Source organism: Halobacillus rhizosphaerae (assembly GCF_046719735.1).
Classification (GTDB): Bacteria; Bacillota; Bacilli; order Bacillales; family Halobacillaceae; genus Halobacillus_B; species Halobacillus_B rhizosphaerae.
In genome coordinates this window covers 344,895-400,153 of the sequence record NZ_JAUTWQ010000006.1, presented here as the reverse complement: position 1 = coordinate 400,153, position 55,259 = coordinate 344,895, and the positions used below count along the sequence as shown (strand labels likewise).

Below are 55,259 nucleotides of genomic sequence, written 5' to 3'. Positions count from 1 at the left end.
CCATCACCCTACTCATAGGTAGATGAACGGACCTTCTCCAATGTCTTCCGAGTTATTGTTAACGAGCTATGCTTTGTTACAGACCGTCTTTCCAATCATTGAAAGAGCATCACTATTTGTTTCCGTTTCATTCAATCAAGGTAGAGGGAAGGGAATAACGCACAGATTCCCGACAATCCATTCAATGGAGATACAAGTCTCTTCCGGAAGAATAGCCTCATCACTTCCTACATATTAGAGGGAATATGCTTCAGAGACCTGCATGCAGACATGAGAATTTTCACTTTTTCTTGAAGGGATTTCGAGATTCTATTGTGGCAAGGGGGCGGAGGGAAACGGTGAGACTCCTGTGGGAATTGCGGGACAGCTGAGACCCCACAGAGCTTTGCTCGAGGAGGCTTAGCGCCCGCCCCACGGAAAGCGATCCTTTTCCCGCAGCCCCCTATACGCTTACTATTGTCTCGAAACTAAATCTTCAAGAATGGGAAGCTTTATTGGAATTCAACTCTTGTGAAATAAAGGTTAATAGAATTTTTAAAGAGAAAATCATCCTTCTGGCATTAGATTTTTTTTCAAAATTATAGTAATTTAAAATGAGAGGTGGGAGAATGAAATATCACTTTAAATTATCTATAGATAACATATTAAAACGACCACATTTCCAAAACGCACGAGTAATTGCAGGCAGCAATGGAGTAAATCGGATAGTGAAATGGGTACATGTATTTGAAGTTATTGAAGTGAGAGGCAATCTCAAAGGCGGAGAATTAGTTCTTTCCACAGGGTTTGGCTGGAAAGAGAATGATGACTTATTTATAACCTTGTTAAAACAGTTAATTCAACGAGACGTAGCAGGATTATGTATTGAACTGGGGAGCTTTATCCATGACATACCAGATCAAGCTATAGAATTAGCCGATAAACACGATTTCCCCATCGTAGTCTTTGATAAAGAAGTGTCATTCGTTGAAATTACGCAAGACCTTCATTCTGATTTAATCAATCAGCAATATGAAATTATTTCTAACATAGAAGATTACTCTCAGCGATTGAATAAGAAATTGTTAACCATTGACAACTATTTTGAAATACTGAAATATTTGCAGCAATACATTAATTGTCATCTTATTTACATATCTAATGACCATAAAATTGTCACCGTCCCTACAGTGCGAGAAAAAGAAAAAAATGAAATGTTAGCTAGTTTAGATAACTTTTCCGCACATCCTTCCAAAAATATATTAAAGCAGCCGGTACAAGTCTTTGAAAGAGAGTTTGCTAATGTTTACTTGTATTCTGACTGCAGGGAATTTGGTGAATTTGAGTCTTTACTATTAGATCGAACTGCCACGGCATTAGCCCAGTATTTCTTACGTGAGCTTTACACAGAAGAGAAGAAAAAAGCGGAAGAAACAGAATGGATGCTGGAGTGGCTTCGGGGAGAACATAGTATTGAGGAAATAAAAGAACGTTTAGCAGGTTATAAGATGAATGGCTCAGTGACGGGTGCTGTCGTACTCATCGTTAAACTGAAGTTGAATGGAAATAAGTAAGTAAAGATATTACTTATTTGAATATGCTCATCCAAAATATTTTTGACCAAAATGGTTATTTTGTTTTTCCGGTCGAAAAACGAAATCTGCTGACTTTTGTTTTATTAAATAAGCAAAGAGAAGAGGACTGGAAAAGCAGGGTGACCAAAGGGATTGAAAGGATTAAAAATATAAATAGGTTAAATGACCCGTCTGTCTCTTCTTTTCAAATCGCAGGGGGGAAATATGTTCGGGATTTAACTCTTTTATATAGAAGTTTTAACACGGCTCAAGAAACCCTGTCGATCCAGGGGAAGCTTCCTGCAGATCAATCGAAGTACTTCTTTGAAGATATGCATATGTACCGGCTTATTTCTCTAGTCCATAAACATAGTAACTTAAATAGTCTTGTGAATGATTATTTAGAGCCTATTATTGCCTATGATAAGCACAATCACACGAATCTGCTGGAAACTCTTAAAGTTTACTTAGCTTGTCATGGATCGAAAAAGGAAACGGCCGAAAAGATCTTTGTAGTTAGGCAAACGTTATATCACCGGTTGGACAAGCTTGAAAAACTTCTTGGAGAGGATTTTATGGATTCAGAGAAAAGACAGGCAATCGAATTTTCAATTCTTGCTTATGAATATCAGCAGTCAATAGCAAATCAATCTTCATAGAATGCTCACTATGAAAGCTCTGCACAACAAGGTCTGACCGAAATGGTCGGGCTTTTTTTATGTCTCAATATTTCAAGTGTTGTCATTGTGTGAATCTCATGGAGTATCTGTTTGACAAAATGTCTAATGAATCTAGTTTACAGGTGTTAGATAATCAATATAAATTAAGATAATTCAAAATTATTAGACATCATAGATCGCACGGGTGAGTCTGAATTAAAAAGGGGTACTCTGCAGCGTTAGCATATTCAGCTTTGTAGTTTTGTAAGCGTTTTCTTTTTTGTGGTAATTGCTTGAAAACTAAGGAGGTTTTCTTTAATGACAAAAACAGATATAAGTGGCGAAATGCTTACCAAAGATGAAAAATTTGTGTGGCATTCTATGAAACCTTATAATCCGAACGCCACTATGGTTGCGAAAAGTGCGGAAGGGTCCTGGATAACAGATATGGAAGGAAATAAATATTTAGACGCTATGTCTGGTCTATGGTGTGTCAATGTGGGATATGGAAGAAAAGAATTGGCAGAGGCAGCATATCAGCAGTTAATGGAATTATCCTATATGCCTTTAACTCAAAGCCATGAAGCCGCGATTAAATTAGGGGAAAAAATCAATCAGCTGTTAGGTGAGGATTATGTCATCTTCTTTTCAAACAGCGGGTCAGAAGCGAACGAAGCCGCTTTTAAAATTGCAAGACAGTACCATCAGCAAAAAGGGGAGTTTCACCGCAGCAAAATAATCTCCCGTTATCGAGCGTATCATGGAAGTTCTTCAGCCTCTCTTGCAGCTACCGGGCAAGCACAGCGCAAGTATAAATATGAACCGCTTGCTCAAGGATTTCTTCACGTAGCGCCGCCGGATACCTATAGAAATGATCATAGTGAAGCAGATCGGTGGGGCGCAAAAAATATCGATGAAGTTATGACGTGGGAGCTAAGCGAGACCATTGCCGGGGTTATCATGGAGCCTATTATTACTGGGGGCGGGGTGATTGTGCCACCGGACCAATATATGTCAGAAGTGAAGAGTATTTGTGAGAAACATGGAGCACTGTTAATCGTCGATGAAGTCATCTGTGGATTCGGACGCACTGGAGAACCATTCGGATTTATGAATTATGGAGTGAAGCCAGATATTATTACGATGGCCAAGGGGCTTACCAGCGCTTACCTGCCTTTATCACTGACAGCAGTGAAGAGGGAAGTTTATGAGGCTTTTAAAGGAACAGAAGAGTACGATTTCTTCCGTCACATTAATACCTTCGGCGGTCATCCTGCCTCTTGTGCGCTTGCTCTTAAAAACATTGAAATTATGGAACGTGAGAATCTATTTGCACGGTCAAAAGAATTGGGAAAAAGAGTCATGACTGAACTAAAAGATCGTTTGCAGTCCCATAAATTTGTAGGGAATATCAGAGGGAAAGGGCTGTTAATTGGTATTGAATTAGTAAGCAGCAAAGATACCAAAGAGCCGCTGGACACGTCTCTTGTGAATCGCGTCATTAGTTATTGCAAACAAAAAAATGTCATCATCGGGAAGAACGGGATGACAGTTGCAGGCTATAACAATGTAATTACCCTTGCTCCACCACTAAGTATTGAGGAAGAGGATATTACTTTGCTGCTCGACACTTTAGTAGACGGCCTAAACGAACTATAAAGCGTGGAAGAACATTTCTAAAATGGTGAAGTCTGGAGGGGACATCCGTGCGTATTGGCATTCCAAAAGAAATAAAAAACAATGAAAATCGAGTCGCTATCACACCGGCAGGAGTTTACACTCTCACAAAGCAGGGTCATCAGGTGTATGTGGAAAGTGATGCCGGGTTAAATTCAGGCATTTCAAATCAAGCTTATATGGAAATGGGAGCAGAAATTGTCCAAACAGCGGAAGAAGCTTGGACTCAGCAAATGGTGATGAAAGTAAAAGAACCCATTCATGAAGAATATCGGTACTTTTATGAGGGATTGATCTTATTTACCTATCTTCATCTCGCAGCTGATCGGAATTTAACGAAAGCTTTACTTGATAAAAATGTCACAGCAATCGCATATGAAACGGTCCAGTCTGCAAATGGAACGCTCCCTCTCTTAACTCCAATGAGTGAAGTAGCTGGACGAATGTCCACCCAAATAGGCGCGCAGTTCTTAGAGCGAAATAACGGAGGCAAAGGGATTCTTCTCGGTGGTGTGCCAGGTGTAAGAAGAGGAAAGGTTACTGTCATCGGCGGGGGAGTTGTAGGAACGAATGCAGTGAAAATTGCGATCGGGTTAGGGGCAGATGTAAACCTTCTTGATCTGAACCCTGAAAGACTCCGGCAATTGGATGACCTGTTTGGCAGTTCTATCAATACTTTAATGTCCAACCCTTTGAATATCCGGGAGGCAGTGGAAGAGTCCGATCTTGTCATTGGTGCTGTTCTTATTCCGGGGGCAAGAGCTCCTAAGCTAGTAAATGAAGAGATGATTACCACGATGAAAAAAGGTTCAGTCGTTGTCGATGTGGCAGTCGATCAGGGGGGGATTTTTGAAACCGTTGATCATGTCACTACACATGACAATCCCACTTATGTGAAGCATGGGGTTGTTCATTATGCCGTTGGAAATATGCCGGGGGCCGTGCCGCAAACGTCGACACTGGCCCTTACCAATGTAACGGTTCCTTATGCTCTTCAAATCGCTGCTAAAGGAGTTGCTCGTGCCTGTTCAGAAAACCGATCATTATTAAAAGGGGTGAATGTGCTCAATAGGATGGTTACCTATAAACAGGTGGCCGAAGCCCATCAATTAGAGTATATGGAAGTGGAGCAAGTGTTGAACTTAAAACCTGTGATGTGAATAAAAGGGAGGGGACTTGTTTTGCCAACTAAAATGGATACGAAAGTGAAACAATATAAGAATTTCATAAATGGAAAATGGGTGGAATCCTCAACAGGAGAAACTTTCAAAAGTGTCAATCCAGCGAATAGAACGATGATCCTTGCTGAATTTGCTAAATCAAAGGAAGAGGACTATCACACAGCTGCAGAAGCTGCTCAGGAAGCCTTTCAAGAATGGCGGAAAGTTCCTGCACCCGTGCGTGCAGAAATGATTTTAAAAGCAGCGCAAAAAATGGAGGAACGGGAAGATGAATTTGTAAAAGCCATCGTTCTAGAGGTTGGAAAAACCATAAAAGAAGCGCAAGGAGAAGTGAAAAGAGCTTTAGCTGGTATGCGGATGCAAGCAGCGGAAGGGACGCGCTTAACTGGAGAGACAATCCCTTCTCAGCAAGAAGGTGTCTTTGCTTATACAATTAGAGAGCCTTTAGGTGTCGTTGGGATCATTACCCCGTGGAATTTCCCCTTAGGAATTGCAGCCTGGAAAATCTCCCCCGCGTTAGTGGCAGGCAATACCGTCGTATTCAAGCCTGCTAGTAATACACCACTCATCAGTGCCATGCTCGTTGAATTATTGATAGAAGCAGGCGTCCCAAAAGGAGTTATTAATTTTGTAACGGGTCCAGGCGGTGCTGCTGGAAGGGCTATTTCAAGCGATGAAAAGGTCAAAGCTGTATCCTTTACTGGCTCTACTGAAGTAGGTACGAAGCTTGGCAATGAAGTACAGGAAAGAGGAGCAAGGATGCAAGCGGAGATGGGAGGAAAGAATCCATTTGTAGTCCTGAAAGACGCTGATCTCGACTTGGCTGTTGAACATATTATTTTTGGCGGGTTTGGGGAATGCGGACAACGGTGTACGGCCACCAGCCGGGTGATTGTAGAAAGAGAGGCAGCCTCTTCATTAATCGAAAAGCTTGTAGCAAAGACAAAAGAGATAAAGATTGGTGATCCCTTAGATCCTGAAACGACCATGGGGGCATTTATTGATAAGGGACAAGTGGACAATTACAAACACTATATTGAAATTGGGCAGTCGGAAGGAGCGCAGTTACTGTACGGCGGACACGCTTTAACGGATAAAGAATATGAGAATGGCTGCTTTGTAGAACCAGCCATTTTCACAGAAGTAACTCCGAGAATGCGAATCGCTCAAGAGGAAATTTTCGGTCCCGTTCTTTCGATTATGATCGTAGATTCCTATGAGCAGGCGCTGGAATGGGCCAATGATGTTCGTTATGGTCTCTCTTCTTCCATTTATACCAAAGATCTTTCTAAAGCGAATGACTTTACTAGAAATATAGAATCGGGGGTCACTCACGTAAATTTGCCAAGTACTTATAGCGAAGCCCAGTACCCATTTGGAGGAATTAAATCGACCACCATTGGACCGCGGGAACAAGGTTCAGCCGGCATTGACTTCTACACTTACACAAGAACGGTTTATACGAAGCCATAAGTCATTTCGGCAGTGGACTATGGAAGGACTGGCTGGTAATTCCAGAGGTGCACTTTGCGAAACGGGAAGAAAGGATCTTGTTAAAGGGGAGAGGATTAAATGGCAGCGCTGGAAGGTATTAAGATTATCGACTTAACCAGGATTCTTAGTGGTCCTTACTGTACAATGACGCTGGCTGATTTAGGAGCAGAAGTCATTAAAGTGGAAAGTCCCAAAGGAGATGATACACGCCAATGGGGACCGCCGTTTGTTGAGGAAGAGAGCACCTATTTTCTAAGTATTAATCGCAATAAAAAAAGTGTGGTCATCAATCTAAAAGAGGAAGATGGCAAACAAATATTTTTCAATATGATTAAAGATGCGGATGTGGTGGTGGAAAATTTCCGACCGGGAACGCTCGAAAGACTAGGGATCGGTTATGAGACATTAAAGAAACATAATCCTGGTATTATACTTTCTTCTATTTCAGGTTTTGGTCAAACGGGTCCCTATGCCCAGAAGCCTGGCTACGACCTATTAGCTCAGGGGTTAGGCGGCTTAATGTCTGTCACCGGTGAAAAAGGCGGAAACCCAGTTAAAGCGGGTTTTTCTATGGCGGATATTGGCACGGGGATGTGGGCAGCATTCGGAATTTTAGTTGCTTTAATCGAAAGAGATAAATCAGGCAAAGGTCAATGGATCGATGCTTCATTACTCGATACCATTGTGTCCTGGCAAACCTACTTAGCGGGCAGCTACTTTGCCACGGGGAAGGATCCAGAACCTATGGGAGGAGCGCATCCTAATATCGTTCCCTATCAAGTCTTTAAAGCGTCTGACGGCCATTTTATCCTGGCAATAGGCAATGATAAGCTTTGGGAAGACGCCGTAGAAGCGATGGGAGTAGAATCCCTGAAGTCTCCTCAATTTAAAACCAATCCTCAACGGGTGGAGCATCGGGATGAGCTGCTTGCTCTGATGGAAGAGCAGTTCCAACTGAAATCTGTTAAGGAGTGGGTGAAGTTATTTGAAAGCTATCAAATTCCTTGTGGTCCTGTAAATCATTTATCGGATATTCTTAATGATCCCCATATCATTGACCGGGAGATGGTGGTTCATAAAGAGCACCTTGGGTCGCAAAAGATGATTAACCTTCCATTGAAATTCTCAAGAACTCCAGGAGAAATCCGATCTTATCCCCCGGGCTTAGGGGAACATTCAGAAGAAATCTTAGAATCTATGGGATATAGCAAAGAAGCGATAGAATCATTATTGGCAAACGGTGTGATCGCGTCTAAAGAAAAGGTAAAAGGGTAAGGAACTGTAAAGGATCTATTATTTTATAGAAACCCGGTCTGGATTCACCATTTAATTTAGGAGGAATAACTATGACTCAAACAAAAGTAAAGCTTTTAAAGAATTATATTGGCGGCCGATGGGTTGAAGCGAATACTGAGAAAACGGAAGAAGTGTACAATCCGGCGACAGGTGAAGTGATCGCTCATGTTCCTATCTCTACTCAGTCCGATGTGGACGAGGCGGTACAAAGGGCGAATCTAGCATTTGAGGACTGGAAGGAAGTCCCTGTCCCCAAGCGTGCTCGTATCCTATTTAAATACCAACAGCTGTTAGTCGAGCATTGGGATGAGCTTGCGGAAATTGTTACGACTGAAAATGGCAAAAGCTTTAAAGAAGCTCAAGGAGAAGTCCAGCGTGGAATAGAAAATGTCGAATTTGCAGCCGGGGCTCCTTCCTTAATGATGGGGGAGCAGCTGCCATCCATTGCGGCAGATCTGGAGTCAGGGGTCTACCGATATCCGATAGGGGTGGTAGGGGGGATCACTCCGTTTAACTTTCCTATGATGGTGCCTGCCTGGATGTTCCCTATGGCAATAGTGACAGGGAATACATTCGTGTTGAAACCTTCCGAGCGTACGCCATTGCTGGCAAATCGACTAGCTGAATTATTTGAGGAAGCTGGATTGCCTGCTGGTGTATTCAATATCGTACACGGTGCTCATGACGTCGTAAATGGATTACTGGATCATAAAGACGTTGCCGCGATTTCCTTTGTTGGATCCCAGCCGGTAGCAGAATATGTATATAAACGCGGCACTGAGAAACTTAAACGTGTCCAAGCCCTTGCTGGGGCAAAGAACCACTCCATTGTTTTAAAAGATGCCAATATGGACAATGCGACGACACAAATTCTTAATGCCGCTTTTGGTTCTGCGGGAGAACGCTGTATGGCTGCCTCCGTAGTTGCTGTAGAGGATTCAGTGGCCGATGAATTTATTGAAATGCTCACCCAAAAAGCGAATGAAATTTCGATTGGAAACGGCATGGATGAGGGAATCTTCCTTGGACCAGTTATAAGAGATAAGCATAAAGAACGTACACTGGAATACATTGATACGGGTGAAAAGGAAGGAGCCACCCTTGTTCGTGACGGAAGAAAAGATGAAGATGCACAAAGAGAAGGCTATTTCGTTGGGCCGACCATCTTTGATCATGTCACTACGGAAATGAAAATCTGGCAGGATGAAATATTCGCTCCCGTTTTATCTATTACCAGGGTGAAGGACCTTGAGTCTGCCATTGATTTAACAAACCAATCCCGCTTTGCTAACGGGGCATGTTTGTTTACGAAGGACGGAGGTAGTGTAAGACAATTCCGTGAAACGATTGATGCGGGGATGCTGGGAGTGAATATTGGAGTACCTGCTCCAATGGCGTTCTTCCCATTCTCCGGGTGGAAGGATTCCTTCTATGGAGACCTTCATGCGAACGGCAAAGATGGATTGCAGTTCTATACTCGGAAAAAGGTTCTGACGACAAGATGGGTGTAATGTACAGGAATGAGAACTATTTAAGGGATTTTCTACCAATTATTCATTGACAGAAAATTTAGATTGTTATAATATGTGAGTTAGAAAGTAGCTTGTAGATAGGTAGCCCCTTTCAACTTCCCGCTGCTCTTACGTTTTACCAATAATTTAATATATTAACTGTAAAAGCTGTCCAATCTCTGAGCGCCAGAGAAACGAACACAGCTCAAAAGCCAGTATGAACTCCTATATTAAGGGGTGAATACTGGCTTTTTTTATCTTTATGGGCCCATATCAAGAAGGAAAAACAAAACTAGGAGGCAATTATATGTGTGCAATGGAAATGAAACAGGCAAAGGTCCAAACTGGAAAAGGATATAAAATTTATGAACATAGCGACCACCAAAGGCTGTATCATATTGAGCTGGAAACGGAAGTGGTGGATCAATTTCTAGAGGATTTAAATGGGGTGAGCGACGAGCAGCTTGAATACATTCCGTATATGCGATTAATTGTTGCCGATAAACTGGAGAGCCTGACTGATAAAGAGTTTGGTCATACAATCCGAAATATTTTACATGACCGAAATTCAGGTGGGTTTACGATTGGATTGCAAAATCGCACGAGTGATCCAAAAGATTATGTGAAATTTTCAACGGCGCTTTCGCATCTTGTGGGTACACCAAATTTCGATGCAATGTCAGGGAAATATTATGCACGCTTTACTGTTAAACATACGGATGATAGTGACTCTTACCTTCGTCAAGCTTATCGGCTGTTTACTCTTCATACGGATGGCACGTATGTGGATGAGCCGACAGACTGGCTGCTTATGATGAAGTTTGCGGAACAAAATGCTGTAGGGGGAAGGTCGAGAATTCTGCATTTGGATGATTGGGAAGATTTAGAGCATTTTTATCACCTTCCGATGGGATCTTTTCCATTTACTTATAAGGCACCGGCAAGTAAAAATGTGTCCCAAGAAGTCTACCGTGAGCCTTTTTATATGCAGAACAACAAACCGTGCATCTGCTTTATTGACCAGTTTGTGTACCCGGAATCGATTGAGCAGGCCACCTATTTGAAAGATTTGTCTGATTCTATGGAGAATTCTAAATCAACAATCGGTCTCAATCTGCCGGCAGGGGATTTGATTATGCTGAATAACCGTTTTTGGCTCCATGGAAGAGAATCCTTTGAAAAAAATACCGAGCTGCATCGTGAGCTGTTAAGACAAAGAGGAAGATTTGCTAAATAATTTGGTTTCAAAAGGGAGAGGAAATCATGTATCAGTTTCTAATTATAGGAGGAGGGATTGTTGGCTTATCTACCGCCTATTCCTTAGTTCAAAAATATCCTCAAGCTAAAATCGCGGTCATAGAAAAGGAAGTAGAGTGGGCAAGCCATCAGACGGGAAGAAACAGCGGGGTCATTCATTCTGGGGTTTATTATAAGCCTGGAAGTTTAAAAGCTAGAATGGCTAAGCAAGGATCGGCTTCTATGGTGGCTTTTTGCAAGGCTCATGATATTAAGCATGAAGTATGTGGGAAAGTGCTTGTTGCTACAGAACAAGAAGAACTACCACGTATGGAAGCCCTTTATGAACGAGTACAAAAAAATAAATTAAATGTTACAAAAATTACTCGTGAAGAACTGCTCGAAATAGAGCCTCACGTCAATGGATTGGCTGCATTGAAAGTTCCTACTACGGGGATTGTGGATTATAAACAAGTAACAGAGACACTTGCTTCTCTTATTCAAGAGGCTGGGGTAGACCTCTTTCTTGGTACAAAGGTTAAGAATTTAGAAGAAGTGCAGGAAGAAGTGGTTATTGATACTAATCAAGGATCATTCAAATCAAAGTATTTAATCAACTGTGCAGGACTTCATAGCGATCGGTTAGTGAAAATGGCGAATATCCATACGGATCTGAAAATCGTTCCATTTCGTGGGGAGTACTTTACACTCGCAAAGGAAAAACGTCATTTAGTCAAGGGACTTATCTATCCGATTCCTAACCCTGATTTCCCGTTTCTTGGGGTTCATCTGACCCGCATGATTGATGGCAGTGTTCATGCAGGTCCTAATGCAGTCTTAAGTTTGAAACGAGAAGGATATCATAAAACTTCATTTAATCCGAAAGATGCTATGGATATCTTTACCTATCCAGGCTTTTGGAAAATGGCAGAGAGTAACATGAAAGAAGGATGGAAGGAGATCGTTCGTTCTTTCCATAAAAAAACATTCGTCAAAAGCTTACAGCGTCTGGTTCCAGAATTAGAAGCGAAAGACGTGATTCCGACACACGCTGGTGTTCGAGCCCAAGCTATGTTGAAGGATGGGAAACTGGTAGATGATTTCTATATCATTCGCGGCAAACGGTCCATCCATGTATGTAATGCACCTTCACCGGCAGCAACGGCATCGTTAGAAATTGGAAAAGAAATTGTAAGACAACTTCCTCATGATGCCCAGATCAAAGTAAGTTAAAAGCATAAACAAAAGGATTTGATTCCATAGGGAATCAAATCCTTTTATTTCGGCTAGGAAATTATAAAGTATTGGTGTGGGTACCTTTTTGTGGTGGGAGGTTGCATCCAGCTAGCGGGGCAGACCAGGTGCTTGCGCTTTAGTTCTTATAAATGAAGCTGATATTGTTTATAGGAATCTCTCAAAGCAGCAGCAAGAGCATTGCCTGCTTTCCCAAGATAACCTTCGTTCAACTGTTTTAGAGGCTCTTCAATATCTTCTTTTAAACTGAATCCTTTCAATAAGTGTTTGATGTATTCTCTACTATGTTCCGTTGCAAGCGTACAAGAAGCATCCACAATCACTCCATATTTTTTATCAATTTCAAGAGTGAGAGTTAAAGACTCCGAGATATGGTTCGCTGCCATACCGGTTGGTAATTTAGAGTGACCTGCCACAAATAGAGTGTTCATTATTCTCCTCCTCATTCGTTTAATAACTATATTTCTTCTGTAAACGATCAACCTCATTCATAAGCTTTTTTCCAACAATGGGTGCAGCCTTATGATAGACAGGACCAAGTGCTTCTTTCCATCTTTTTTCCTCTTCGTTAGTTAGATAGTGAATTTTAAGGGCATTTGTTTTCATTAAATATCTCTTCTGCTGATCATTCGTTTCAATCGAATGACGGTGATTCCATTCTGTTGTTTCTTTCAGTGCCTGGTTGATTATTTTCTTATTTTCAGGGCTAAGCCTGTTCCAGAACTTACCATTCATTAATACGACATAGCCAAGATAAGCATGATTACTGATGGTTAAGTATTTTTGATGTCTATACAGTTTCTTTGTATAGATGTTGGAGAAGGTGTTTTCTTCCCCATCAATAAATTGAACTTCCAGGTTACGGTAGACTTTATTAAAGGGGAGCACACTTGTACTTGCATCCAGCATTTTAAATTGAGATTTAATGACAGGACTCGGCATGATTCGAAAATGCATGCGTGTAAAATCTTCTGGTAAAATAATAGGCTTTTCATCATTCGTGATTTGTTTATAACCGTTATACCAGAAGGTAAGGCCTTTAACATGATCGGAATCCAAAGTGTTTAGTAATATATTCCCGATTTTACCTTCGTAAGCTTCTTGGACAGCTTTCTGCGTGGGAAATGCAAATGGCAAATCTAGTACCTGCCATTTTGGATAGTGTTTGGTTAACTTTGAAGTGGCAGGAGCAATCATTTGGACGTGTCCATCGAGAAGCGCTTGATATTCATTTTGATCATTGTAAAGGGAGCCATTAGCAAAGATTTGAACCTTTATTTTTCCTCTAGTCCGTTCTTGGACGAGCGAAGCAAACTTTCTTGCAGCTCTTCCTTTAGGTGTGTTTTCTGCAGCAACATGGCTGAATTTAATAACAATTTCATCCTTCATTCCTTCTTGTTCATCGTCATATTCTAAAGAATTTGCGGCTTTACTAAAATCAAAACCAAAGAACAAGGCAGTCAGGATACCAGTAAGAATAAATAAGGTAATGGCCATGATGGTTCTCACAAGGATCCCTCTTTCCGAAATCGTTTACAACAGTGTAACACATGGCTGTCAGCATGGTACACTAGGTTTATTATCGAAGGAAGGAAGACCAAGGATGTCAATGAAACGGATACCGATTCGCTGGAAGATTACCATTCTATCATTTGGAGTGGTTCTCTTTTCTATATTAATAGGTGGGATAATCTTAATCGGCAATAAGATTGATACCAATGAAAGGGAGTTAGGAGAGCACGCCCTCATCACAGGAAGAACGGTGGCTAATCTTCCAGGTGTGAAACAAAATCTAACCGAATCTGAAGGTTGGAAAGAAGTCAATCCCATTGTGGAGAGAATTCGTACCATTAATTCAGCCGACTATATAGTGGTTTTGAATATGAACAGAATTCGCTTCTCCCACCCCGTTGACGAAAAGCTGGGAACCGTTTCTGCGGGTAAAGACGAAGGCCCGGCATTTGCAGAGCATAGTTATGTTTCAAAAGCAAAGGGAGAAATGGGAATAGCTGTTCGCGCTTTTGTTCCCGTAATGAATGATAAGCATGAACAAATTGGTGTTGTCATTGTGGGTAACATGCTTCCTTCCATTATTGAAATCATCCTTGTTATGAAAAATGAAATTTTACTTGTTTTGTTCCTAACTGCGTTATTCGGGATCGTAGGTTCATGGCTTTTAGCTCGTCATTTAAAAGAACAAACCTTTCACCTTGAACCCCATGAAATTGTGCAGCTGCTTGTGGAAAGGACCGCAACCTTTCAGGCGATGAATGAAGGAATCATAGCCATAGACATAAATGGGAAAATAACGATTTTAAATCATAAAGCTAAAAGAATTCTGGGGATTAAAGGCGACCAGACAGGTCAAAAGATAGAAAAGGTTATCCCGGAAACAAGACTTGGGGCAGTGTTAACTAGTGGCGAAACTAACTATCATGAAGAAATGAGAATTGGTGATAAACTGATCATGAGCAGCCGTGTTCCTATTTTGGTAGAGGGACAGATTATAGGTGCAGTGGCTGTGTTTCAGGATCGCACGGAAGTTACAAAGCTTGCGGAAGAACTTACCGGGGTGAAAGCATTTGTAGATGCTCTACGTGTCCAAAATCATGAGCATTTAAATAAGCTGCACACCATCGCTGGGTTAATCCAATTGGATAATAAAGAAAAAGCATTGAAATTTGTTTTTGATGTCTCAGAAAAACAAGAAGAGTTATCTAAGTTTCTAGTAAATAAAATGAAAGATTATAGTGTGGCCGGATTATTACTCAGCAAAGTAAGTCGTGGTCAGGAACTTGGTGTAGAAGTGACTATTGATGATCAAAGTCAAATGGAAAAGTACCCCCCGTTATTGGACAAGCATGACTTCGTACTTATGCTTGGAAACTTGATTGAAAATGCCTTTCATTCTCTTCAAAAATTGGAGAGAGAACAAAAGTGGGTGGATATATCAGTGCATCAGGATAGCCAGGTGTGCACGATCGCAGTGGAAGACAACGGGAAAGGGATCTCTAATGATCAGCTGCCAAAAGTTTTTGAAAAGGGGTATACGACGAAAGGGGAGCAAGGATCTGGATATGGACTATTTTTAATAAATGAAACCGTGAAGAAAGGAATGGGGCATATAGAAGTCGTTTCCAAGGAAGGAGAAGGAACGAGTTTTATATTAACTTTTCCAATGGTGCTTGAGGAGGAATCTTATGGTTAAGAAGGAAGTCATAAGAGTGCTGTTAGTAGAAGACGACCCTATGGTTCAGGAAGTAAACAGGCAGTTTATTGAAAGTGTTCCTGGATTTGAAGTCATCCATATTGCTTCCAATGGTGAGGAAGGCCTGCATCAATTAAATCAACTGAAGCCGGACCTGGTCATTTTGGATATTTATATGCCTGAACAAGATGGTGTTTCTATGATGGAAAGAATTCGCTCCAATCAAGTGGATGTAGACATTATGGTCATTACTGCTGCAAATGATAAAGAAACGATTAGAAAAATGCTTCAGAATGGAGCGATAGACTATATCGTAAAGCCTTTCAAATTTGAAAGGCTGGAACAATCATTAAAGCATTATTTCAAGTACTATTCGAATGTTTCTTCTAAAGAAGAATTCCGCCAACATGAGATCGATCATTTTCTTGGCCCTGTATTAATAGATAAGGCAAAAAAGAACCTGGATGAGAATGAACTTCCAAAAGGATTAAACGCTCAAACGTTAAAGCAGATTTTGCTTTATTTACAAGGGCAGACAGAATCTGTGTCTGCAGAAGAGGCGGCTGACGGGGTAGGAATTGCTCGAGTTACTGCCAGAAGATATCTTGATTATTTGCAAAAAAGCGGAGAGGTGGAAATGGATATTCAATATGGCGGCGTCGGCAGACCGGTGAATAAATACAAAATAGAATAAGCTTCATTACGGCTCTCTTTTACTTGCCTGGAAGAGAGCTTTTTTATAGTCTGGGAAAGTATGGAGATATATGGGTATGGGTAGCTTTTGGCGGTGTGATGCTACATTCAGCTTAAGCGCTTAGCCCTGCGAGGACATAAGTTACATAAACGAAGTGGATAAAATTTGATCTATTTCGTCGCTTGTCGGTGGTTAACAGAAGTTTGCGATGTTGTTATGACCAAAAAGACCAAAATGTCCAATATGTTCTTAATATTCAAAAAATAATATGAAAGCGTTAACATGTAAAAAGATCAACTTTGATTGGGAGGCGTACATATGAAAAAGATTTTTATACTGTTAGCTATGATTATTTTTACTATTGGATTAACTGCATGCGGTAATGAAGAAAAGTCAGGAGGTTCTGGCGGGGGATCCGGTGGTTCTGATTCTAAATCGATTGTATTAGGAACAGGGGGAACATCTGGAACTTATTATCCGATCGGAGGAGCACTTAAGCCCATTTTCGAAGAAAGTGACCTTGTTGGCAATGTAACGGTAGAATCAACAGGAGCTTCCGTTGCTAATATCCAGAATATTGAAGATGGGTTAAACCAAATGGCTATTGTCATGAGTGATGTAGCTTATGATGCGATTAATGGAGAAGGTCAGTTTAAAGGGAAGAAAGCCGATGTCCAGGCGGTAGCAGGGATGTATCAAAATGTAGTCCAAGTGGTGGCATTAAAGGACAGCGGAATTACTTCCATTGAAGATTTGAAAGGGAAAAAAGTAGGTGTTGGTAAAGTAGGTTCAGGAGTAGAACAAAGTGCCAAAAAAGTGTTAGGGGCAGTAGATTTAACGTATGATGATCTATCGAAAGTGACTCATACTGGTTATGCCGATAGTGTCCAGGAGATGAAGAATGGGAACTTAGATGCTGCTTTCTTCACTTCAGGTGTTCCAAATAGTAATATCACTGATTTAATGCAGCAAACAGATATCAATTTTGTACAGATTAAGGGAGATGTCGCCAGCAAGCTAATGGATAAATACCCTTTCTATAAGAAATATACCATCGAATCCGGTGACAAAGCTCGCTATAATCTTGACGAAGAAGTACAAACAGTTGGTATTCAGAATATGATTATCGTTTCCACGGATTTAAGTGAAGATATGGTTTACGATTTGACTAAACGCTATTATGAATACCTTGGTTCAGACAGTGTATCAGTAGGAGCACTCAAGCAGCTTGATCGAGATGAAATTGCCAAAGGGCTTATTGCCCCACTTCACCCAGGAGCTAAGAAATTTTATGAAGAAAAAGGCATTGCAAAGTAATAGACCAAGGAGAAAAGGGCATCACTTTGGTGCCCTTTTTCACATATGAGCAAGAAGAAATTACTTATAGCTGCTGTTTGCGTTGGACTTCTTGTTGGTTTGTTTTTCATTTCTATCCCTGCAGTAACCATTACTGCCCAGGGGAAGAGGGTGAAAGTTCTCTTCTATAAGGACCATACAAATTTCTCTATTCGCTGGCGTCATTCTGTGGAGAAGGAAGACTGGGAAGAAATATTTGCTGTTTCGAATGGCACAATTAAAATTGATTCTACTCGTTTTAAAACGTTTGGAGCAGGCGTTCCGAGTCATGCAGGGAAGAACACTTATATTAAGGACGGCTGGGTATATATGACAGGAATTGACCGAGTCATCGGTAAAGAACTTGTAATCGGAACGGGCTTGGATACGAGGCATCGATTCATTCATAATGGGAGCGCTTTTCCATTTAATAAAAAAGAAACAGCTTACACTATAAAGTTGGAAAGATTAACTGTCTATCAAAGCATTAACTATTATTTGGATCATTTAATGAGGTGAGAAAATGGGGAAGAAAACGATGAGCGAGGTTGAAGACTATGATCGAGAAAGTTCGACGAGAGGAAACTATGCTAAGCCGATAGCTGTTTTCATTTCACTATTGGCGATATCATTATCTTTATTTCACTTATATACGTCCTATGCGGGTTCTCTAGTGGATATTAAACAGAGGAGCATTCATTTATTTACGTTGATGAGTCTAGGTTTTATCATGTATCCGTTTATGAAACAGAGGAAAAAGGGGGGAATCCCCTTTTATGACTATCTAACCGCAGGACTTTCTATTTTTGTTGGAATTTATATGATCGTCACGGCGGAAAGAATCATTCAATCCGGCGGCCAAATAAACAATATGGATTTCTATGTTGGTATACTAGCGATTTTATTATTGTTTGATATTACAAGGAGGGTGACCGGCTGGGGATTAACCTTATTAGGGGGAGGTTTTCTAGTCTATGGATTCTATGTGAAACTTTCCATTTATCCTCAATTAACTCCTGCTGTCGTTACTAGTGTCGCAAAACAGATTGTTTCTCAACTCGTATTTATCACAGAAGGAATATTGGGAACAGCGATTGGAGTTTCGGCGAGTTACATTATTTTATTTATCTTATTTGGTGCCTTTCTATCACGTTCAGGTATGGGAAAGCTATTCAATGATCTAGCTTTAGCGGTTGCCGGTCACACTAAAGGCGGACCAGCTAAAGTAGCCGTGATTGCCAGTGGCTTTTTAGGATCCATTAATGGGTCAGCGATTGCAAATGTGGTAACGACTGGTGCTTTTACGATTCCTTTAATGAAAAAGATCGGCTACAAAAAGGATTTTGCCGGAGCAGTTGAATCTGCCGCGAGTGTTGGGGGCCAAATTCTACCTCCGATCATGGGGGCGGCTGCCTTTATTATGGCAGAAAATTTGAACATCCCTTACACTCAAGTGATCTTAGCAGGCATTATCCCGGCTTTATTGTTTTATGTAGGGATTTTATTACAAGTGCATTTCCGAGCAGCGAAAAGGGGACTTAAAGGGCTTCCGAAAAGTGAACTGCCATCATTAAAATCCGTATTGGCGGAAAGAGGCCATTTAATTATTCCCATGATCATTTTGTTATTTCTTTTATTTTCTGGTAAAACTCCATTTTATGCGGCGTTTTGGTCCATTATTGCTACGGTTGTCATTTCAGGATCCAAACAAATGCTGCCTATCATATCAGCAATTTCTTTGTTCCTGATTTTCCAGCCTCAAGTGATGAGTATGATCAGTGGAAGCCCTATTCCTAACGTACGTTCGGACTGGTGGCAACTATTGTTAATAATCGTCGTTCCTCTGATCATTAATCTTTGGAGAAAGAAGTTGAATTTAAAAGCAGAAGAAATGGGAGTCAAAGAATGTTTAGACGCCCTGGAAGACGGAGCGAAAACAACCGTACCAGTAGCGATTGCATGTGGAGCGGTAGGGATCATTGTCGGGATTGCTTCCCTGACGGGTGTAGCGCTGGAGATTGCAAATAGCATCGTTAGTATCGGTGATGCTATGAACAGTCCATTACTTCAGCTAGTCATCACGCTTTTCTTAACGATGATTACCTCAATCATTCTAGGTATGGGACTTCCGAGTATACCTACTTATATTATTACGAGTACAATGGCAGCTCCTATTCTATTGCAGCTTCCTTTGTATAGAGATATGGCTGGATCTACAGAAACAGCGACTTTTATCGCTCATATGTTTGTCTTCTACTTCGGCATTTTTGCAAATATAACTCCACCGGTGGCTCTAGCTGCGTTTGCAGGTGCAGGTATAGCAGGTGGAAGTCCGAATAAAACAGGGTTCCAAGCCATGAGACTTGCGATCGCCGGGTTTATTGTTCCTTTCATGTTTGTATTCTCTCATGAAATGCTTATGATTGATGCCACCGTAATCAATGTCTTAATTATTACCATCACATCTTTAATTGGTGTATTTTTGTTATCTATTATGACAGAAGGATATTTCCTGAAGGATGTAGCTGGCTGGATGCGTGTATTATCAGGAATTGCAGCCTTGCTATTAATTTATCCAGGTTTAACGACGGACTTCATTGGTCTAATCGTATTTGTTTTTATTTTGGTTACGAATCTAAAGAACTCTGGGGGAGTATCAGAGGAGCAATCTCCCAAATATTCCACGAAGTAAATAGGGGATAAGAAGAAAGGGGAGGGGAGCATGAAGCTTGTTACGATTAAGCATGAGGGCAGCAATCTAGCTGCTATCCACATAGATAAGAAATACTTAACCTTGAGATCCTTGAACACGATCTTTCACACGGATTGGCCAGAGGATTTATTTCAACTGATTCACCCTGAGAACTTTTCATCATTTCAAACATGGTGGAATAAATCAAAAGGAGAAGCGGGGTTCGAAGACCATTATCTCTCTGAAGAAGGGATAGAGTGTCTGCCTCTTTACAGAAATCCTAGAAAAATTTGGGGGATTGGTTTAAATTATCAAGACCATGCGTCCGATTTAAATGAGAAAGCACCGCAAACAGAACCAGCCAGCTTTATGAAGCCGGATACAACGATCATTGGATACGAGGACACCGTCATAATTCCCAAGCAGTCAGAGAGAACAACGGCAGAAGCAGAACTTGGCATTGTGATAGGAAAAAAGTGCAAGGATGTGTCCATAGAAGAAGCAAAGGAAGTCATTGCAGGGTATACGCCGGTCATAGATATGACTGCAGAAGATATATTACAGCGTAATCCACGCTATTTAACGAGGTCCAAAAGTTTTGATACCTTCTTTAGTTTTGGTCCGCAGCTACTCACACCGGACGAAATAGAAGATGTATTGGAATTAAATGTTTCTACAAAAATTAACGGGCAAATTCACAGGAAAAACGTAGTTAAAAACATGACATTCAATCCATACGATTTAATTTCTTTTCATTCTAAAGTGATGACACTTCTGCCAGGCGACATTATTTCGACAGGAACTCCTGGAGCGGTAGTGATTAAACATGGAGATCAAGTGGGTTGTCAGATTGATGGTTTTACGAGCTTGAAGAATAGAGTGAAAGATGTAAAAGTCTAAAAGGAGAGATATAGATATGGATCTTCAGTTAAAAGGTAAATCAGTGGTTGTAACGGCTGCAAGTAAAGGGCTTGGCAAAGCGACGGCACTGGAGTTTGCAAAAGAAGGGGCATATGTCCTGATTTCGAGCCGAAGTGAGCGGGATTTGCAGGCGGCAGTGGAAGAGATTAAGGAACATAGTGGAAATGAAAGGGTTGACTATACTGTCTGCGATATGACGAAACCTAAACAAATTACACAGCTTGCAGAAAAAGCTTTGGAATGGAATGGGACCATTGATGTGCTCATTAACAATGCAGGAGGACCTCCAGCGGGGGTGTTTGACGATTTCAACGATGAGGATTGGCAGCAAGCGTTTGAACTTAATTTGTTAAGCTTTATTCGTACAATTAGAGCGGTGCTGCCATCGATGAAAGAACAAAAGGAGGGCAGGATTCTGAACATTGCCTCCTCCTCCATTAAGCAGAGTTTAGATAACCTCATTCTCTCTAATACTTTCCGTGCTGGGATTGTAGGCCTTTCCAAAAGTTTATCTCAAGAGCTTGCGCCGGAAAATATTTTAATTAATACAGTTGGTCCTGGACGAATTGCGACGGACCGCGTAGCTCAATTGGATGAGAAAAGAGCCGGGAAACTTGGTCTATCTGTAGAAGAATTAAAAGAAAAAACGGAAAAGAATATTCCTATGCGCAGGTACGGTGAACCGGAAGAATTTGCGAAAACCTTGGTTTTTCTTGCCTCTAGTCAGAACACTTATTTAACAGGACAAGCCCTTGTTGTTGATGGAGGTTTGGTTAAAGCATTGTAGTAAGTCATGAATGTTATTAGAAATTGTTTATTCTAGAGTAAGAGAGTTTCTCTTAGTCCTTGCTCTCATAAGGAATAACGAATACTCCTAAAATATCTCCTATCACATTGAAATGGATAGGAGATATTTTATGCCAGCATATTAGTTCGTCAAAATGTTTATTATCATCAGATGGAAGATTAATACAGTTAAGGGACCGATATAGAAACATTTCCATCTACGTTTATAAATAAGTTGTAATAAGAGAAAAAAGGAATGAATACCATAATAAAGTTGAATCAAAGCCATGACCGAGTTCAATGGACACTGCTTCTGTCCTTAAAAAATTATTGTTAAAAGAGGGGAGTCACATGAAGAAGGTATTAGTATTAGGCGGTACAAGATTTTTCGGAAAACAACTAGTCTTTAAGCTTCTAGGCGAGGGGCACCACGTCACGTTAGCTACCCGTGGTTTGACCAAAGATCCATTTGGCAGCCAAGTACAAAGGCTAGTCATCGACCGGAAGGAGAAACGCACTTTAGTAAAGGCGTTTAAAAATAAGCGCTGGGACCTTGTTTATGACCAATCCTGCTTCTCCTCGCAGGAAGCGCTGGATACAGTTGAAGCGCTAAGGGGTAAAGTCAAGCGCTACATTTTCACCTCCTCTCAGGCAGTTTATGACTTTGGAACAAATCATAAAGAAGAAGAGTTTGATCCACTCCATTATTCGGCTTCACAAGACCACATACCTGAAACAATGAAATATAAAAGATATCAAGAAGGCAAAAGAACTGCAGAACAAGTTCTTTTTAAAGATGATGATTTTGATGTTACCGCTATTCGTTTTCCCATAGTAGTGGGGGAAGACGATCATACGGAAAGGTTGAAGTTTCATGTTAAGAGAATCTTAAATCATTGGCCAATAGGAATCGAAAGAAAAGAATTACGTTACAGTTTTATCTCTTCAGACGAAGCGGCAGATTTCTTATTTAAGATAGGGGCATCATCTTTTATTGGAGCGATTAATCCAGGATGCAGGGAGGACCTGTCACTAGCTGGACTCATTCATAAAATTGAAGCTTTTACGGGAATGCAGGCGAACGTGACCAATGAAATCACAGAAGATAATAAATGTGTATACGAGCTTGAAGGATCTTGTTCCATTAATACAGATCGAGCGGCCTGGCATGGTTTTACCTTTTCAAGCATAGATCAAACTTTTGATCCTCTAATAAAATATTATTGTAATCAAATAAATGGGTAAATATCTTCTGCTTTCTTTTGGAAGCTTAGAAAGTATGAACTAATGGGAGGGGAAAGAATGGATCAATCAGTGGTGATCAATGGTGCAGAGTTAGGAAAAGCACGCACTTACATTATTGCTGAGGCCGCCTCTAATCATGACGGAGACCTGAATAAAGCTAAACAATTAATTAAATCTGCTGCAGAAGCCGGGGCGGATGCGGTCAAATTTCAGGCATTTAAAGCGGATAGCCATTATTCCAAATTTACCCCTGACTTTACTTATTTAAAAAAGCACCGAACCTCCACCTATCAACTTATCAAATCCTTAGAACTAAATAGAAACTGGCTGTCTGAACTCATGAAATATGCGGAGTCTCAAGGGATTACTTTGCTATGTACGGCGTGTGATTATGAAGCCGTCGACCTACTCGCTAATCTGAATATTTCTGCCTTTAAGCTGGCTTCGTTTGATTTTCCGGACCTTCAATTAATTAAGTATATTGCTAAGAAAGGTAAACCGATTATCCTTTCCACAGGGATGGCTGATTACTCTGACATTCAAGCGGCAGTAAATGCTTGTAGGAAGGAAGAGAATAACCAAATCGTTCTGCTGCAATGTACTTCTCTTTATCCTTCACCCGCAGAGTTATCCAATTTGCAAGCGATGAAAACGATGCATCAAGCATTTGGCTGTCTTGTTGGCTATTCAGATCATACTCTTGGAGATCATATTCCGATTGCCTCTGTAGCAATGGGAAGTTGTTTAGTTGAGAAGCATTTTACTTTGGATAAGACTCTTCCGGGACCGGATCATCAATTTGCTCTCGAACCTCATGAATTAAAAGCGATGATTGAAAAGATAAGAGAAGTAGAGAAAGGCATGGGTACGGGAATGAAAAACGGTCCTCATGATCAAGAGAAAGAGATGTTTGCAAAAGGAAGAAGAAGCCTCCACACAACTAGAGTGCTGAAACCTGGAGATGTTATCCAGCCTAATGATTTATGTATTAAACGGCCGGGATTCGGAATTCTTCCCCAGTTTTATGAGCAGATCATTGGGATGACAGTGAAGAAGAGAGTTAGTGAGGATTATTGGGTGAAATGGGAGGATTTTAAATAGCAGGGCTCGGAAGTAGGAGGTGTGATGGACTGTACGCTTCCCTCTAATTTGAAGGCAGACTTTACATTCTCACCTTGTTCATTGTGCCATCTTCACTGGCACAATTTACTTTTAGATAAAAAAATCCTAACATCACTTCAGTAGATGTTAGGAAAAAGAATGTAAACAACTTAGGTGACCCAACCACGTAAGAATCATCTATGATCTTACATTTTTAAATAACCAGTACCTCATAGAAGGATCATTCTTCAGAGAATTCGTTTCCTTCTTCTTATGGTTAAGCCTAATTTTAATTCTATTCTATTACATCATGTCCGGCTGGTTTACTGTTACACGGAAGGCTGCCTTTTTTGAGGAAACTAATGGATTCTTTCAGGTCAGGCCCTTATCCTGAATACTTTTTAGTAAATACAGCCATCATACATGTAGTTGAAATCAGACGGCTAGAGCTTAATTGACGGGCATCATAATCATTCTTACACGGAGTATGTGTTCCCGTTTTAAGACACTCGCCTTTGTTCGTTTGGAAACGAACCCGCTATGGTTGAGTCACCTAAGTTGTTTCTTGTGTTTAATTATTTGAATTTTCTATCTATTTGTATTATAACACGTTTGCTCGCAGGGTACTAGATATTTTCACGATCTTTGCAGAATTTTAGAACGGTTTAAAGGTTGTCGGGAGGAATACTCAAATGACTGGAGGGATTCATTCATGTAGAATGGGTACGATTTTAAGAGAGTTTCTCAATCCTATCACTAATAGAAACGGGAGTGATTTTCCTCTAAAGATTATTCTTCCATAATTTATTTCCAAGCTTTTAGTTTCTCTTTACTGGAAAATGGGAATCTTCTACAAGAACACATTTTATTTCATTGAAAAGAGGGATGGTATGGATACAACAAGATCTGCTTCACGACAGGCCAAAGATGCGAAAGAAGAAATGAAGCCGTGGATCCGTCGTTCGGCAAGAGTGGGATATATGGCTAAAGGGGTCGTTTATGCCCTGGTAGGCATCCTTGCCTTTATGGCAGCTATTGGAGCAGCGGGGGGAAAGACTACCGGGACTTCAGGAATGCTTCACTCTGTAGCTAAAGCTCCCTTTGGTAATATCTTATTGTGGCTGATTGGTATTGGATTAATTTTTTATATTATTTGGGTATTTATTAAAGCCATTAAGGATCCTAAGAATGTGGGCACGGGTGCCAAGGGAATTATTTCTAGAATTGGTTTTTTTGTGAGTGGTATTATTTATGGGGCTCTTGCCTTCAAAGCGATGAAAATTGCTATGCATGCAGGGAGCGGCGGTGGAGGTTCTAAGAAAACTTTCTCTGCGAAGCTGCTTTCTCACTCTTATGGTCCCTGGGTCATTGGTGCGGTTGGAGTTATTATTATTGGATACGGGATTTATGAATTATACAGCGGACTTAGTCAGAGCTTTATGGATAAATTCCTTACCGGAGAAATGGATGATCATGAACGGAGAATTGCAAAAAACTCTGGAACGATGGGACTTACCGCCCGCGGGGTTGTGTTAGGTATGATCGGATTTTTCTTTATTGAGACGGCGGTTACTCATGACCCGGACAAAACTAGAGGGCTGGACGGCGCCTTATCTGAGTTGATCCAAAAGCCTTTTGGACACTGGCTGCTGGGGATCGTTGCGATCGGACTTATTTTATATGGGATTTATCAAATTACACGCGGACGCTATGAGCACATGAGCTTTGGAAAGTACAGCTGACACAAGGTTTAGTAAGAATCGAGGATTTTAGTTTTTGGACTCTTGTACAGGAGGAATATTGCTATGAAGCGAGCCATGTTAATTATCAATCCGTCTTCAGGAAAAGAAAAAGCGCTGGACTATGAAGAGGATGCAGTCGGAATCCTCGGGAAGGATCATGATCTGGTAATGGTCAAATATACAGAAAAGCAGGGAGATGCGATTCGCTTTGCTGCTGAAGCTTGGGAGAGTCGTGTGGACACTCTCGTTTCTATGGGAGGAGACGGAACGATTAATGAAAGCATTAATGGGCTCGCTGAAAAAGGAAATACTCCCAATTTCGGCTTTATCCCTTTAGGAACGGTAAACGATTTTGCAAGAGCCCTCCATATTCCGAAGCGAACTCCTGATGCGCTTAAAGTACTGAGCGAGCAACATACTGTACCTGTAGATATTGGGAAAATTAATGACCAATATTTTATGAATGTTTTAGCAGTAGGAGCGATCGCTGAAGCTGTGTATGAAGTAAGCCCTAAAGAAAAGTCTAAATTCGGTCCGATGGCTTATTTAATTGAAGGGGCGAAGGCATTTAAAGAAGAAACCCCCTTTGACCTCCATTTAGAGTATGACGGAAAGGATTGGGAAGGCGAAGCTTATTTAATGCTGGTGGCCATGACCAATTCGGTTGGCGGAATTGAATCGTTTGCTGAAGAAGCGGAAGTGAACGATGGCGTTTTTCATATCTTTATTTTGAAAGAATTGGCGCTGCCGAAAGTATTTAAAATTATTCCAGATCTCTTTCAAGGGAAATTGCAGAGTAACGAACAAATTGAATACTTGCAAGCTTCTCATTTAAAAGTAGAATCCAATATGGATTTAGTTGTTAACATTGATGGAGATGAAGGCATCAAGTTACCGTTTGAAGCGCAGGTACTGCACAATGAATTGAATGTTTTTGTCCCGGAAGAGTAGGCAGCCCCTGCTCTTTTTTTGTATGATTAAAATTAACACTATCCCATAAAGGAGATCATAATGAAATTAGAGACGAATCGATTGTATTTCCGTGATTATGAAGGTAAGGATAAAGCATTACTTCAGTCCATGTTGACGGACCAGGATATGGTTCGTTTTATTGGAGATGGGAGGATAAAAGATAGTCAGGAAACTAGGGATTTTCTGAACAGAATTTATCAAACTTATGAACAGAATCCAGAGTATGGTTTGAAAGTTCTTGTTCGAAAAGAGGATCAGACAGCCATTGGCCATGCTGGAATCATTCCACAGTTTGTAGACCATAGGGAAGAGCTGGAAATCGGTTATTGGATCTCCCGTCCCTATTGGCGCAGCGGTTATGCATCAGAAGCTGCAGAGGCGTTAAAGCAGTATGCCTTTCAACACGACATTACAAACCGGCTGATCGCATTGATTCAGCCTGGAAATACGGGCTCGATTAAGGTAGCTGAGAAAATAGGAATGAGTTTAGAGAAGGAAGTTATTTATAAAAGTAAAAAAGTCTACGTTTACATGAATCGTACATAAGACTGGGAACATTCATTAATGGCAGTATAAGCAAGGAGGTTAGAGAATGATTGAACTGAAATATTTTGACCGGTCTGCCTTTCAACAACTCATTCAATGGATTGATTCTCCAGAGTTTCTGCTGCAGTGGGGTGGACCTCAATTTGAATTTCCATTAGATGAAGAACAACTGGAAGTCTATTTGAAGGGGGCGAATACTAACGAGTCTGATTCATTAATTTACAGTGTCTTTCTAGACGAACCAGGAGAACTGATTGGACATATCTCACTCGGGAAGATTGATAGAAATCATAAGTCTGCTAGAGTTGGTAAGGTTCTCGTAGGGGCAGAAGAAGTTAGAGGACAGGGAATTGGGCAGAAAATGATCGAAGAAATTTTAAAAATTGCTTTTGATGAACTTGATCTGCACCGCGTTAGTCTTAATGTCTTTGATTTTAACTATGCTGCTATTTCTTGTTATGAAAAATCTGGGTTTACTAAAGAAGGTCTCCTAAAAGATGCAAGAAAGGTCGGTCATCACTACTGGAGTTTATGGGAAATGGCTATCTTAGAACATGAATGGGCGGAAAGAAAGTCTTCCCGATGAATGATCATAAAACGAAATACAAATGGAGGGTGAGGTATGGATTCTCTTAAAATTGCAGAACTTCAGTCCCATGATGAAATCTTGCTAGCTTTTCCCGTGATGAGCCAGCTGCGTCCACATTTGAATGAATCTACTTACTTGGATCTAGTCACGGAGGCAAAACAAAGGGATATGTACAAGCTGTTTGCGTTATATGATCAGCAAGAGATTGTCGCGGTGACTGGTTTCAAACCTATGATCACCTTGTATTATGGAAGGTTTGTTTGGGTTTGTGATCTAGTAACCAGTGAACGAAAACGCTCCTCTGGTTATGGTGAGAAGCTATTAACCTTTGTACATAAGTGGGCGGAAGAAAACGGATACGAAAGTGTGGCGTTGTCTTCGGGATTGAATCGGAGCGAAGCTCATCGCTTCTACGAAGAGAAAATGGATTACGATAAAGTAAGTTATGTATTCAAGCATCTATTAGAGTAGCTGGTAAAACTCTATATCTTCTGATCATGGATCATAAATAACGACAGGTACTAAAAACAGGTAAATCAGTCGATCCCAAAATTGAAAAATTGTGGTAATCTACTAAATAATTACAACTTTTTACAAGGGTGGGAGTGTATGAAAAGAGTTTTAAGTGTTGTTGTCGTTGCTTTATTTTCTGTTTTTATATTCTGCCAAATTAGTAACCATGTTTCTGCTGCCAGCGGTTCGGAACGAATTAAAGGAGATAATCGTTATGAAACGGCGATAGCGATTTCGAAAAAAGGGTGGCCAAATGGCCTTACCAGCAGCGAGAAGGCTGTCATACTGGCACGAGGGGATAATCCTGCTGACGCTTTAGCTGCTGCAAGTTTAGCCGGAGTAAAAGATGCCCCTATATTATTAACAAATACGAACAGTCTCCCGCCAGAAGTGCTGAAAGAGATCCAAAGGCTTGGAACAAAGAAAATTTATATTCTTGGCGGACCGAATGCGATTACTCATCATGTAGTTCTTCAATTGAGTAACAGAGGGATTGACTTGAAAAGAGTAAGTGGAAAGGATCGTTTTGCAACAGCTGCTGCTATAAATAACGAAGCAGGGACATCAAATAAATCCGAGGCCATTGTAGTAAATGGATATACGGTTGCCGACGCTCTATCCGCGTCGAGTTATTCTGCTATCTATGAGATTCCCATTTACTTATCGGCTAAAGATAAAGTTCCCTCAAGCTTGCCAGGTCATGTGAAAAAGGTAACCATTTACGGAGGTGCCGGGGTTGTAAGTGAGAAAGTTTCTAATTATTTTAAAGGTAAAGGAATAGCAGTGAAACGGATCGCTGGGGACAATCGATACACCACGAACATCAAAGCGGCAAAGGATTTGAATAGTTCTAATGAGAATTTTCTACTAGTGAGAGGGACTTCTACGAATCAGGTTAAAGAAGATTATCCTGATGCAGTTGCTGCTTCAGGTTTAGCTAACCGACTAAATGCCAGGATTGTGTTATCTCATCCAACCAGAGTTATCAATGAAGTGAAAAATTATTTAACTACTCTAGATGGTAAAGGTTACGTTCTTGGAGGAAATAATGCGGTTTCACAGCAGGTAGTTTCGCAATTACTTAATATTCCTAGTGAGACGGGAACAACGGGAAAGCTTGATATCACGAAGCTTGACATCGTAGCAGAGAAAGTAACGATTAAAAATATGGATCAAAAGGATATTTCCATGGCAGGTTGGAAGCTGGTTAGTGTGGATGGTAACCAGACGTTTGATTTTCCATCCAATTTTGTTTTGAAAAAAGGGGCTAGTGTTACCATCACGTCCGGGAGAAATTCTTATGAAAGCCGGCCGAATGTTTTACAGTGGTCGAAGGCTTATCTGTGGGACAATAACGGAGATACAGCACGATTGTTTGACCCGCAAGGTAAAAAGGTTGATGAACTAAAAGGATAAAACCCATAATAATCACCTTAAACTATAATAATGCAGAAAAGCGCGCAGAGTGTATTTTAGCTCTGCGCGCTTTTTTTCTGTACTCCATCCTATTATATTTTCTCTAACTCTTCCGTATCCAGCAGCACGTCTTCTTTATTAGGATACGTGTTTTCAATATGCTGTTCTCCCCAGGCACAAAGACTATCTAAGATCTCTTTTAATGACCAGCCGTATTCCGTAAGCAAATACTCGACTTTAGGAGGAACCTGGTTATAGATGATTCGTTCTATCACGCCGTCTGCTTCTAATTCTCTTAATTGCTGAGTGAGCATTTTCTGAGTGATACCAGGCATTAATCTTTTTAATTCGCTTGTCCGGCGTTTGTTTTTTATTAAGTGGCATAGAATGACGACTTTCCACTTACCTCCGATAACTTCAAGTGCGGCTTCAACGGGGATGTTGTATTTTTTCATAGGCTGACGGCCTCCGTTCCCTTAAGGGTTATTTTAGCATGTATAGATTATAAAGTGATATATCGTCAATTACCATGCTTATTAATCTATCACTTGTTCAACGATTTGGCTAGTTTTTTAGTTCACCATAAAAAAGTGAAAATAATTCCTGCTCTTTAAAGACCGAAGGACTCCAAATGGTACTTATAAGTGCCTATAGCACATGAAAGTGCGTACTTCTCAAGCCTCTCATCTGGGCGCATAATCAACTATGAATTCTTTGAAAGTAAGAAAATGTTCTTCTTTCAAGGTGAAAAACTCAACAAAGGAGGAATTCTCTTATGAATTCATACGCTCAGACAACGACGACTAATCAGGAAAAAGGAAATAAGCTTGGGTTAATGGCTTTGGCGATAAGCGCTTTTGGTATTGGAACAACTGAATTTGTTCCAGTCGGACTGCTCTCATCTATTGCAGATGATTTAACGATTTCCATAACACTTGCCGGTTTGTTAATCTCTGGCTATGCGATTGGGGTAGCAGTAGGTGCTCCCATATTAACGGCGCTGACTAGTAAGATGAGCAGAAAGTCATTGTTAATGTCATTAATGGTTCTGTTTATCATTGGTAACTCTGTCGCTGCTTTATCGGGAAGTTTTGGTTTGCTGCTTACCGCCCGGATCATTACGGCGTTCTCTCACGGAATATTCTTTTCGATTGGTTCTACTATTGCGGCCGATCTCGTGCCATCTCATAAACGGGCAAGCGCAATTGCGTTTATGTTTACAGGATTAACAGTGGCCACAGTGACAGGAGTTCCACTGGGGACTTTTATCGGTCAATCATTCGGGTGGAGAGCCACCTTCTGGGGAGTAGCTGTACTTGGCATCATAGGAATAATTGCCAGTGCCCTGCTTGTTCCTAAGGATTTAAAGGAAGCCCCTCCGGCGAAATTCAGTGAACAGCTCAAGATTATGAAGAACGGAAAACTGTTGCTGGCTTTTGCAATTACTGCTTTGGGTTATGGAGGTACCTTTGTAGCCTTTACGTATTTAACCCCTTTATTGGAGGAAGTGACGGGCTTTAGTTCCAAATGGGTAAGTGTAATCCTGCTCGTGTACGGTTTAGCAGTAGCGGCGGGGAACGTGATAGGAGGAAAAGCCTCTGATAAACATCACCCATTAAAAGCCTTGTTCTGGATGTTTGTGTTACAAGCGGTCATTATATTCGCTCTTACATTTGCTGCACCTTTCAAAATCGCAGGGTTAGCTGTGATTACTCTTATGGGGTTATTTGCTTTTATGAATGTACCGGCGCTGCAAATTTTAGTGGTCCATTTAGCGGAAAAATATGTTCCTTCCGCTGTGAATGTTGCTTCTGCTTTAAACATTGCTGCTTTTAATATTGGCATTGCTATAGGATCCTTTGTGGGAGGAATCATTGTGGATCATATGGGTCTTATTCATACTCCATGGATCGGGGCAGTCATGGTATTCGGAGCTATTCTATTAACCGCTTGGTTACGTTCAATAGAAAAGGCCTAGATTTTAAGTGTGTGTTCATAGGACCAGAGCGGCCTATATTGAATTTCGAGTGATTTCAGGGGGATGTTCCTTTAGATGATCTCAAAAAGAAATAGATACAAAAAAGGACAAGGTCCCCATTCATGCGGACCTTGTCCTTTTATAATTTTAAACCGCTGCGGCTTTTAAACCTTCGCAGCAGAGTATGGCTTTCGACCCGGGTAATGCCTTCTAGAGCATACAATTCTGTATTAATGAATGATTCGAGATCTTTAAAATCATCTACCAGGACGTGCATGTGCAGAGTGCTCGGTCCGGTCATTTGGTAACAGCTGGCCACATAGGGATTGTTAGCTAAGTTTTCAGCTACTTCCACAAGTGAACGAGGTTCACAGTCTACTTCAAAAAATGCGGAAACTTGCTTGCCCACTTTCTCACTATTAATGACTGCGGTAAATTTTTCAATGACTCCGCAATCAATTAATTGATTCACCCTGGAGCGAACGGCGACGCGTGATAATCCCAATTCTTTGCCGATTTCTGTATAGGACATGCGGCCATCCTCGATCAGTAATTCTAGAATCCTTTTATCCATATCATCTATCTTTGATTTCTCATGTTCCTGCATATAGATCCCCCTTAAAAAAGTGGCTGCGTTCAGGACTTTCTTATCATAGCGATTCGTCAAGATTTTAGCACTTTTACAGTCGTGATTCAAATAAGAACGCTGAATTGTAAGAAAATAACGAAAAATAAAAATATTTTATCGAAAAGGGTTTAAATTTTTGGAATATTGCATTATAATCTACAACTATACAAATGACGATTGTTAATCAAAAATGTTTTTTTAATTAACAATCGTTTGGTATATCTTAGTATATACTGTTTTTAGTTAAATAAAAGAATTGATTCAATTCCGGGTTAATTCATGAGGGAGGAGGTTGATCAGATGGTTGGGTTAGTTTCCAAACGGTTCATTCAGCTGCTGCTTTTACTTATTGGAATATCGTTTCTTGTCTTTATGAGCATGTATATTGCGCCAGGGGATCCTGCCACTATTATTGGTGGTCCGACAGCAACTGAATCGGATTTGGCTGCTATTCGAATCGAATTAGGATTAGATAAACCCGTACTCGTGCAATATTTTGATTACATAGGAGGTGTGCTGCAAGGGGACTTGGGTTATTCTTTTCAAAACAATCAACCGGTCGCAGATGCTATAGCTGCTCGATTTCCGCAAACCTTAAATCTAGCGATTGCAAGTATGGTGGTAGCGGTCGTTATTGGAGTTCCAGCAGGAATTATTTCTGCCATTAAACAAAATTCCTGGTTTGATTTTTCTAGTACGACGATTGCTTTAGCAGGGATCTCTATTCCAAACTTTTGGCTGGGTGCCATGTTAATTTTAATTTTTTCGGTAAATCTTCAGTGGCTTCCTGTTGGGGGGCTGAGTGCTCCTTTCTGGACTATAGAAGGGATCAAGCAATTAATCCTTCCAGCTATTACGTTAGGAACCGCTTCTGCAGCCATGATCGCTCGCATGAGCAGGTCGGCGATGCTTGAAGTCATTCGGGCCGATTATATTAGAACGGCACGAGCAAAAGGGGTGAAAAGAAAAACCGTCATATGGGTCCATGCATTAAGAAATGCCATGATCCCTGTCATTACCGTCATTGGTTTGAATTTTGGTTTCTTACTTGGAGGCACCATCATTACGGAACAGGTTTTTGCTATCAATGGGGTAGGCAGGTTAATGATCGATGCCATTGCTGCTCGCGACTTTCCTGTAGTTCAAGGTACCGTGCTCTTAGTGGCCACCCTGTTTGTGGTAGTGAATTTATTCGTTGATATTATCTATGCATTTGTTGATCCGCGCATCAATTATGACTAGATGGGAGAGGTTGGGAAGTGGCAAGTTCTAGTTCGATTTCAAACGAGCACATCAATTCTAGATCTAATGGAAAATCGAAAGAGAGAGTAGTATTTACTACATTCAAGCGATTGATAAAAGAACAAACTGGCTGTGTTTGGATTACTTGTGATAGTTATACAAATGATTATGGCTGTGTTTGCTCCGTGGTTTGCCGCTTATGACCCTGTGAAACAAGACCTGGCTCATGCAGAACTTGGGGTAGGGGCCGAGGGACATTGGCTGGGCACAGATAACTATGGACGAGACGTTTGGTCGCGGCTTGTATTTGGAGCAAGGATTTCATTGATTGTCGGGATGGGGTCGGTAATCATCGGATTACTGGGCGGCATTACTCTCGGCTTATTATCTGGGTATTATCGAAAGCTCGACGCCATTATTATGAGAATTGTCGATTTGTTATTTGCTTTCCCTGGTATTCTTCTCGCTATGCTGATCATTGCCATGCTTGGCACAAATTTAATGAATGTGGTGATAGCGATCAGTATTTGGTCGATCCCAACCTGCGCCAGAATCGTAAGAGGCAGTGTCCTTTCAGTGAAAAATCAGGAGTACATCCTAGCAATGAGGTCACTAGGAGCAAGTAATACCCGCATTCTATTAAAGCACATTCTTCCTAATTGCACAGCGCCTATCATTGTGTTTGCTACGATGCGCATGGCAACCGCAATTCTATCTACGGCAGCACTCAGTTTTCTGGGTTTAGGGGCACAGCCGCCTACTCCTGAATGGGGAGCCATGATTGCTGCAGGGCAGGATTTTATGTTTACTTCACCGCATATGACGATTATTCCCGGGATAGCGATTATGCTCGTTGTATTTGCCTTCAACGTAGTAGGGGATGGGTTAAGAGATGCTTTAGATCCAAATATGGAATTGGAAAATTAATATAATGGAGGAGATTATTCATGAAGAAATGTAAAATCATCTGGTTATCGATCATTTTTTTCGCTGCCTTTGCTTTAGCGGGTTGTAGTAATAGTTCTTCAACGGATGAAAGCGCGTCAGGAGATGCCAATGCACAACAGGACCTTACATATGCCACTACTTCAGATGTTGTAGGGTTATCTCCAATAGACACCAATGACTCCGTTTCTTCCGCTATGATCGAACAAGTCTATGAAACTTTATTTACAAGAGACCCTGAGACCATGGAGATCAAACCGCTCCTGGCGGAATCCTATGAAAATCCAGATGATAAAACATGGATCATTCACTTGAAGAAAGATATCAAGTTTCACGATGGGACCCCTTTTAACGCGGAGGCAGTAAAATACACATTTGAACAATTTAAGAGTAAAGACCGGGCAGCCCCACGTGCCTCATTGTTAGAACCTGTTGAATCTATTGAAGTAAAAGATGAAAATACGGTCGTTCTAAAAACCGCCAAGCCTTATGGACCCCTGTTAGCTGCTTTGTGCCATACGAATGCCTCTATAGTTAGTCCAAAAGCTGACAAAGCAGGAGATTTGAATAAAAACCCTGTCGGTACCGGTCCGTTTGTTTTTGAAGAATGGGTACAAGGAGATCATGTTTCCTTGAAGAAAAATGAGGATTACTGGCAGGGAGCTCCGAAACTGGACAAGGTAACGATGAAAGTGGTCCCTGAATATTCAACAGCGGTTTCTATGCTGCAAACAGGGGAGGTTCAATTTATTGATGCCATTCCGACTGAACAACTTCCAAGATTGAAATCAATTGATAGTGTGGAGATCCAGCAAAAAGAAGGAACGCCTGTTTATTATCTAGGTTTTAATATGAATAAAGCTCCTTTTAACGATCTTAAATTCCGTAAAGCCGTTTCCTATGCGATTGATAGAGAAGCATATGTTAAACAGTTAAAAGGATTAGGAATTAAGAACGAAAGCATCATCGGTCCGAAGGTTTTTGGTTACGAAGAAGGAGCTGCTGATGCAGGATACAGTTATGATCCAGAAAAAGCGAAACAAATGCTGAAAGACAATGGCTACGAAGGGCAGAAATTAACGTTGCTAGCTGCTAATCGAGACAGCTACATGAAAATGGCAGAAATTGTCCAGTCCCAGCTTGCTGAAGCAGGACTGAAGGTAGAAATTGAGACCATGGAATGGGGTACATTTCTTGATACAACTGCCAAGGGAGATTTTGATATGACCTTCCTAGGCTGGTCAAACAGTACTGCTGATGGAAGTGAACTGCTTTATCCGAACTTGCATTCTGATAACATTGGCTCCTCTAACCGCATGTCCTATAACAACAGTGAATTCGATAAACTTGTAGATGCTTCCCGCGTAACTGTGGATCAGGATGTTCGTAAAGAAAAATTAAATGAAGCAAATTTGATGGCCGTGAAAGATGCCGTCTGGGTTCCCATGCATCATGGTGTCGTTACGGCCGCTTATGATAAATCAGTTAAAGGGATCCAGATTGATCCAACTGGACAATGGTCGCTTTATAACGTTCATAGAGAGTAGGGGTAACATGGAAAAACAGTTATTAAACGTTCATAACTTAGTAACTTCTTTCCGGACAGCAGAAGGCAGACTTTCTGCTGTCCGGGGAGTTTCCTTTTCTGTAGATCAGCAAGAAACTCTTTGTATCGTCGGGGAATCGGGATGCGGAAAAAGTATTACGACCTTATCAGTTTTGCAGCTTCTTCCAAGTAATGGAGAAATCACCGCAGGGTCGATTACTTTCAAAGGAGAAGAACTGACTACGAAGAAAGAAGAGCAAATGAGAAAGCTGCGAGGCAATGATATCTCGATGATATTTCAAGAGCCCATGACAGCTCTGAATCCCGTCTTTACCATTGGCTATCAGTTGAAGGAACCCCTAAAGCTTCATACGAAATTAAATAAAACGGAAACGAGAAATAGAGCGATTGAATTGCTTCAGCAGGTTGGGATTCCAAACTCAGAAAAAAGACTCAAACAGTATCCCCACGAATTAAGCGGGGGAATGAGGCAGCGTGTAATGATTGCCATAGCGCTTGCCTGTAATCCGGCCTTATTAATTGCCGATGAACCGACAACAGCGTTGGATGTTACGATTCAAGCACAAATATTGGATTTAATTGATGACTTAAAGGCAGAATTAGGCATGGGCGTCGTTATGGTTACACATGACATGGGAGTGGTAGCAGAAGTGGCGGACAGAGTGATGGTTATGTATGCCGGCAACGTTGTAGAAACAGGAACCGTAGAAGAAATTTTCTCAAATCCACAGCATCCCTATACACAAGGACTGTTAGCATCTGTTCCCAATGTAGATGATGCCAGTCAAAAGCTAGAGGCTATCCCTGGGTCACTTCCTAATTTAAGTGAAAAAATTGAAGGGTGCAGATTTCACCCCAGATGTCCATATGCGATGGAAAAATGTATGGAACAAGAGCCTCCATCTTTCAAAATATCCGACCACCATCAGTCTAAATGCTGGCTGCAAGAAGAGGAGGTAAACTCTCATGACCGTAAACACAGAGCCTATTCTTGAAATGAATGAAGTGAAGAAATATTTCCCTGTAAAAAGCAGCTTTTTCAAGAAAACCATATCCAATGTCCAGGCCGTAGAAAATGTAACAGTGGATGTGATGGAGGGAGAAACATTAGGCGTTGTAGGAGAATCAGGCTGCGGCAAGTCAACTTTAGGAAGAACAATCCTCGGGCTGGAAAAATTGACGGAAGGGTCGATCAAATTTCGTGGTGAAGAAATCGGAGGCCTTTCAGAACGGCAATTTAAAAAATACAAAAAAGAGATGCAAATGATTTTCCAAGATCCTTATGCCTCTCTTAACCCCAGGCAGCGTATTGGTGATGCTCTTGAAGAAGCTTTTATAATCCATACGTCTATAAGCAGAAAAGAGCGGAGACAAAGGGTCAAAGAACTGCTTGTGGAAGTGGGTTTAAAAGAAGATCATATGGATCGTTATCCCCATGAATTCAGCGGCGGCCAGCGGCAGAGGATCGGAATTGCAAGGGCAATTTCATTAAATCCTTCCTTAATCGTCTGCGATGAAGCGGTCTCCGCACTAGATGTGTCAGTTCAGGCGCAGATCATCCAGTTATTGAAACAATTACAGCAGTCTCACCAGTTAACTTATTTATTTATTGCTCACGACTTAGGGGTGGTCCGCCACATTTGTAATCGAGTCCTGGTGATGTATTTAGGGGCGACAGCGGAACTGGCCCCTACGGAAGAAATATTTTCAAACCCTTTGCATCCCTATACAAAAGCTTTGTTATCAGCGATTCCTCGGCCAATTCCGGGCAGAAGAAAAGAAAGGATCCGATTAGAGGGGGAACTTCCTAATCCAGCCGATTATCCTAACGGTTGTCCCTTTCATACACGCTGCCCTCTTGCCCATGAACGCTGCAGAGTAGAACGACCTGCGTGGAGAGAAGTTAAGACCAATCATTATGTTGCCTGTCACGAAGTTTAATCACATTTATATAGTGAGGCAGTTTATAATTTTAAGGGAAAAGGAGCTGAATGGCATTGAATCATTTAGACTACTTATATTATCCGTACGAAACGACTAGGCAGACAACGATTGCCCGCAATGGAATGGTAGCAGCTTCTCAACCCCTGGCTGCGCAAGCAGGACTATCCATATTGCAGCAAGGCGGGAATGCAATTGATGCGGCAATTGCTGCAGCAGCGACACTGACGGTCGTGGAACCGACCTCGAATGGCATAGGAGGAGATGCTTTTGCCCTGGTATGGGTGAAGGATAAACTGTATGGATTGAACGGAAGCGGTCATTCTCCCGCTTCGCTTTCTATTGAAGAACTGAAAAAACGCGGCCACAGTGAAATACCGACTTATGGATTTACACCTGTGACAGTCCCTGGTGCCCCAGGAGCTTGGGCGGAATTATCACGTCGATTTGGAAAGCTGCCTCTTAAAGATGTACTTGCTCCGGCGATCCAGTATGCTGAGGAAGGTTTTCCTATCTCGCCAGTCCTGGGTAAGTTCTGGTCAGCGGCAGCAGAGAAATTTAAACACCTGCTTAAGGGAGATGAATTTAACCACTGGTTCGAAACATTTGCTCCAGAAGGTCGTGCTCCGGCTATTGGGGAAGTTTGGTCTTCTAAGGGACATGCGGAAACTTTACGGAAAATTGCAGATACTAATGCAGAGACCTTTTATCATGGCGAGATTGCCGATGAAATAGACAACTTTTCAAAAGAGTATGGGGGATTCATTCGTAAAAGCGACCTGGAAAATTATCATCCTGAATGGGTCGATCCGATTTCGGTTGATTACCGTGGTTATGATGTATGGGAAATCCCTCCGAACGGTCAGGGGATTGTGGCGTTATCGGCTTTGAATATTTTAAAAGGTTTCGACCTGAAAGAAAAAGAAGCAGTCGACACGTATCATAAGCAGATGGAAGCCATGAAATTAGCGTTTGCGGATGGTCATAAATTTGTGGCAGACGATGCCTATATGGATGTTTCGTGTGATGATTTACTAAGTGAAGAATATGCAGAGCTAAGGCGGTCATTAATTACTGATCAAGCGATGCAGCCAGAAGCGGGCACACCGCCTAAGGGAGGTACGGTTTATCTAGCTGCTGCAGATAAAGACGGAAATATGGTCTCCTTTATCCAGAGTAATTATATGGGATTTGGTTCTGGATTAGTGGTTCCGGGAACGGGGATTGCTCTTCAAAATCGGGGACACAATTTCTCTCTGGAAGAAGGCCACGTTAATTCACTGGCAGGAAATAAACGGTCTTACCATACGATTATTCCAGGATTTTTAACCAAAGATAATAAACCTATAGGTCCCTTTGGAGTAATGGGAGGATTTATGCAGCCCCAGGGACACGTGCAGGTAGTCATGAACACGATTGATTTTCATTTAAACCCTCAAGCAACACTGGACTCACCTAGATGGCAATGGATGAAGGATCGTACCGTCTGGGTTGAACCCAATTTCCCAGCTCATGTTGCAGAAGCACTGAAAAGAAAAGGTCACCACATTGAAGTTCAATTGGAGACGGGGGCATTCGGCCGAGGACAGATCATTTGGCGCGATTACGAAACTGGTACTCTGTACGGAGGGACGGAATCAAGAACAGATGGTACGATCTCTGCTTATTAGGGAATAAGAGGGAGGAGAAGGAAAGGAGCTGATGGATCATGCAACAGTGGAACCTCTTTATAGCCTTTTTTCGAGTGGGGATGCTTGGTTATGGCGGCGGACCTTCATCCATACCATTAGTACATAAGGAAGTAGTGGATAAGTATCAGTGGTTATCAGATGACGAATTTGGAGATATCCTGGCTCTAGGGAATTCCCTGCCAGGTCCTATCGCTACCAAGATGGCGGGGTATATTGGTTATCGTGTGTCAGGATTATTAGGGATGATGAATGCAGTGTTAGCTACCATTATCCCTACGATAGTGATTATGATTGTCCTCATAACTTCTTTGAACTCTTTCCGCGACCAGCCATGGGTAAACGGGATGACTCATGCAGTGGTGCCCGTTGTAGGGGTTATGCTTGCTAAACTTACGTATGATTTCATTAAAAAGTCAAAAATAAATTTAGGATGGCCAGTTACTTTATTGATTGGGGCCGGATCATTAGTATTAATAGAATGGCTTGGTCTCCATCCTGGACTCATCATATTGGCACTGCTTGTGTATGCCCTTGTGAAACCGATGAGCCAGAAAGAAGCTGGACCTCTTAAAGGGCAGGAGCAATCCTCATGATCTTTTGGAAAATCTTCGTTGCGTTCTTCATTCCCGGAATTATCGGATATGGCGGCGGCCCAGCCTCAATCCCTTTAGTTGAAAATGAAGTCGTGGACCGGTTTCATTGGATGAATGTGACAGAATTTAGTGAAATGCTCGCCATGGCAAACGCTCTGCCAGGGCCAATCGCCACTAAAATGGCAGGCTTTATTGGCTATCAGCAGGGAGGTTACCTTGGGACATTTGTGGGGGTGTTCGCCACGGTCGCCCCATCGCTTATTTTAATGATTCTGCTCCTTAGTCTGCTTTACAAATTTAAAGATTCACCACGGGTGAAGACGATGACCAACCTCATTCGGCCTGCCATTGCTATCCTACTCGGTATCATGGCCTGGCAGTTTTTCAGGAACTCTTATGAAGCGGCCGGCCTATTTCAAACCCTTGGATTAATAGCAGTAAGCCTCCTGTTATTAGAAAAAGTGAAGCTGCATCCGGCTTTTGTGATATTAGGATCTCTCATTTATGGGGCGATTTTTCTGGGGTAGGATAGAAAATGAATGGCCTGATTTGAAAACCCAAATGGAAGGGTACCTCCCTTACCATTTGGGGTTTCTTCATTGCAGAATAGCTACAGTCTTATCCTCATCAATACACATCAATATAAGCAGGGTGCAGGTTATCTTTGCTGTGTACAAAAACGCTTCGATCTGTGGCATTTTGATCCTCTAAACGAATGGTTAACGTTTTATCGGATAGTTGGTCTTTTATATATTCCGAGACATTGATGCTGTACCACCCTTTGTGAGTAATATTCAGCTGACCGATGTAGGAATCATTTTCACTTTGCGCAGGCTGGTTATTCCAATTTACATTACCTTCACTCCAATGATCATCTACAAGACCTGTAATTGAAACTGGGACTTTCTCGACTGCTGCATCGGTAACTTCTTGGTTTACATAGAAATGAAGAGTGGCCTGGTTAATCTTATGAATGGGAAGAGAAGAGAAATCAAATTTTAACAAGGCGGCACGGTCATAGTTGGTACTTTTGTGATCATCTACATCTTTAATATCAAGCAGTGGCTCTGTGCCATAGTTAAGATCGGCGAAGTCACCGCTCCGAATAAAAGCATCTTCATAGACTGGGATCGTTTGTTTGTTCCACTCTGTTAACAGTTCACCTTTCAGATCATAGGCGGAGGCCCAGTAATAGCCATCGCTTGTCAGAGAGTTCACTTTGAATCCTACTTGACCTTTTACATTTCCCAATTCTTCAGAAAAGAATTCTGTATGACCGGATGCATTGGTGTTCGTTGTCATATATTTACCGCTTAACCGAGTAAAACGACCGCCGATGACCGCTGATAGCCCTTGATGATTCTTTAAGTCCACTACGTTTACGGTCACCTTAGCTTTTGTCCCATCGAAGACAATGGAAGCGTCATTTATGATCATTGGCAGTAAGTCCGTACTCGTGGTAGCAGCTGAAACCATAGATGATAACGGACCGGTATTTCCGGTTACATCGACTGCCGCTACTTTATAATAATAAGTAGTATTTGGTAATAAACCAGTATCTGTAAACTCTAAACTTCTGGAAGCTCCGGCAAACGTATCATTACTCGCTTGGAAAGCAGGATCGGTACTCCTGTAAATCCGGTATTCTTCAATTTCCTGATTATCAAAAGATCTTCCATAGCTAAGGGTCACGCTCTGATAGTCAAATGGATCGGCCTTCAAAGGTTTACTAATTTGAGTAGGGGGTTCGAAATCTTCCGGCGGTTTCCAGTAGACTGCATCAGGACTCCATTCAGACGGAAGATAGCGAATCGTATCATAATGATGCATGGCGATTCCGGCATAACTTTCTTCTTTAGAGAAAGCGCTTTCAATTTTCTTCAGCTCTTCTTCCATATAAGTGCGTCCTTCCTCGCGAAAACTGATCACTTCAGGATCGCCTCCATCAGCAATATCCTTCGTTTCTACGCCAATTACAACAGAATTTGGTTTGCCAATTTCGTTGGCATAATCTATTTCACCTTGGGCTTGAGCAATGATCCCTGCCGATCCTTCTGCCTGATCACGATAGTCCATGATGGAAATATAATCGACAATATCTTGGACATGTTGAGATAGCCACTGATTTTTTTCCTTGCCAGGATCTCCCCAGATAATTCCCTTTGCAAAGTCAGAAGAATCATACCATCTTGGTATGGCTGCACCGACCGAGAGCCCAGAACCTGCAGCTTTTTTGCGCTCCATAAATATTTGTAAGAGATCCAGGTATTGAAGCTGTAAAGAAGGTTTATCAGTTTTGAATTCAGGTGCTATATAAGGTTCAATGTCGATATTTACTCCGTCGAAACGCTCCTTTTCTTTTGAAGATAAGTTGTAATTTAAAATATTTTCAAATTCACGTATGGCGAGGTGATGGTATTCCTGGTACGCACCAAAATAGGGAGGTTTGGTCCCTCCTGACATAAGTGCCTGAATCTTATAGCCGTGGTCATGCGCCCACTGGACAAGATCCCGTACTTTCTCTCGTTCATCTTCCAGCATATCTGTCCCGAAATAATCACCCACTCCAAGATATAAGGTGGTAATGGGGGGCTGGTCAAAGGTTTTTGTATCCTTAGCCATAGCATCTAGAACCTTTCGGGAGCCTTTATTATACAGGAGGTTATAGGAGGCATTTTCCCAGATCCACATGGCACGGTCTTGATTAAGGAGTGCGGTCTCTTCATTTGACCCTTTTCCAAGCTGAACATAAGAGGTGGAACTCAATCCAGTTGTACCCTTGGAGTCTGTTGCACTTGCTTCTAAGCTGAAGGTTTGATCTTTCAGTTTATGACGCTTGATTTTCCATTTGTACTCATACAGGCCATTCTTTTCTTTAGCTGCTTTCCAGTGACCGCCATTTATACGAACTTCTACCCGTTTTAATCGGTTCTCTGAAGCTGCCTTTACTTCAATTTTTACATTGTTCTGCTTAATTTGTCCTGAATCCTCAGGGCTTATAATAGTGACTACAGGCTCTGCCGCATGACTATTATGGGTTTTCAGGTGAATACGGTTTGACCAAACAGTATAACGAGTCGACGTATTTGTACCGATAGCGAGCAGCTCTAAGGAACCATTGTATCGGCTTGTGTTTAAATCGTAGTACCATGTGCCCGAATTCTGGCCTTCTGGATTCATTATAACTTCGACTGTCTCCTCAGCATTAATGATTAATTGAATATTGGATGTTTCCGTATACTTGCCCGAAATCCGAACCTTATTTCCTTGAACGATCTCACCATCTTCAGGTGAACGAATGGTTAAGGCAGATGCTGCCTCTGCATTGGGAATAGGAATCCATGACAAAACAAGCAGGAATACAAACCATCCAGCCAATTGTTTCTTCCACATACCCTCACATCCCGTATTTTCTATTTTATAGTTTTTTTACTGTCCTCCTTCCATTATAAGGTAGAGTGGTGAGTATAATTATACGCTCGGCCGCCCGGTTGAAATATGACCTTTAATAGACCTTTATTGAGCGGAGTTAAACAAACTCTGTCTGCATCCGATACTACTATAGTAATGTATCTTTGTATCTATTAATTAAAGGGGAAATGCTGTTTATCGGCATAGTAAGGGGGAAGAATATGACAGAAACAGAAAGCTTCTATCTAAGAGATTTACGCAAGAAGAATAAATTGACGTTTTATACGTTTGCATTGGCATGGATTGCTGGTTTGGGGCTGTCCTTTTATGAACATGACCAACTTAGTGCGATTTGTTTTGGAAGTGAATTGGCAGGCTATATTGTTCTGTATGTACTGCTTCATTTTATTGTTAAAAAGGATACCCTGTATGCTTACATAAGTATTATTTCAATTAACTTCCTAGGTATGGTCCATATACTGGCTTCAGGAAGCTCCGTTCACGTCCTGATGATCGTATTCTTTCTTGTCTTACTGTCATCTGTCCACATGAAGCGGGTCATTTTCGGTATAGGATATGTCCTTGGACTGATTACCCTGGCAGTCAATTATTACTTAGCAGGAACGGAACAAACAGCAATAGGTTCTATAATGAGCTACACGCTGCTCGTTTATCTGTTATTTGGGATTACGTTATGGATTATGATAGGATTATATAATTCTCAAGCTTCACGCATTGGAAATTATCTTATGCAGATCGAACAGGATAATCAGCGTCAGCAGGAACAAAAAGACACCTTAGAATCAAATCTGCTGTCCATTCTGGCTGATATTTCTCAAGTGGATGGTCAGATTCAACTAAATTTAGATGCCCAAAATGATATAAGGGAAGCGATTAGTCAGATAACTTCAGGCAGCCAGGATCAGTCCGAACAAATTTCTGATATTACGGAAAATGCGAATGATACTCAGTCTTCCATGGGAGGTATCGACCAGGCTTCCAAGGAATTAAGTCGTGAATCAAGACAGGCTAATGAGGTAGTTCAATCTGGTAGAGAACAAATGATGCATTTGCAAAATGAAATGCAGGAGATGAAGATTTTTATAGAAGAGTTAAATCGCAACTTTACGATCGTGTCTAACAAGATTGGCGAGATTAATACCTTTACGAGTACCATAGATGAGATTACGAACCAGACGAACTTGCTTGCCCTTAATGCTTCCATCGAAGCGGCGCGTGCAGGTGAAGCAGGGAAAGGGTTTTCTGTAGTTGCTGATGAAATCCGAAAGCTTGCTGAAGTATCCAGTCAAGCGACCGAACAAATTACCGAAAACTTAGAAGAACTGAATCGCAGCACGTCGATTTCATTAGATAAAATGGAACAAAGTAAAGAAAAGATCGATCACGGAGCCCAAACATCAGAAGACCTGCAAACCTTTTTCGACCAAATGGCTTCTACACTTGCCATGCTGGATGAAAAGCTGGATGGCTTCACACAGCTCGCTAACAGTGTACGAGGGAAAACAGCAACGGTGGAACTTGCGACGAGTGAGCTTGCAACCATTATTCAGCAATCGGCAGCAAGTTTAGAAGAAATGAATGCTACTGTTGACAATTTAACATCCGATAACAAGACGGCAGCCGACTTAATGAAAGAAACCGTTAAGAAAGCTGAACATTTAAAACAGACCTTTGCTTAATATTAGGAGCTCCCCAATCAATGGGGAGCTCCTGTTTTTTTAGAGAAATGGAATCTTATGGAATAGGAAAATGGCCTGGTAAGAGGTATAATAGGACTATAAGAGCCCGCCTTTATTCACCTGTAATAATGGATTGAATTCATTATAAAAATGTACATATGCTGACTTTTTAGCATAACTAAACTAAGAGGTGATAGAGTTGAGTACTAAACTAGTAAAACTCTGTGTTGTTCTCACCCTGCTGATCTCTTTTCCTCTATTCTCTTCTCTCCATGTCCAAGCCGCCAGCTCTCAATTTGTTGCAAAAGGAACTTCAGCGAATAAAGTCGTAGCGCTTACCTTTGACGATGGAGCCGATGGAACCAATATTGAGAAGATTCTTTCGGTGCTTGCGGACCACCAAATTACGGCTACCTTCTTTCTAACAGGTTCCGGAACAAAAGCTCACCCAAGAGCAGTTAAAAAAATTATCGCTGCCGGCTATGATATTGGCAATCATTCGTATTCTCATCCTGACTTCACTACGCTTTCCGCAGCGCAAATGAAAAACGAATTAAATCAAACGGAAGCTATGATTAAAAGCACAACTGGCAAATCTTCAAAACCTCTTTTCCGTGCCCCATTTGGAGCTGTGAATTCTGCGGTTCTTTCCGCAGCTGGTAGTGCTGGTTTTACCCACACCATTCAATGGAATATTGATACTCTGGATTGGAAAGGCACTTCAAGTGCAGCGATAACTAATAAGGTAATGGATCATATCGTACCAGGGTCAATTATTTTAATGCATACAGGGGAGGGGGCTTCCGGAACCCCTGGTGCTCTTCCAACGATGATTTCAAAACTCAAAGCGAAGGGATATAAATTTGTGACTGTCCGTGATCTTTTATTCGTCCAATCTGCGGGGGACACTTATGTGGTAAAACCAGGGGATACATTATATAGGATTGCAAAAAAATACGGGATGACGGTGCAGCAGATGGCAGAAATGAATCATTTAGCTGACCCAAGCTATATTCGAGCAGGGCAGGTGCTTGTAATCAGTGAGCCCTCTTCAATTCATACCTATACCGTCCTATCAGGGGATACTCTATACAGCCTGGCTCGTAAATACGGGGTTTCTGTTTCATCCATCGTATCCGCCAATCATTTGGCAAATGCGAGCTATATAACGGTGGGACAGGTCCTAGTTATTCCAGGTCAAGCAGAACCCCATTATACTGCTTATGCAGTGAAGGCAGGCGATACGCTATACAGCATTGCCCGGCGGTATAATACGAGTGTATCTAAGCTAGTTCAAGTCAATCACATATCTAATCCTGACTTTTTACTAATGGGTACCATCCTTAAAATTCCGCAGTAGTTCGCCTGAAACCGGGACATAAATCTTTTTGCCATAATTAAATCCGAACATTGATGAAATGGTAACGACCTTCTTCCATCAACGCTCGGATTTTTTGTCTTGCCACCAAGCAAGACTTCTAGATCACCAGAAGTATATGTTTGTTCCCACCTTTATTACTCTTCTTCACGGATGAACCAAGGGGAATAGAGGTGAAAAATTAATCTTTTTCAGTATTTAAACCGTGGGGGCATAGAGGGGCTAAGTGAAAGGGAAAGAAGAGCCGTTAAACTCTGCATGAGAGGTTTAACGGCTCTTCTTAAAGCTATTTTTGTCTTCCGCTTTTTTTATTCCAAATTAATAAAATTAACCCAAGGGCGATATAAATAAAAATGACAATCGCCAAAGAGTACATCCTTGATTTCATAGGTCCATCTGAAAATAATATGGGACCAAGACCAAAAAGAGTAACTCCCAGATAAAGCAGGGAAAACACGCCGTAAACTAGTTTTTTCATCATGATTCACTCCTTGTTGCCTTCGTTCCTATTTTTTTCTTCCAAAGGTAGGTAAAATCCGTTGTTGTTATTATCTAAAGGAGAGTAATGGTTACAACATTTACGAAAATCCAACCAGTTAAACATATCTACAGCGAACGAAGCGAAAGCGAAGGTCAGAAAAGGGTTGATCAATTTGGGAAAAAAGTGGTCGATACGCAGGACGTAGTATATACTATAATAGAATTGACAATTGTAGTGATAACGATTATCATTATCGTCAGAATGAACTCAATCTAATAAATGCAGGTGAGACATATGGAAGAAGAGAAAACAGATCTAGCCAAAATTATTCGTGCACGCAGATCAGTGAAAAGCGGATATTTGGATAAGGAAGTACCTGAAGAATTAATTAGAGAATTATTAGATGATGCCAGATGGGCGCCAACCCACGGGCTTAGAGAACCTTGGCGTTTTATCTTTGTGCCGACTGAGGAAACGAGTGACTTTGTAGAAGATATCGTTCAGACTTTTCCGAGAGAAAGACAAGAGAACCGAAGGAATTATTTCAGTCAGCCCGCCGCTTTTCTGATTCCAGTAATGGAAGAAGATCCGCGTCAGAAACAGTGGGAAGAGAACTTTGGAGCGATCAGCAGCCTCATTCAGAACTTTCAATTGCTTTCATGGGAACGCAAATTAGGAGTAGTCTGGAAAACAAATCCTCAGATTCATGAACCCCGCGTCCGGGAAATCTTAGGTGTTAAGCCTGGAGAGAAAATTGTCGGTTTCTTACACCTCGGTTATTTTGATAAAGAACCGAAAGCGAAAGAACGTACTCCGATTGAAAACAAATTAAGTATTTACAAAAAATAATAAGTGTGAAGAGTCCCAAAGCCCGAACTTACCTAGGTTCGGGCTTTGTTGTGTGCTCGGAAAAGACAATTGCTTAAGTGAAAATCAATAAAGTTCTATTGTGAATTTTGAATACCAGAGAATTTGAATAACACAAACTTAATTCCTGTTTATATTCTACTATATGATTTACAGTAAAATATTGGTCTGATACTCTAGTACTAGATTAACACTTGATAGAATTTATGTAAGAAGGTGGAAAAATGAATAAAATCATTTGGTGGTCAGTCGGAATTAGTGTGGTTTTAATCATTGGAGTAATCAGTGCCGTTAGCTTCTCACTATTATCTGAAGGCGAAACGAAGTCCGTAGAAAGCACTGCTCAGGGAGATGCAGAAGCAGCTGCCGATTCCTCTGAGGATCAATCCCGGGTTTCTAAGGGAATCAATCAATTTGTCAAAGACGAACATCATTTTTACAATCAGACCTTGGGGTATGGAGGAAAGGATGAGATTGACTATAAGAAACAAAGAAAAGAAGCGGACTATATTTTGGAGTATCTAGATCAGCAGCATGAATATGGTGAAGTTCAAGAATCGGACATTGAGAAGATTCGAAAACTTGCCGGGTTAGATGAGTTTGTTGAGCTGCATCGTATGTTTCATGACTTAGATATTGCCGTGAATAATTATACAAATTATAAAAAAGTGTGGGGCGTTACAGACACTTTAGAGGAGAAGTAGGCAGGAATTTATTCGCTCTAATACACACAAGTGATATGCTGCACATTTAAGAAACGGTAATTTTCTACTTGGTTTATCTGGTGAACACATACCTGTTCTTTAAAAGATATTAGGCAGAATAAGTAAATGAACTCATGTGAATACCTAGGGTTAAATACACTTAGGGAATTTCTCCTTCGCAAAGTAGGAGGTATTTACATGATCTTTTATTTTTTTTTGGTTTATCATTCCTTTAGCATGGTGCTTCATATTCTGTGATAATAGACACATTGTTGGATATTTTCCGCTTGGAGTTCTTATAGGGTATTTGATTAATATCATCGAGGAAGTTTTGGAAATTCGGCTTTTCTGGGCACGATACATATATTAACCTTTTCTTTAACTTCGGTTATTTTCCAGCTACTACTATTTTAGTCATTCAATTGTGGGATAGGCAGGGGAAAAGTGTGTTATTTGTAGCCCCATTTGCAATGAGTTCTTATCCAGACAAGAAAGGGGCAGAGAAACACTCTCTTTCCCTTTCTTGTTCTCAATAATTATTATAATGATCGCTTTAATATATCTACTACATTCTCTCGGTTCAATTCTTTATATGTGCCAACACCTGGTTTTATAAAAGTTTTTTCTGCAATGGACTCAAGATTTTGATCATCAATATCATAATCAGCTAATGTGTTTGGTGCTCCTAAAGAATTCCAGAATCTGCGGAGGCACCGTGCTCCTTCAAGAGCGACTTCTTTATCGTCTTTACCGGAAGGATCAACACCTAGTACATTGATGGCCAGCTGTTTTACGCGACTTGGGTCTTCCTCTAACACATGTTCCAGCCAATGGGGGAATAAGATGGCAAGACCTCCACCATGAGGGATGTCATATATCGCTGAGATTGCATGCTCAATACGATGAGTAGCCCAATCGCCACCATCTGTACCATTACTAAGGGTGCCGTTGAACGCAGTTGTACTTATGTACATCATCGTTTCACGGTATTCATAGGATTGTGGGTTTGCTAACAGCTTTGGTCCTGTCTGAATGGCCGTCCGAAGCAAGGATTCAATAAATCCGTCGATCATAGGCGTATTCGCGGTTCTGTGAAAATAATGCTCAAGCGCATGTGACATACTGTCGACGATACCGTAAACCGTTTGGTTTTCTGGGACTGAAAAAGTATACTCTGGATCCAGGATGGAGAAGGTTGGGTGTACATGTGGTGATCCCCAGCCTAGCTTATCATTGGTTTCCCAATTTGTGATTACTGACACTGGATTCATTTCTGAACCGGTCGCTGCAAGTGTGAGTACTGTCCCGATGGGCAAGGCATTTTCGATCGGTGCCGCTTGTGTTATTAATTCCCAAACGTCACCATCATAGACTGAGCCGGCGGCAATGGCTTTGGTACAGTCAATCACGCTCCCGCCTCCAACCGCAAGGACAAAACCGATGCCTTCCTGCTTGCAGATTTCGACCCCTTTGTGAACAGTAGACAGACGAGGGTTGGGCTCAACGCCAGGCAGTTCAAAAACTTGTGCATCTATTTTCTTAAGTTCCTTTAATACATCATTATATACTCCATTCTGTTTAATGCTTCCTCCGCCATAAACAACTAGGACACGTGTTTTTTTAGGTATTTCGTTTGAAATCTGTTCAACTTGTCCCTTTCCGAAGAAAAGTTTAGTGGGGTTATATTGTAAAAATGTATCCATTGCTGCACCTCATTTTCATCATTATTGCTTCCCCATTTTATCATGACGGATATAAGTAACGTTAGGGAGTATTTTCTATACCTGTAATCACTATTTTTGATACCCATTTCAAAGCAGTGTGAATAGAAAGGTAAAATAGGGGATGGGGAAGTGATGTGGGAATCCGTATCAGGAATTGTGTGTAGAATGGATGAGGCTGGAATTTATCTAATAGGAATCATTCAATTTTTTAATTTGAAAGCCTTTGTAGTTGGATTTTCTGGTCCTTAATTCCTGGTTGGATAAATCCGGGAATTTTAATCTCAACCTTGTATCGCCTGTAGCGATTTCCGATATGGTGCATCTTATGATGGATGATAAAGGATCAAAGTAATTGATTAATCTGATATCAATAGGGCTGGGGTGGTTAAATAAATGGTCGGATAGGCTCTGTTTTAAAGCGATATATCGCTTTACGACAAAGCTTGCAAATTCGGTCGAAAACCTTCATATTTATAGGAAAGGAGGTTCGACGATATGCGACACGATATACAGCCTAATGAAAGAGCTTACACGACCAAGGAAGTAGCAGAAGAGCTGGGCATTGCCACACCGACTGTCAGAAAGTATGGCCAAATTTTAGAGCGTAAGGGGTACGAGTTCTTTAAAGATCGCAATCGCCGTATCTTTGTTCGATCCGACATCGAATCGCTTATAGCGATACGCGATACGGATAAGCCTCTGGACGATATAGCACAGGATATGGTGGACATGCAGCAGGATCGTTTAGAATCCAAAGAAACGAATGTTGCTGTACCTGATACATATGGTGAAACTCCTCAGGACCCTGGTCAATTACGTGAGTTCCTAATGTTCATATCTAATGAACTAGCTGCTTCGCGTGAAATGAACGTGCAATTGACAAACGATATGTCTGAGCTGAAAACTACGGTTTCTCGACTACAGCAAGATCATCATGTGATTAGCGCGGGTGTAGGGAATTCTGCACAGAAAACACAGGCGAAACTTGAAAAAATGACGAAACAGCAGGAAGCTCATTATGAAGAACTGCTGGAGCAGGAGAAACAAAAGACGGAACTATTACAAAGAGAAATTCAGGAAATGCGGGAAGAACAAAAGAAGGAATGGCGAGCACAAAATGACTTTAACCAGCGTTTAGAAGATGCGGCAGCAAATAAGCCAAAAGGAAATTTAGAAAAAATCCTCTCCATCTTTCGGAAATAATATAAGAAATCACCCAAAGACTGGTGAAGATTTTTGATGCGGAATGTGCAGCTTAACTATAACTGAATACACGTATAAGGGGGTTTTTTGAAACTGTACAGGTTAGCGTACAACGTTCATAAGATGCCCTTTTTTAGTTTGGTAAAATGAGTGACACTCAATTATTTTCACTCTTCTTGTGGCAGTTTAATCATCAAATTACTAAGGTATTTGTAAATTTCTGCTTAAATTGCTCGACTATTGAAACTTTTGGAGGGGGACAATCGTTATGTAATACAGGGTCCATAGTTGGAAAAGTATGGACAATAAAAATTAAAGGGGTCGTAGATATGTTCGAAAATGCATTATTTTTAATGATTTTAGGCGTTATTGGTGCAGTCGCTGTCGTGGCTGCGATCATCCTATTTATCATTTTCCGTTTGCGCTACAAAACAGCAAGTTCAAATGAAGCGCTGATTGTAACAGGTCCGAAGCTTGGAGATCCAGAAAAAGAAAAGAACGTATTTGAAGATGATAATGGCAGGTCAGTGAAAATTATCCGAGGCGGAGGGTATCGTCTGCGTATGTTTCAAACTGCCACACCGATTGATTTAACTTCTTTTCAGCTGCAAGTGAACTCTGAGAAAGCTTACACCAAAGAGGGGATACCAGTACGCGTAGCAAGTACAGCCGTGATCAGTATCGGCAGTGAGCTTGAGATCATGGCAAATTTTGCAGAGAAATTCTTGGGTAAAAAGCAGAAGGAACGTGAATCAGAATTGAAGGATGTGTTGAACGGTCACCTTCGTTCAATTATTGCTTCTCTGCCAATTGAGAAAATCTATAATGACTTTAAAGAAGTTAACACACAAGTAAAGAAAATTGCAGAATCTGACTTAAAAGGCATGGGATTCGAAATTACCTCATTTGCGTTGAATGACGTGGAAGACGTGGATAAAGAGAATGGATATATCGATGCACTGGGACGTCCTCATATTGCGGAAGTTCAGAAAAAGGCAAACTTAGCAGAATCCGATGCTACGAAAGAAACTCGTATCTATCATGCGAAAAATGATCAGGAAGCCAAAGATGAAGAGAACCGCCGTTTAACTGCAGTGGCAGAATCTACGAATCAGAAAGAAATTAAAGAGGCAGAATTTCAAAAAGAAACGAACCGTGCTAGAGCAAAGGCAGATCAAGCTGGGGAACTCGAACGCCAAAAGCTTGCTCAGCAAATTAAAGAAGAAGAATTAAAAGTAAAATACATAGAGAAGCAGCGTGCTGTAGAACTAGAAGAAGAGGAAAATAAACGCCGCCGCTCGATTGCGGATGCCGAGGCTTATGAAGTGACCAAACGAGCGGAAGCTGACGCGGATACAGAACGAATTAAAGGGGAATCGGAAGCAGAAGTTATACGTCAGCGTGGAATAGCTGAAGCTGAATCAAAAGAACGTATGGCTAAAGCTATGGAGCATTATGGAGAAGCCGCTATTATGGAAATGTTGATCAAGGTACTGCCGGAATACGCAGAGAAAGTGGCTGCTCCGCTGGCTCAAATTAAGGATATGAAAGTTATTGATATGGGAGGATCCAACTCTCAGGGAGGATCATCTAAAGTAGCGAACAGTGTGACTTCTACGATGCTGGGGATCCAAGAGTCCTTAAAGGAAACAACGGGGATGGATTTAAAAGCCATGCTGGAAAGCTATGTCTCCCGTGGGAAAGTCAGTAATTTTGATCAGGAACAGGCGTCAGCCTTCCAAGAAGCCGCTGCATCTAAAGAAGACAGTGGTGAAAATCAAGAAGATAAGGAAGAGACAGAAGCTGAAGAGTTACAGGAAAAAGAATAGATCCACCTTAGAGCATGCCGTGTTTCTCTAAACGGCATGCTCTTTACTAAAAAGGGAGGAAAGACAGTGAACTTAGAATGGCTTGAGGCTGTATTTTTAGACCGTGATGGGACGATTGGCGGCGATGAGTCTATCCACTATCCTGGAAAGTTCTCCTTATTTCCGTTTACAACGAGTGTGATCGATCAATTACATAGCGAGAAAGTTAATATCTTTTCCTTTACCAATCAACCAGGAATAGCTGAAGGAAAATCCAGTGTTCATGAGTTTGTTAATGAATTGAGAGGGTTTGGATTCGACGACATATTTATTTGTCCTCATCGTATAGAAGAGCTTTGCAGCTGTCGTAAGCCCAATACAGGGATGCTGATAGAAGCAAGAGATAAATATGGTTTGGACTTATCCAATTGTGCAGTGATCGGGGATCGGTGGACGGATATGCTGGCCGCTTCAAAGACTGGGAGTTTAAAAATTCTCGTTCAGACAGGTGCGGGGAAAACGACTTTAGAGGATCCGGGGGTACATTCAACTGAGTTAGGGGTCGATTTTGTTGCTGAAGATCTTCAGGGTGCATTAGAGTGGCTTGCTAACAAAAATTAGTTCATCGAATTTGCTTGAAAGCAGAAAGCTGTACATAATAGAAAAATTCAGGAAGATGTTCTTCCCTAATCATGCCACAAGATATGACTTAGTTCTCTGCACGTTTTGAAGGGTCTATCATACCTTAACTCAAAAGAGTAAAGGCGTTGTGTCCATTTGATCCATTTTAATAAAGATGATCTTGAGGAAGAGTTTTTAGTTTGTTTTCTGCATATTCCTAAGACGGGTGGTCAAACGCTCTGGGGAATTTTAAGAGCGCAGCCTACTAATATCATAGTGAAGCATGGTACTTATTTTGAAAAATTTAATAAACCATGCGCCTATGTAACGATGTTAAGGGATCCTGTGGACCGGGTCATTTCAACTTATTATTATATAAGGAATACCGTGCGTGATCCTCTGTGCGAGCAAGTAAATAATATGAGTTTGGAAGAGTTCATTCAATACATGGAGCGGGAGGATGTGGAAAATAATCCTTATGAACCCATGGAGGATTTGCGGAATATTAAATTCCGTACGGTTAATCTTGCTACACGGTACCTTTCCGGAGGAGACCCAACACAGTTAGCTGCAGCAAAAGAAAATCTAAGAAACTATTTTTTATTAGCCGGCATGACGGAAATGTATAGTGAATCCTTATTTTTTATGGAAAAACTCTTCGGTTGGAAAATTGCCGCCGGAACCAAGATGAGAAATAATAATCCTAATCGGATACCGGTCCATGAAGTTTCTCCGTCTATGATTGAAAGAATAAAAGAATTGAATCAGCTGGATATCGAATTATATGAAGGCGCTAAAGCAAAGTTTTTACGGCAGATTGAGCTTTTAAGCAAGGAAACAAAAGAAGAATTAGAAGCATGGAAACAGAAATTTACTTGGTGACTTTATCTAGTGCCCAATTTCCTTCTTAAAAAAATGAATGAAAATAAGACGGGTGGGAATAAGGCGGCAGTGGGTGAACAGCAGTACTCAGTACTCATATTATTTCATAAGAAGGGCAAAAGGAGCAGGATAAAGTGAATAAGATAATAATGGATACAGCACTCCAGTTTGTTCAGCAATATTTTCCAGGGTGTAAAGCTGCTCTCTTGTCTGGCAGTGTCGTCCGCGGGGAACAAACCAGTTCGTCTGACCTTGATATTCTCATCTTGTCTAA

The 55,259-nt window shown here is 41.2% G+C and carries 48 protein-coding genes and 1 pseudogene (1 of these 49 only partly in view); 42 read left to right on the top strand and 7 right to left on the bottom strand.

The window, feature by feature from the left end; translation table 11 throughout:
* Positions 1 to 608 precede the first annotated feature (608 nt).
* From Q7A53_RS09660 to lhgO, 9 genes are all read left to right on the top strand, one after another.
* Positions 609 to 1,553, top strand: coding sequence for a PucR family transcriptional regulator ligand-binding domain-containing protein (locus Q7A53_RS09660; RefSeq protein ID WP_411788939.1), 945 nt, complete (start codon positions 609 to 611; stop codon positions 1,551 to 1,553).
* 23 nt (positions 1,554 to 1,576) lie between these two features.
* Positions 1,577 to 2,212: a PucR family transcriptional regulator gene (locus tag Q7A53_RS09655; protein ID WP_411788954.1), complete on the top strand. Its 636-nt coding sequence runs from the start codon at positions 1,577 to 1,579 to the stop codon at positions 2,210 to 2,212.
* Between the two features lie 318 nt (positions 2,213 to 2,530).
* Positions 2,531 to 3,871, top strand: a complete 1,341-nt coding sequence (locus tag Q7A53_RS09650; RefSeq protein ID WP_411788938.1) for an aspartate aminotransferase family protein — start codon at positions 2,531 to 2,533, stop codon at positions 3,869 to 3,871.
* Positions 3,872 to 3,918: 47 nt separating this feature from the next.
* Complete coding sequence (ald, locus tag Q7A53_RS09645; protein ID WP_411788937.1) at positions 3,919 to 5,049, top strand: alanine dehydrogenase; 1,131 nt, start codon at positions 3,919 to 3,921, stop codon at positions 5,047 to 5,049.
* 21 nt (positions 5,050 to 5,070) lie between these two features.
* Positions 5,071 to 6,543, top strand: coding sequence for an aldehyde dehydrogenase family protein (locus tag Q7A53_RS09640; RefSeq protein WP_411788936.1), 1,473 nt, complete (start codon positions 5,071 to 5,073; stop codon positions 6,541 to 6,543).
* A gap of 99 nt (positions 6,544 to 6,642) precedes the next feature.
* Positions 6,643 to 7,839, top strand: a complete 1,197-nt coding sequence (locus tag Q7A53_RS09635) for a CaiB/BaiF CoA transferase family protein (protein ID WP_411788935.1) — start codon at positions 6,643 to 6,645, stop codon at positions 7,837 to 7,839.
* Between the two features lie 71 nt (positions 7,840 to 7,910).
* On the top strand, positions 7,911 to 9,371 hold the full coding sequence (locus Q7A53_RS09630; RefSeq protein ID WP_411788934.1) for a CoA-acylating methylmalonate-semialdehyde dehydrogenase: 1,461 nt from the start codon (positions 7,911 to 7,913) through the stop codon (positions 9,369 to 9,371).
* A 307-nt stretch (positions 9,372 to 9,678) separates the two neighbouring features.
* Positions 9,679 to 10,608, top strand: a complete 930-nt coding sequence (gene glaH, locus Q7A53_RS09625) for a glutarate dioxygenase GlaH (protein ID WP_411788933.1) — start codon at positions 9,679 to 9,681, stop codon at positions 10,606 to 10,608.
* Positions 10,609 to 10,634: 26 nt separating this feature from the next.
* Complete coding sequence (gene lhgO, locus Q7A53_RS09620; RefSeq protein WP_411788932.1) at positions 10,635 to 11,840, top strand: L-2-hydroxyglutarate oxidase; 1,206 nt, start codon at positions 10,635 to 10,637, stop codon at positions 11,838 to 11,840.
* 146 nt (positions 11,841 to 11,986) lie between these two features.
* On the opposite strand, the gene Q7A53_RS09615 is transcribed toward lhgO, so the two are convergent.
* Together Q7A53_RS09615 and Q7A53_RS09610 are read right to left on the bottom strand one after the other, a co-directional pair.
* Positions 11,987 to 12,292, bottom strand: coding sequence for a DUF3870 domain-containing protein (locus Q7A53_RS09615; RefSeq protein ID WP_411788931.1), 306 nt, complete (start codon positions 12,290 to 12,292; stop codon positions 11,987 to 11,989).
* Positions 12,293 to 12,311: 19 nt separating this feature from the next.
* Positions 12,312 to 13,370, bottom strand: coding sequence for a DctP family TRAP transporter solute-binding subunit (locus tag Q7A53_RS09610; protein WP_411788930.1), 1,059 nt, complete (start codon positions 13,368 to 13,370; stop codon positions 12,312 to 12,314).
* A gap of 100 nt (positions 13,371 to 13,470) precedes the next feature.
* Between Q7A53_RS09610 and Q7A53_RS09605 the strand changes: the two genes are divergently transcribed.
* The 15 genes from Q7A53_RS09605 (at position 13,471) to Q7A53_RS09535 (ending at position 29,621) form a co-directional block, all read left to right on the top strand.
* The gene (locus Q7A53_RS09605; protein WP_411788953.1) at positions 13,471 to 15,069 is read left to right on the top strand and encodes an ATP-binding protein; all 1,599 of its coding nucleotides are present in this window, start codon (positions 13,471 to 13,473) and stop codon (positions 15,067 to 15,069) included.
* On the top strand, positions 15,062 to 15,763 hold the full coding sequence (locus Q7A53_RS09600) for a response regulator (RefSeq protein ID WP_411788929.1): 702 nt from the start codon (positions 15,062 to 15,064) through the stop codon (positions 15,761 to 15,763). Before Q7A53_RS09605 ends, Q7A53_RS09600 begins: the two co-directional genes overlap by 8 nt.
* 318 nt (positions 15,764 to 16,081) lie before the next feature.
* Complete coding sequence (locus Q7A53_RS09595; protein ID WP_411788928.1) at positions 16,082 to 17,080, top strand: TAXI family TRAP transporter solute-binding subunit; 999 nt, start codon at positions 16,082 to 16,084, stop codon at positions 17,078 to 17,080.
* A gap of 45 nt (positions 17,081 to 17,125) precedes the next feature.
* Positions 17,126 to 17,617: a DUF1850 domain-containing protein gene (locus Q7A53_RS09590; RefSeq protein WP_411788927.1), complete on the top strand. Its 492-nt coding sequence runs from the start codon at positions 17,126 to 17,128 to the stop codon at positions 17,615 to 17,617.
* A gap of 4 nt (positions 17,618 to 17,621) precedes the next feature.
* Positions 17,622 to 19,790, top strand: a complete 2,169-nt coding sequence (locus tag Q7A53_RS09585) for a TRAP transporter permease (protein WP_411788926.1) — start codon at positions 17,622 to 17,624, stop codon at positions 19,788 to 19,790.
* A gap of 30 nt (positions 19,791 to 19,820) precedes the next feature.
* Complete coding sequence (locus Q7A53_RS09580) at positions 19,821 to 20,690, top strand: fumarylacetoacetate hydrolase family protein (protein WP_411788925.1); 870 nt, start codon at positions 19,821 to 19,823, stop codon at positions 20,688 to 20,690.
* Between the two features lie 16 nt (positions 20,691 to 20,706).
* Positions 20,707 to 21,498: an SDR family oxidoreductase gene (locus Q7A53_RS09575; protein WP_411788924.1), complete on the top strand. Its 792-nt coding sequence runs from the start codon at positions 20,707 to 20,709 to the stop codon at positions 21,496 to 21,498.
* A 350-nt stretch (positions 21,499 to 21,848) separates the two neighbouring features.
* Positions 21,849 to 22,742, top strand: coding sequence for an NAD-dependent epimerase/dehydratase family protein (locus Q7A53_RS09570; protein WP_411788923.1), 894 nt, complete (start codon positions 21,849 to 21,851; stop codon positions 22,740 to 22,742).
* Between the two features lie 57 nt (positions 22,743 to 22,799).
* Positions 22,800 to 23,843 (top strand): N-acetylneuraminate synthase family protein, encoded by a 1,044-nt coding sequence (locus tag Q7A53_RS09565; protein ID WP_411788922.1) that lies wholly within the window; start codon positions 22,800 to 22,802, stop codon positions 23,841 to 23,843.
* Positions 23,844 to 24,733: 890 nt separating this feature from the next.
* A complete protein-coding gene (locus Q7A53_RS09560) occupies positions 24,734 to 25,585 on the top strand; it encodes a DUF1206 domain-containing protein (RefSeq protein WP_411788921.1) in 852 nt (283 codons plus the stop codon).
* Between the two features lie 63 nt (positions 25,586 to 25,648).
* Positions 25,649 to 26,536 carry a diacylglycerol/lipid kinase family protein gene (locus Q7A53_RS09555; protein WP_411788920.1) on the top strand — a complete coding sequence of 296 codons (888 nt, stop codon included), beginning with the start codon at positions 25,649 to 25,651 and terminating at the stop codon, positions 26,534 to 26,536.
* 60 nt (positions 26,537 to 26,596) lie between these two features.
* Positions 26,597 to 27,103 (top strand): GNAT family N-acetyltransferase, encoded by a 507-nt coding sequence (locus tag Q7A53_RS09550; protein ID WP_411788919.1) that lies wholly within the window; start codon positions 26,597 to 26,599, stop codon positions 27,101 to 27,103.
* Between the two features lie 46 nt (positions 27,104 to 27,149).
* Positions 27,150 to 27,689 (top strand): GNAT family N-acetyltransferase, encoded by a 540-nt coding sequence (locus Q7A53_RS09545; protein WP_411788918.1) that lies wholly within the window; start codon positions 27,150 to 27,152, stop codon positions 27,687 to 27,689.
* Between the two features lie 36 nt (positions 27,690 to 27,725).
* On the top strand, positions 27,726 to 28,163 hold the full coding sequence (locus Q7A53_RS09540; protein ID WP_411788917.1) for a GNAT family N-acetyltransferase: 438 nt from the start codon (positions 27,726 to 27,728) through the stop codon (positions 28,161 to 28,163).
* Positions 28,164 to 28,301: 138 nt separating this feature from the next.
* Entirely contained in the window at positions 28,302 to 29,621 is a 1,320-nt protein-coding gene (locus tag Q7A53_RS09535; RefSeq protein WP_411788916.1) for a cell wall-binding repeat-containing protein, read from the top strand.
* A gap of 92 nt (positions 29,622 to 29,713) precedes the next feature.
* Here Q7A53_RS09535 and Q7A53_RS09530 read toward each other — a convergent pair whose 3' ends face one another.
* Positions 29,714 to 30,076: a winged helix-turn-helix transcriptional regulator gene (locus tag Q7A53_RS09530; RefSeq protein WP_411788915.1), complete on the bottom strand. Its 363-nt coding sequence runs from the start codon at positions 30,074 to 30,076 to the stop codon at positions 29,714 to 29,716.
* A 320-nt stretch (positions 30,077 to 30,396) separates the two neighbouring features.
* Here Q7A53_RS09530 and Q7A53_RS09525 point away from each other — a divergent pair, with 320 nt between their 5' ends.
* Entirely contained in the window at positions 30,397 to 31,599 is a 1,203-nt protein-coding gene (locus tag Q7A53_RS09525) for an MFS transporter (protein ID WP_411788914.1), read from the top strand.
* Between the two features lie 139 nt (positions 31,600 to 31,738).
* On the opposite strand, the gene Q7A53_RS09520 is transcribed toward Q7A53_RS09525, so the two are convergent.
* A complete protein-coding gene (locus Q7A53_RS09520; RefSeq protein WP_411788913.1) occupies positions 31,739 to 32,206 on the bottom strand; it encodes an Lrp/AsnC family transcriptional regulator in 468 nt (155 codons plus the stop codon).
* Positions 32,207 to 32,527: 321 nt separating this feature from the next.
* Here Q7A53_RS09520 and nikB point away from each other — a divergent pair, with 321 nt between their 5' ends.
* The 8 genes and pseudogenes from nikB to Q7A53_RS09480 all read left to right on the top strand — a co-directional run bounded on the left by nikB (position 32,528) and on the right by Q7A53_RS09480 (position 40,733).
* Positions 32,528 to 33,469 carry a nickel ABC transporter permease gene (gene nikB, locus Q7A53_RS09515; protein WP_411788912.1) on the top strand — a complete coding sequence of 314 codons (942 nt, stop codon included), beginning with the start codon at positions 32,528 to 32,530 and terminating at the stop codon, positions 33,467 to 33,469.
* A 50-nt stretch (positions 33,470 to 33,519) separates the two neighbouring features.
* Positions 33,520 to 34,396, top strand: a pseudogene (locus tag Q7A53_RS09510) (ABC transporter permease).
* Positions 34,397 to 34,416: 20 nt separating this feature from the next.
* Positions 34,417 to 35,961 (top strand): glutathione ABC transporter substrate-binding protein, encoded by a 1,545-nt coding sequence (locus Q7A53_RS09505; RefSeq protein ID WP_411788911.1) that lies wholly within the window; start codon positions 34,417 to 34,419, stop codon positions 35,959 to 35,961.
* Between the two features lie 7 nt (positions 35,962 to 35,968).
* Positions 35,969 to 36,976 carry an ABC transporter ATP-binding protein gene (locus Q7A53_RS09500; protein ID WP_411788910.1) on the top strand — a complete coding sequence of 336 codons (1,008 nt, stop codon included), beginning with the start codon at positions 35,969 to 35,971 and terminating at the stop codon, positions 36,974 to 36,976.
* A complete protein-coding gene (locus tag Q7A53_RS09495; protein WP_411788909.1) occupies positions 36,948 to 37,922 on the top strand; it encodes an ABC transporter ATP-binding protein in 975 nt (324 codons plus the stop codon). Before Q7A53_RS09500 ends, Q7A53_RS09495 begins: the two co-directional genes overlap by 29 nt.
* Before the next feature lie 125 nt (positions 37,923 to 38,047).
* Positions 38,048 to 39,592 carry a gamma-glutamyltransferase family protein gene (locus Q7A53_RS09490; RefSeq protein ID WP_411788952.1) on the top strand — a complete coding sequence of 515 codons (1,545 nt, stop codon included), beginning with the start codon at positions 38,048 to 38,050 and terminating at the stop codon, positions 39,590 to 39,592.
* A gap of 38 nt (positions 39,593 to 39,630) precedes the next feature.
* Positions 39,631 to 40,206: a chromate transporter gene (locus Q7A53_RS09485; protein ID WP_411788908.1), complete on the top strand. Its 576-nt coding sequence runs from the start codon at positions 39,631 to 39,633 to the stop codon at positions 40,204 to 40,206.
* Positions 40,203 to 40,733 carry a chromate transporter gene (locus Q7A53_RS09480; RefSeq protein ID WP_411788907.1) on the top strand — a complete coding sequence of 177 codons (531 nt, stop codon included), beginning with the start codon at positions 40,203 to 40,205 and terminating at the stop codon, positions 40,731 to 40,733. The genes Q7A53_RS09485 and Q7A53_RS09480 overlap by 4 nt, the downstream gene beginning before the upstream one ends.
* A 100-nt stretch (positions 40,734 to 40,833) precedes the next feature.
* Here the strand turns inward: Q7A53_RS09480 and Q7A53_RS09475 are convergent, their stop codons facing one another.
* A complete protein-coding gene (locus Q7A53_RS09475; RefSeq protein ID WP_411788906.1) occupies positions 40,834 to 43,599 on the bottom strand; it encodes a CBM96 family carbohydrate-binding protein in 2,766 nt (921 codons plus the stop codon).
* Positions 43,600 to 43,838: 239 nt separating this feature from the next.
* Between Q7A53_RS09475 and Q7A53_RS09470 the strand changes: the two genes are divergently transcribed.
* Complete coding sequence (locus Q7A53_RS09470) at positions 43,839 to 45,317, top strand: methyl-accepting chemotaxis protein (RefSeq protein ID WP_411788905.1); 1,479 nt, start codon at positions 43,839 to 43,841, stop codon at positions 45,315 to 45,317.
* Between the two features lie 199 nt (positions 45,318 to 45,516).
* Positions 45,517 to 46,677: a LysM peptidoglycan-binding domain-containing protein gene (locus Q7A53_RS09465; RefSeq protein WP_411788904.1), complete on the top strand. Its 1,161-nt coding sequence runs from the start codon at positions 45,517 to 45,519 to the stop codon at positions 46,675 to 46,677.
* Between the two features lie 304 nt (positions 46,678 to 46,981).
* Here the strand turns inward: Q7A53_RS09465 and Q7A53_RS09460 are convergent, their stop codons facing one another.
* Positions 46,982 to 47,176: a DUF6954 family protein gene (locus Q7A53_RS09460; RefSeq protein ID WP_411788903.1), complete on the bottom strand. Its 195-nt coding sequence runs from the start codon at positions 47,174 to 47,176 to the stop codon at positions 46,982 to 46,984.
* Positions 47,177 to 47,470: 294 nt separating this feature from the next.
* On the opposite strand from Q7A53_RS09460, the gene Q7A53_RS09455 reads away from it, so the two are divergent.
* A complete protein-coding gene (locus Q7A53_RS09455) occupies positions 47,471 to 48,025 on the top strand; it encodes a nitroreductase family protein (RefSeq protein WP_411788902.1) in 555 nt (184 codons plus the stop codon).
* A 242-nt stretch (positions 48,026 to 48,267) separates the two neighbouring features.
* A complete protein-coding gene (locus Q7A53_RS09450) occupies positions 48,268 to 48,747 on the top strand; it encodes a hypothetical protein (RefSeq protein WP_411788901.1) in 480 nt (159 codons plus the stop codon).
* 539 nt (positions 48,748 to 49,286) lie between these two features.
* On the opposite strand, the gene Q7A53_RS09445 is transcribed toward Q7A53_RS09450, so the two are convergent.
* Positions 49,287 to 50,450: an iron-containing alcohol dehydrogenase gene (locus Q7A53_RS09445; protein WP_411788900.1), complete on the bottom strand. Its 1,164-nt coding sequence runs from the start codon at positions 50,448 to 50,450 to the stop codon at positions 49,287 to 49,289.
* Between the two features lie 516 nt (positions 50,451 to 50,966).
* Between Q7A53_RS09445 and Q7A53_RS09440 the strand changes: the two genes are divergently transcribed.
* From Q7A53_RS09440 to Q7A53_RS09420, 5 genes are all read left to right on the top strand, one after another.
* On the top strand, positions 50,967 to 51,674 hold the full coding sequence (locus tag Q7A53_RS09440; RefSeq protein WP_411788899.1) for a MerR family transcriptional regulator: 708 nt from the start codon (positions 50,967 to 50,969) through the stop codon (positions 51,672 to 51,674).
* A gap of 329 nt (positions 51,675 to 52,003) precedes the next feature.
* On the top strand, positions 52,004 to 53,503 hold the full coding sequence (locus Q7A53_RS09435) for a flotillin family protein (protein WP_411788898.1): 1,500 nt from the start codon (positions 52,004 to 52,006) through the stop codon (positions 53,501 to 53,503).
* 66 nt (positions 53,504 to 53,569) lie between these two features.
* Positions 53,570 to 54,103, top strand: coding sequence for an HAD-IIIA family hydrolase (locus Q7A53_RS09430; protein ID WP_411788897.1), 534 nt, complete (start codon positions 53,570 to 53,572; stop codon positions 54,101 to 54,103).
* A gap of 156 nt (positions 54,104 to 54,259) precedes the next feature.
* Complete coding sequence (locus Q7A53_RS09425; RefSeq protein WP_411788896.1) at positions 54,260 to 54,985, top strand: sulfotransferase family 2 domain-containing protein; 726 nt, start codon at positions 54,260 to 54,262, stop codon at positions 54,983 to 54,985.
* Between the two features lie 134 nt (positions 54,986 to 55,119).
* A protein-coding gene (locus Q7A53_RS09420) for a nucleotidyltransferase domain-containing protein (protein WP_411788895.1) crosses the window boundary here: on the top strand, positions 55,120 to 55,259 show its 5' end (the start). The gene runs 550 nt beyond the window's last position; the window shows 140 of its 690 coding nt (coding positions 1–140); it begins with the start codon at positions 55,120 to 55,122; the stop codon falls past the right edge of the window.

Coding starts and splice junctions, on each gene's coding strand:
- Q7A53_RS09495 (WP_411788909.1), top strand. CDS start 36,948: ATGACCGTAAACACAGAGCCTATTCTTGAAATGAATGAAGTGAAGAAA.
- Q7A53_RS09605 (WP_411788953.1), top strand. CDS start 13,471: ATGAAACGGATACCGATTCGCTGGAAGATTACCATTCTATCATTTGGA.
- Q7A53_RS09475 (WP_411788906.1), bottom strand. CDS start 43,599: ATGTGGAAGAAACAATTGGCTGGATGGTTTGTATTCCTGCTTGTTTTG.
- Q7A53_RS09485 (WP_411788908.1), top strand. CDS start 39,631: ATGCAACAGTGGAACCTCTTTATAGCCTTTTTTCGAGTGGGGATGCTT.
- Q7A53_RS09540 (WP_411788917.1), top strand. CDS start 27,726: ATGGATTCTCTTAAAATTGCAGAACTTCAGTCCCATGATGAAATCTTG.
- Q7A53_RS09550 (WP_411788919.1), top strand. CDS start 26,597: ATGAAATTAGAGACGAATCGATTGTATTTCCGTGATTATGAAGGTAAG.
- Q7A53_RS09600 (WP_411788929.1), top strand. CDS start 15,062: ATGGTTAAGAAGGAAGTCATAAGAGTGCTGTTAGTAGAAGACGACCCT.
- Q7A53_RS09470 (WP_411788905.1), top strand. CDS start 43,839: ATGACAGAAACAGAAAGCTTCTATCTAAGAGATTTACGCAAGAAGAAT.
- Q7A53_RS09460 (WP_411788903.1), bottom strand. CDS start 47,176: ATGATGAAAAAACTAGTTTACGGCGTGTTTTCCCTGCTTTATCTGGGA.
- Q7A53_RS09615 (WP_411788931.1), bottom strand. CDS start 12,292: ATGAACACTCTATTTGTGGCAGGTCACTCTAAATTACCAACCGGTATG.
- Q7A53_RS09505 (WP_411788911.1), top strand. CDS start 34,417: ATGAAGAAATGTAAAATCATCTGGTTATCGATCATTTTTTTCGCTGCC.
- Q7A53_RS09535 (WP_411788916.1), top strand. CDS start 28,302: ATGAAAAGAGTTTTAAGTGTTGTTGTCGTTGCTTTATTTTCTGTTTTT.
- Q7A53_RS09490 (WP_411788952.1), top strand. CDS start 38,048: ATGGTAGCAGCTTCTCAACCCCTGGCTGCGCAAGCAGGACTATCCATA.
- Q7A53_RS09525 (WP_411788914.1), top strand. CDS start 30,397: ATGAATTCATACGCTCAGACAACGACGACTAATCAGGAAAAAGGAAAT.
- Q7A53_RS09520 (WP_411788913.1), bottom strand. CDS start 32,206: ATGCAGGAACATGAGAAATCAAAGATAGATGATATGGATAAAAGGATT.
- Q7A53_RS09580 (WP_411788925.1), top strand. CDS start 19,821: ATGAAGCTTGTTACGATTAAGCATGAGGGCAGCAATCTAGCTGCTATC.
- Q7A53_RS09435 (WP_411788898.1), top strand. CDS start 52,004: ATGTTCGAAAATGCATTATTTTTAATGATTTTAGGCGTTATTGGTGCA.
- Q7A53_RS09440 (WP_411788899.1), top strand. CDS start 50,967: ATGCGACACGATATACAGCCTAATGAAAGAGCTTACACGACCAAGGAA.
- Q7A53_RS09530 (WP_411788915.1), bottom strand. CDS start 30,076: ATGAAAAAATACAACATCCCCGTTGAAGCCGCACTTGAAGTTATCGGA.
- Q7A53_RS09635 (WP_411788935.1), top strand. CDS start 6,643: ATGGCAGCGCTGGAAGGTATTAAGATTATCGACTTAACCAGGATTCTT.
- Q7A53_RS09650 (WP_411788938.1), top strand. CDS start 2,531: ATGACAAAAACAGATATAAGTGGCGAAATGCTTACCAAAGATGAAAAA.
- Q7A53_RS09575 (WP_411788924.1), top strand. CDS start 20,707: ATGGATCTTCAGTTAAAAGGTAAATCAGTGGTTGTAACGGCTGCAAGT.
- Q7A53_RS09560 (WP_411788921.1), top strand. CDS start 24,734: ATGGATACAACAAGATCTGCTTCACGACAGGCCAAAGATGCGAAAGAA.
- nikB (WP_411788912.1), top strand. CDS start 32,528: ATGGTTGGGTTAGTTTCCAAACGGTTCATTCAGCTGCTGCTTTTACTT.
- Q7A53_RS09555 (WP_411788920.1), top strand. CDS start 25,649: ATGAAGCGAGCCATGTTAATTATCAATCCGTCTTCAGGAAAAGAAAAA.
- lhgO (WP_411788932.1), top strand. CDS start 10,635: ATGTATCAGTTTCTAATTATAGGAGGAGGGATTGTTGGCTTATCTACC.
- Q7A53_RS09570 (WP_411788923.1), top strand. CDS start 21,849: ATGAAGAAGGTATTAGTATTAGGCGGTACAAGATTTTTCGGAAAACAA.
- Q7A53_RS09590 (WP_411788927.1), top strand. CDS start 17,126: ATGAGCAAGAAGAAATTACTTATAGCTGCTGTTTGCGTTGGACTTCTT.
- glaH (WP_411788933.1), top strand. CDS start 9,679: ATGTGTGCAATGGAAATGAAACAGGCAAAGGTCCAAACTGGAAAAGGA.
- Q7A53_RS09630 (WP_411788934.1), top strand. CDS start 7,911: ATGACTCAAACAAAAGTAAAGCTTTTAAAGAATTATATTGGCGGCCGA.
- Q7A53_RS09585 (WP_411788926.1), top strand. CDS start 17,622: ATGGGGAAGAAAACGATGAGCGAGGTTGAAGACTATGATCGAGAAAGT.
- Q7A53_RS09565 (WP_411788922.1), top strand. CDS start 22,800: ATGGATCAATCAGTGGTGATCAATGGTGCAGAGTTAGGAAAAGCACGC.
- Q7A53_RS09450 (WP_411788901.1), top strand. CDS start 48,268: ATGAATAAAATCATTTGGTGGTCAGTCGGAATTAGTGTGGTTTTAATC.
- Q7A53_RS09500 (WP_411788910.1), top strand. CDS start 35,969: ATGGAAAAACAGTTATTAAACGTTCATAACTTAGTAACTTCTTTCCGG.
- Q7A53_RS09660 (WP_411788939.1), top strand. CDS start 609: ATGAAATATCACTTTAAATTATCTATAGATAACATATTAAAACGACCA.
- Q7A53_RS09445 (WP_411788900.1), bottom strand. CDS start 50,450: ATGGATACATTTTTACAATATAACCCCACTAAACTTTTCTTCGGAAAG.
- Q7A53_RS09655 (WP_411788954.1), top strand. CDS start 1,577: ATGCTCATCCAAAATATTTTTGACCAAAATGGTTATTTTGTTTTTCCG.
- Q7A53_RS09595 (WP_411788928.1), top strand. CDS start 16,082: ATGAAAAAGATTTTTATACTGTTAGCTATGATTATTTTTACTATTGGA.
- Q7A53_RS09480 (WP_411788907.1), top strand. CDS start 40,203: ATGATCTTTTGGAAAATCTTCGTTGCGTTCTTCATTCCCGGAATTATC.
- Q7A53_RS09545 (WP_411788918.1), top strand. CDS start 27,150: ATGATTGAACTGAAATATTTTGACCGGTCTGCCTTTCAACAACTCATT.
- Q7A53_RS09455 (WP_411788902.1), top strand. CDS start 47,471: ATGGAAGAAGAGAAAACAGATCTAGCCAAAATTATTCGTGCACGCAGA.